This is a genomic window from Arthrobacter wenxiniae (assembly GCF_013376105.1).
Lineage (GTDB): Bacteria > Actinomycetota > Actinomycetes > Actinomycetales > Micrococcaceae > Specibacter > Specibacter wenxiniae.
On sequence record NZ_JAAMFM010000024.1, the window covers coordinates 1 to 55765 of the forward strand.

The window sequence follows — 55765 nt, forward strand, 5'->3', positions numbered from 1 at the left end:
AGCGCACCGTTGGGTGCCACCCAGGCGCCACTTGCCAAGTGGCGCACCATTGACACCCAACCCCGCGCCACTTCAAGGCAGAACCCGGCCGGAACATGAAAAAGGGCCCGTCCCCCGCCGTGACGGCGTGGAACGGGCCCCAACAGGGATGTGGAGATGGGGAGAATTGAACTCCCGTCCGATGTTGTTTCATCAGGGCTTCTCCGGGTGCAGTTTGCGTCGGTTTTTCTCGGCCCCAGCTATCTCGCAAACAAGTAGCTGCCAGGCCCAGTTGCATAAGAGTCCCCTAAGTTCCTGCAACAAGAACTTAGAGCAGTGGCCCTCTAAATGACGCCAGGATCCGGGACGAGAGCATTCCCGGGCTGACGGACTGTCTTACTGCTTAGGCAGCAAGAGCGAAGTCAGTGCGATTTGAGTCAGCACTTATTGTTTTACAGAGATCGTTTACGAGATAACCCTGTATCCTCGACCCGCTTCACCTGTCTCGACAAACACCGTCGAAACCGATCATCCCCTATTGTGTTTTCAAACCCACGCCGTGGTGGCCGTGGACTACCCATCATAGCGCATGTGCCCGGGCAAATATTCCCTAGCCGGAAACCATGCCCCGGGCCGCCTTGGCCTCCAGCACCAGCAGCGCGGCCGCGTCAATCTTCCGGGCAAACGCGGGGTCGGCCCGCGCCGCGGCCACCATGCCCTCATACATGGCCGGTGCCACGGACTGGTCGGTGCACAGCACCACGGTGCCGCCGGCGCTGATGAAGTCCACGCCGCGCTGCGCCGCCGGCACGCCGGCCACCTGCCGGGCGTCGCAGATGTCGTCGCTGACAATGATGCCCGTGAAGCCGAGGTCCCCGCGCACCATGCTCTGGATGATCACGTGCGAAAACGGGCCCAGGTCCTGCGTGTCAATGTTCGGGTAGTAGGCATTGGAAATCATCAGCCACGGCACGCCGGCGTCCACGGCGTCGCGGAACGGCCCCACATAGGGATCGTGGCGGACGGTGACGCTGTCCGTGACGCCGGCACTCACGTCCGTGTTCCCAGTGACCCGCCCCAGCCCCGGAAAGTGCTTCACGACGGGCGCCACGCCGGCAGCCAGCATGCCGCGGGCGAAGGCCAGCCCGTGGCTGGAGACGGCGGCGGGCGTGTATCCGTATTCCCGGCCAAAGGCGCCGATGGGTGCGTTCCGGGGGGCAAAGCCTGCGCCGGGCACGGTGTCAAGGACGGGGGCCAGGTTGACATTGACGCCGGCCGCCGCCAGCTGCCGTCCCCACCGCTGCGCGGCCTCCTGCAGCTGCGCCGGAGGCAACTGACCCTGCACAATGGCCTGCGGGATGGCGTTAAAGCCGGGCCCCTGCATGATCTGTACGAACCCGCCCTCCTGGTCGGTTGCCACAAACGGGCGCACGCCGGCTTCGAGGGCCCGCCCGGCAGCCTCGGAGACCACGGCGGCCGTCGCGTCCACGCCGGCGGTGCTGCGTCCCTTCATGAACACATTGCCCACATGCAGCTGCTCGAGCACGTAGGTGGACTGCGCGTCGGCCCCGGTCACGGGCGAGGACACCATGAACGCCTGCCCCACGCGCTGGCCGAGCGTCATGCCCGCCAGCTTTTGCTGCGCCAGGTCCTTCGCCGGGGCGTTCGACGGCGGTGCCTGCGTTGCGCTGGCGGGCGGCGGTGTCGCGCGTGCCGTGGACGGAGCGGCTGGGGACGGAGCGGCCGGGGAGGGCGGGGCCGGGGCCGTTGGGGAAGGCCGCGCCGCCGTCGGTGAGGCGGGCCCGGCGGAGGCGGCAGGCGTCGTGCGTGGCGGGGAGGAGAAAGTCAGGACCAGGAGGGCCACCACGGCCAGCACGGCGGCGGACACGCCGATCCCCCACCAGTGGCGAGCCCGCAATGCCATGGCGTCAGTCCCTCAGGTGCAGGTGCGCGGCGTTCAGTTCATCCATTTGTTCGTCCGTGAGCTCATCCAGGATTTTGCGTTCGCCCTTGTCCGACTTGGAGAAGCGGACGAAGAGCAGGATCATGACGGGCAGGTCCATGATCTCGGCAATGAACCACAGGAAGTCCCCGCCCAGCTGCTGGTCCCGCAGCGCATTCGGGAACCAGCCGGGCACCGGGCCGGACAGGGCCCCCGCGCCGTCAAAGATGGAGGGCACCAGGCGCATGATGAGCCCGGGTGCGGCGTCCGCCAGCAGCTCGATGAAGGCAAACACGAACTGCAGCATGATCAGGGCCGTGCTGACCCGGGTCTTCTCCTCGACCATGGGCAGCACCATGAGCAGCCCCAGCAGGGGGATGGCGAGCGTGAGCAGGCCTTCCAGCGTCGGGCTCAGGCGGGAGATGCCGGCCAGCGGTGTGAGCATCATGGACAGGACGATGAGTCCCGCCACGGGTGCCACGGCGCTGTTGGCGAAAAGATTCATGGGCCGCCGGGCAGTTGCGGCCAGGAAGGAACGCAGGCGGCCCGGGCGTATCGTGCGCCGCGCCAGGCCCACGGGCAGGCCCAGGGCCAGGCCGGCCGGGACTACAAAGAGCATCATGGCAATGCGCACGGAGAAGGCCCACCGCAGCTCGGGCGAATACGTGCCCAGGAAGCCGAAGTTGAGGAAGGCGTAGAGCCCCAGGCCCAGCACGTAGAAACATGCGGCGCGCCATGCCGGCCAGCGGACCCCGGACGCGGCCGACCGCACCAGGCCCCAGGCGTAAAGGCCCCCCGCGGCAGCGATCAGGGCCAGGGCCCACGGGTCCAGGCTCCACGTGCCAAGAAAGACGTCCCAGGGTGGCATGGGCTAGCCGCGGTTCTTCTCGCGCATGACCCGCAGCGCCTCGCGGTTGTCCTGCTTTTCCCGCAGCGCCTGACGCTTGTCGTAGTCCTTCTTGCCGCGGGCAATGGCAATCTCCACCTTGGCCCGGCTGTCCAGGAAGTACAACTGCAGCGGCACAATGGTGAAGCCGGACTCGCGGGTCTTGTGCGCAATCTTTTCCAGCTCCTCGCGGTGCAGCAGGAGCTTGCGGCGGCGGCGGGCCGTGTGGTTGGTCCAGCTGCCGTTGAGGTACTCGGGAATGTAGACGGCCTCGAGCCAGAGCTCGTCGTTGTAGAAGGTGGCAAATCCGTCCACAAGGGAAGCGCGGCCCTCGCGCAGCGACTTCACCTCGGTCCCCATCAGGACCAGCCCGGCCTCGTAGGTGTCCATGATGTGGTAGTCGTGCCGGGCCTTGCGATTGGTGGCCACCACTTTCAGGCCACTTTCCTTAGGCACTGTACGACTCCTTCACGGGTGGTTGCACCGCGGGACGGTGAAAGCTTGTCTTCGCGCACCGCCTGTGCGGTGCGGACTAAAGTCTAGCAACTCCGGCGCCGCAAAACCTTGACGGTGCGCGGAGTTGCACTCCCACGGTGCGCCACCCCTCGGAAGCGGCACACCGTGAAGGGCTCACGGTGCGCCGGAACCGGAGCGCCAAGGCGCCGGACTAGAGCAGCGTCATGGGATCGACGGCCACGCCGTTGAGCCAGGTTTCAAAGTGGGCGTGGCAGCCGGTGGAGTTGCCGGTGCCGCCGGAGATGGCGATCAACTGGCCGCGGCTGACGCGCTGGCCGGCCGAGACCTTCACCGAGGTGTTGTGGTAATACGCCGTCAGCAGTGCGTTCCCCTGGATGACCCCGTGGGAGATCTTCACCCCGTTGCCGCCGCCGTAGACGTCCCAGCCGGCAAAGACCACGGTGCCGGCCGCCGCCGCATACACGGGCGTGCCGCAGGGGGCTCCGAAGTCGATCCCCGTGTGGACGTAGCCGCCGGTGCCGTAAAAGTCGATGGTCCCGGGCGGGGTCTGGCGCCAGCCGAAGCCGGAGGTGATTGGGACGTAGCTGGCAAAGGGGTGCTGGAGGCCAAAGGCCGACGGGTTGCCGGGCGCCGGCGCCACATAGGGCGGGGACACAAAGTTGTTGTTGCCGGCAGCCTTCGCCGCGGCGGCTTGTGCCCGGGCGATGCGTTCCGCCTCGGCCTTGGCGGCGGCCGCTGCCGCCTCGCGTTCCTTGCGCTGGCGTTCGGCGATCTGGGCGGCCACGGTGTCCTGCTGCTGCTTCACCGCCGCCACCTTGGCCTGGATTTGCGGCTTTTGCCTTTCCAGCCTGGCATTGATGGCCGCGGAGTCGCTGATCAGCTGGTCCACCTTGGCCTTCTTGGCGGCCGCCTGGTCGCGGGCGGACTGCTCGGCCACGAGGGCCGCGTCCGCCTGCACTTTGAGGTCCTTGATCTCGGCCTCGACGGCGGCGAGGCGGGCCTGCGCGTTTTGGTTGGTGGCCTTTTGACTGGTCAGCTGCGCCAGGGCGGCATTTTGGCTGCGCATGGCCTGCTCGGCAAGGTCGATCGAGTTGGCCAGGTCGCCGGAGGACCCCACGCCGAGGATCAGTGCCAGGTTGGCGGGTATGCCGCCGGCCTTGTAGGACTGTGCGGCAATCTGGCCGATCATGCTCTTGGCTTCCGCCTGCTTCTTGGAGTCCAGGGCAATCTGGGCGGTGATCCTGTCCTTGCTGGCCTGTGCCAGTTCGATGCGCGCGGCGAGGGAGCTGACCAGCCCGGTGGCCGCGCCCACCCGGTTTTGGGCGTCGGCGAGGGCGGCCTGGGCCCCGGGCAGCTGGCCCTGGTACATGACCAGGTCGGAGGCGGACTTGGCCAGCCCGGCGTCAACAAACTCGAGGGCGGAGGCGGCGTCGGCGGCCTGCTGCTTCAGTGCGGCGGCCTGGTCGTCGAGATTGTCGGCGTGGGCTGCGGGCACCAGCCCCAGCATCCCGGCCATGAGGGCGGAGGCAAGGGCGGCGCCGAGGCGGCGTGAAAGCGCATGGGACACCGTCCGGCGTCGTACTGGCGCGCCGGGTTTCCCCGCCGCGCGTCCCCCGGTTGACATCGATTCCATGCTCAAACTGCTCCTTGCGTTGCGGCGCCTGGCGGGTGTGGCGGGGAGGGGCAGTGATGGGACCCATCCCCCTGAATCATACTTTGAGGTTTTTTCGCAGTGACACGGCCGAGGCCATGCCCGCGAGCACCACGCCCAGCAGGATCAGGACAGGGTAGATCACCAGGGCCTGCGTGGTGGAAATGAGGGGGGTGCCACTGCTGCCGCTGGCCAGGTAGCGGCCGAGGAAGAATTCCACGATCGCCCACACGGCCCCGGAGGCCAGCAGCGCCCCGATGGTGGCGGCAATGACCCCCTCAAGCACAAACGGCAGCTGGATCACCGTCTTCGAGGCACCCACCAGCCGCATGATGTCGATCTCCTTGGCGCGCGACTGTGCGGACAGCCGGATGGTGGTGGCGATCAGCAGGGCGGCGCAGACAATCATCAGCACGGCGACGCCCACGGCCACAATTGTGGCAATGTTCATCCACGAAAACAGCGACTCGAGCACCTTGCGCTGGTCCACCACCGAATCCACCCCCGGCGTGGCGGAGAACGACTCGTTGATGATCTGGTACTTCTCGGGGTCCGTCAGCTTGATGCGGAAGGATGACGGCAGGTTGCCGGCCTCCACCGAATCCACCATGGGCGAGTTGGCGAACTGCTCCTTGAAGTGGGTCAGCGCCTCGGCCTGGCTTTCAAACGTCCATTTCTCCACGTACGGCTTGACCGCGGGCGAGTCCAGCATGGCCTGGATGGTCTTTTTCTGCTGGTCCGTGACCGGCCCGGAGGCGCAGTTGGCGTTGCTGGGGACGTCGTTGCACAGGTAGATGGTGACCTGCACCTTGTCATACCAGAATCCCTTGAGCTGGCCGATCTGCAGCTGCAGGACGCCGGCGGCCCCAACAAACGTCAGGGAAACAAAGGTCACCAGGATGACGGAGATGACCATGGTCAGGTTGCGGCGCAGGCCGCTGCCCAGCTCGCTCATAATGAACGCAAGTCTCATGGCTGCTCCCCGTTCCGTGCGAATTCCTCAACGGTGCCGCCCGGATACACGCGGCCCCGGTTGCGTTCGAGCCGTGGCGGCATTGATTCCTCCCCGGCGGTGCCGCCGGCTGCCGCGGCACTCACGGCGCGCTGGCGGCGGGTCTGGGGTGCGCCGTCGTCCATGGAAGGCACGACGGCGGACGGGTCGCCCGCGGCTGTTGGCGCGCCTTGGGAGGCAGCGGAGGCGCCCACCGTCGCGGCCGCGGGGACAATCGGCATCATCGAGGTGTATTGGGCGCGGGCCTCGTCGCGGACCACCCGGCCCAGGCGCAGTTCGATGACGCGCTTGCGCATGGAGTTGACGATGTCGTCGTCGTGGGTGGCCATGACCACGGTGGTGCCGTTTTGGTTGATCCTGTCCAGGATCTCCATGATGCCCGCACTCGTGGTGGGGTCCAGGTTTCCGGTGGGCTCGTCGGCCAGCAGGATGCCGGGCTGGTTCACGATGGCGCGGGCAATGGCCACGCGCTGCTGCTCGCCGCCGGACAGTTCCGTGGGCAGGCGCCGTTCCTTGCCTTCCAGGCCCACGAGTTCCAGCACGCGGGGGACCTCGGTGCGGATGGCGGCGCGCGACTTGCCGATCACCTGCATGGCGTAGGCGACGTTGGCGAACACGGTCTTGGTGTTGATGAGGCGGAAGTCCTGGAACACAATCCCGATTCCCCGGCGGAACTTCGGCACGCGCCAGCTGGGGACGTTGGCCACGTTTTGGCCGGCCACGTACACCTGTCCGTGTTCGGTCTTGTATTCGCGCAGGACCAGGCGCAGGAACGTGGACTTTCCGGAGCCGGAGGAACCGACGAGGAACACGAACTCGCCGCGGTTGACCTCCAGCGAGACGTCATCGAGCGCCGGCTTGCTTTTTCGGTCGTAAGCTATGCTCACATTTTCAAAACGAATCATGACTTTTCATTGCCCTTCCAGCGAACGGTACTGGCATGCCGGTGCCTGGGCCTAGGTTTGGGGAGGAAACCACCAGCGTATCGACTATAGGCGTCATTCCGCGGCTTTTTGCGCTCCCGCCCGGTGTGTCGGGCCTTGGTGTTTGCCGTGTAGGCCGCAGCCGGGCGTGCCCGTCCTACAGCTTTTCGGCGTTGCGGTTGTCAGCGCGCCAGCGGATCCCGGCGTCGATGAAGTCGTCGATTTCCCCGTCCAGCACGGCGGAGGTGTTGCCGACCTCGTACTCCGTGCGCAGGTCCTTCACCATCTGGTAGGGATTGAGGACGTAGGAGCGCATCTGGTCGCCCCAGGACGCCTTGACGTCCCCGGCCATGGCCTTCTTGGTGGCGTCCTCCTCCGCCTTTTTCAGCAGCAGGAGGCGGGACTGGAGGACGCGCATGGCCGCGGCACGGTTTTGGATCTGGGACTTTTCGTTCTGCATGGACACCACGGTGCCGGTGGGCAGGTGGGTCAGGCGGACGGCGGAGTCGGTGGTGTTGACGGATTGCCCGCCGGGGCCCGAGGAGCGGAACACGTCCACGCGGATCTCGTTGTCGGGGACCTCGATGCTGTCCGTCTGCTCGATGAGCGGGATGACCTCGACCGCGGCAAAGGAGGTCTGGCGCCGGCCCTGGTTGTCGAACGGGCTGATGCGGACCAGGCGGTGGGTGCCGGCCTCGACGCTGAGCGTGCCGAAGGCGTAGGGCGCCTTGACCTCGAAGGTGGCTGACTTCAGGCCGGCCTCCTCGGCGTAGGAGGTGTCCAGGACTGCCGTGGGGTAGCCGTGGCGTTCGGCCCAGCGCAGGTACATGCGCAGCAGCATTTCGGCGAAGTCGGCCGCGTCGACTCCCCCGGCGCCGGAGCGGATGGTCACCACGGCCTCGCGCTCGTCGTACTCGCCGGCCAGCAAGGTGACGATTTCCAGGTCCTTGAGCGACTTCTGCAGGGCGGGGAGTTCCTTGGCCGCCTCGGCGAGGGTGTCGGCGTCGCCCTCGTCCTGGGCGAGTTCCACCAGCACTTCAAGATCGTCGATGCGGGATTCAAGGGTGCGCAGCTTTTCCAGCTTGGACTGGGCATGGCTGAGCCGGGAGGTCACCTTCTGGGCCGCCGCGGGGTCGTCCCAAAGGTTGGGCGAACCGGCCTGGTCCGACAGGTCCTCGATGTCCTCCAGGAGCCTGTCCACCTCGGACACCTGTTCAATGGAGACGTAGGTGGCGCGCAACGCCTTGATTTCTGCGGAATAGTCGATCTCAGCCATGATATTCAAGCCTACGGCATGCCCGGGGCTGGTCCGCCGGGGCGCGGCGCGGGTGTGGGCCGGCCGGCCTTAACTGGACCAGCCGTCACAGGACCAGGTGTGCTCGGGCCGTGCCGGTCACGGTCAGCACGATTCCGTCCGGGATCAGGAAGTTGATGAACATTGGGTGCACCACGCCGCTCAGCCGCACCTCCGCCGTGCGCCCGTCCGGCGTCCCCGTCCCGGCGGCGAGCTGCACGCCGGACAGGGACCGTGGCACCTCGGCGCCGGAAAGGTACTCGCGGGCGGCGGCGTTGATGCCGCTGCCGGTCAGCAGCGTGCCGGGGTCCGTGTCCGCGGAGCCGCCGCTGAGGGTGAAGGTGTCCGCTGCGGCGAGCGCGGCGCCGTCGGCCAGGGACAGCAGCTTCTTGTGCCCAAGATAGAGGCTGGAGCCGGCCGCCACCACGGTGGCGAGGAGCAGGGCGATCAGCACATAGCCGATCATGAGCACCATGACGTGCCCTTCCTGCCGCGAACTGGCTGGGCAACGGCGGTGCGGGCGGAGGCCGGTGGGGCGGTACGGGCGGAGCCCGGCGGGGCGGTGTTGCCGAGCGCGGCCGGGGCTCACTTGAAGCGGCCCACCTTTTGCGCCGCCGACGCTTCCACCTCGGCGGCGGACAGCCTGGTCCCTGGCAGTCCGCCGACCAGGGGCAGGTCCACGCGCAGGGTCACGCGGGCCCGCACCATGGTGCCGGGGGTGAGGCAGCCGCCGTCGCAGGTGATGGTGAGCCGGGCGTCGGCGGGGTCAAAGCCCATGTCGGCGACGGCCAGGGAGACGGCCGCCTCCGCCGCCTGCCGGCCGGCGCCGTCGTCCGACTGGAGGACGAAGACCTTGGCGGCCTGGTCAGCGGCCCCGACAACCGCATAGGCCCCGCCCTGCAGCGCCCCGACGGTCAGGATCAGGTAGGCCACCGGGACCATCAGCAGCACGGCCAGGAAGACGAATTCGACAATGGCGCTGCCCTGCTGGGAATCCGGGGGTGGTTCGGCGGCGGGCAGACTCCCCCCGGCCGGCCCACCGCAGGCCGGCTTACGGGTCGATGACGGCATGACCGCTCATTTCCAGGGTCTGCCCGGGTCCCCACAGTCCCAGCAGCGGCAGCGGGGCCTTGACGGAGACGGTCAGGACGGGGATCCCGTTGGAGGAGGACACCGTGGCGGCCACGTCCTGGGCAAAGCCGCTACCCAGCGCGGAGCCGATGAGGAGCCGGGCGCGCTCCTCCGCGTCCGGGGCCGTTCGGTCCGCGAGCGCCCCGTAGCGGGCCGCGGAGGACGCGGCATCGGCCACGGTGTTGCGCACGTGCAGCACCACTGCCAGCTGAATCAGGGCCAGGAACATGACGGTCACGACGGTGGAGACCAGCACGAAGTCGACCACCGCCGCGCCGCGTTCGGCCACGCGGGAGCGCGGCCCGGGGGTCAGGGATGGACCTGGTCCATGGCCTCGTTGAACATCTTCGCCAGCGCGGGCCCGGCGATGGCGAGGAGTCCTGCCACGAGGACGGCCGACATCAAGGTGATGAGCACCCAGCCGGGCACGTCCCCACGGGACCTTCCGGTGGCGGGCCGGAGCCGGAACCGTCCCGGCCCGGCGAGCCAGCCCGTCAGCCACGGGGCCAGGCGCCGGGCCAGATGCTGTTTCGCGGCCAGCAGGAAGGCCAGTGCGCGTTCCGCCAGCGGATGGTGGTTTTCCATGGTGTTTCCCCTTTTTGCCGTGCGTGCCATGGCTGTGTCCGTCATGGCTTTGCGTGTCTGTGCCGCGCCTGCGTTGGCCCGCCGTTCGGGGCGGGTGCGCTGAAGTCAGGGTGGAAGGCATCAGAAGCCAAACTGCAGCAGGGCCAGGCCGGGGAACACGGCGAAGACCACCGTGAGCGGCAACACCCCGAAGACGAGCGGCACCATCATGGCAATTTCCTTCCGCCCGGCAGCCTCCATCAGCTCCCGCTTGGCCACGTCCCTCACGTCCTGCGCCTGGGCCCGCAGCACGTCAGACAGGGGCGTTCCGCGGTTGACGGCAACACTGATGCCGTCCACAAAACGGGCCAGCGCCGGTATGCCCAGCCGTTCGGAAAATTCCTCCAGCGCCTCCACCAGCGGTGTGCCGGCACGCGTTTGGGCCACGATCTTGGAAAATTCGCCCGAGAGTTCCCCGCGGGACTGCCGGGCCACCCGGTCCAGGGCGCTGCCTGCGCTCTCGCCCGCACCGACAGCCAGGGCCATGAGTTCAGCGAGGGCCGGAAATTCGGCGAGAATGAGGGCCTGGCGGCGCTTGATGCGGATCCCGAGCAGGTAGTCGCAGCCAAGGTAGCCGCCCAGCATGAGGAACCCCGTCAGGGCAAGCCCACCCATGGCGTTGGCCCGGCCCTGCCACATCAGCGACAGCGAGGCGGCCAGCCCGGCCACCATGCCCGCACCGGTCCACAGCAGCTGGACGGCGCGGAATTCCAGCGGCGTCTCGCTCCGACCGGCGCGTTCCAGACGTGCGGACAGACCCTTGACGCTGACATTGAACCGGCCCAGCCGGGCGACGGCGTCGGAGACCAGCAGGCGGAAGATCCGCCCCAGCGGGCCGAACAGGGCGCCCGGCTCCTCCCGGTCCAGCAGCCCCGAGCGGCTGGCCACGCTGCGCAGCTGCGGTTCCACGCGCTCGGCAAAGGTGGGGCGGCGCATGATCGGAAGCCGGATAAAAACCAGCCACAGTCCGAGCCCCAGGGCCAGTCCGGCCGCGGCAGCCGCCCCTGCCTGCCCGTTCACTGCAGCACCCGGCGCTCACTGGGCAGGGCCCCGATGCGCAACATGAGCCGGTAGCACACCACGGAGACCAGCAGTCCTCCGCCCAGCACAATCCACCCGGCCGCGGAGTTGTAGGCCTCAATGGCCTCGGGCCGGGTGGCCATGAGCATCAGCACGATCCAGGGCGCCGCAACCGCCAGCCGGGCGGCGTTGACCGTCCAGGACTGCCTGGCCTCGAGTTCGCTGCGCGTCCGCGCGTGGTCGCGCAGGAACTCCGAAAGGGTGCCCAGAAGCCGGCCGAGGTCGGTGCCGCCCACGTCGCGGGTCAGCCGCAGGGCCTCGATGATGCGGTCGGCGACAGGATCGGACAGCCGGTCCTTGAGTTTCTCCAGGGCACCTTCAAAGTGCCCGGTGGAGCGGTAGTCGGCCCCAAAGCTGACAAACTCGCCGCGCAATTCCTCGGGACCCTTGACGCCCAGCTGGATCAGGGCTTCCGGCAGGGACAGGCCGGCACGGATGGCGGATCTCAAATGGTCCACGACGTCAGGCCAGAGCTCGCGCAGGACGGAGGAACGGCGTCGTGCCCGCCACCGCAGTACGGCAATCGGGACGTACCCCGCGAACAGGCCCAGGCACATGGCGACGGGCGCCGCGCCCGTCAGGACGAGCACCAGCAGCGCGGCCAGCACGGCAAAGCCCAGGGTGCTGGCGAGCAGCGACGCCGGGGTCACCTGGGCAATCCCCGCCTGGTGGAGCAGCTCGCCCAGCCGGCTCCGGCGGGCCGGCCGCACAGGATGCTCCGGCATGCTCCAGCACGCCGTCCACACCAGGAACAGTCCCAGCCCGGCCATCAGCCCCACCAGGGCGGACATCAGGAATCCCCCATGAGGGCCGCCACGCTGAAACCGGCGGCGGCGAACTTTTCCGGCGACGGCATGGCGGAGGCGGAGGGTGTGAGCCGGCCATCCAGGGTGTCGAAGACCATCCCGGATTCAATGATCCCGTTCTCCACGCGGCGCCCCAGCGACAGGATCTGGCCCACCCGGCGTCTCCCGTCCGGCAGGCGGACACAATGGACCACCAGGTCGATGCAGGCCGCCACCGTGGGCACCACGAACGCGGCGGAGATGTTTTCCCCGGCCAGGAGGGGAAGCGTGCAAATCTTGACGACGGCGTCAGAGGTAGTGCAACCATGACGTGTACTACCGTTTGTTGGTTCTAGTACATCTTCACCTAGCCGCACCGTCAACACGAGGCAACCCTAGGTCATTTGGAATGCCTCTTATCCAGCAGGGACTGACGAGTCCAGGCCCCGCGGAAGGACTCAGATGAGGCGAACGAATCACCTATCTCGAGCGGCCGCAGACTTGTTCAGTCTGCACGGCAACCCGAGGGAATCGGCAGCCGGAACTGGGCCACCCAGCAGGTGTCCATCACCGACGCCACCTTCCGCTCCGACGTCCTCTGGGCCTCCTCGATCACCGCCACCGACCAACACCAGGTCCAGATGACCGTACCGGGCCAGGACGGCGGCTGCCAGATCGCAACCTGGACGATCACAGCCGTCGGTGCCGTCACCAACGTCCAGGCCAGCACGGTCAGCTACCCCGGCTGCGACGCCACGGCCAACCCCGTGACCTGCAGCGGAACGCCCTCCCCCGCCTCGGTGCAGACCTTCATGGGCGACGCCGCGCCGGACAGCACCTTCACCTACGCCAACGCCGCCGGCCGGCCCCTGACGCTCACCGCGGGCGCCACCACCCTCGGCGGCTCCGACACCCCTCCGTCGGGCATCACCGCCAAGCAGTGGGCCTCGCCGGGGCTGGGAGCCGTGGCCCTCAATACAGGCCAGGGAGCCACCAGCACCGCGGCCACCGGGTACCGCTTCGCCCAGACCGCTGACAACCTCAGCGTCGTCCCAGGCCCCGCGGACGCCCCCACGCATTTCGTCCCCGAAGGGGACCTCACCGCACTCCCCTGACCGGCAGGTGGATCACACCACATTCCTTGATTCCCCCACCCACCCCTGTCACGTCGGCTTTCATTGGGGCTGAACGGACCCCGCCGGACGGGCCTCGATACTGCGGTTCGTGAATTCCCACACGTTTACCAGATAGATTCCTCAAATAGAAGTTGGCTCGTCATATATGTTGGTAGACTGTGAATTTATCTCTCGCAGAAGCGCTGGGCTTCTGATCCACTGGGGCAGGGTTGAATCCTGCTGATGCCAGTTGGGGCCTTTTGGTCAACGGGGGTAAACGAAAGGTCTCAACCATGTTTCGATTTTCCACGCGCAAGACCGCAGCGGCACTGGCCGTCGCAACCCTGACCACCGGCGTCCTCTTTGTCGCTCCCTCGGCCTTCGCCGCCGACTCGGTAAGCCAGTCAGTGACGGGAGGCAGCCTTACCGCCACCGTCGCGGACTTGGGGCTGGCTCCCGTGGTCACCGCTCACACCGACCAGGTCGCCACCGGGACGATGACGTTGAGCGCGGATGACAGCACCGGCACCGGTGCCGGCTGGAACGTAACGGAACAGGTCAGCGACTTCATCTACTCCGGGCCAGCTGGCGGCACCAATATCCCGGCCACCGCGTTCTCCATCACCTCGGTCGGGGCCGTCACCTCCTCCGCCGGCCAGGCGATTGACGTGGCGGGCACTGATGCGGTGCCGACAGGCCCGCAGAGCGCCAACATCACCACGGGCGTCTCAGGTTCCTTGGCCACGGCAGTCAAGGTCATTACCGCCGGGGCCAACTACGGTTCGGGAACGTATTCGCAGCCGATCAATGTTGCCCTGACGATCCCGGCTGACAGCCGTGTCGGCACGTACACCGGGACACTGACGACCAGCATGACCGCAGCCCCGTAACACCGCTCCTGACACACGATTCGCTGCAGGGCAGGGACCCGGTTCGACCAAGGGCTCTGCCCTGCCGCCAGTTTGAGGGCGGGAGGATCGATGATCACCGGAACGTTCCGGCGCGTCGCGGCAGCCTTGCTGCTCGCCGCCATCGTGGCCGCAGCCGGCAAGGACGCAGCCACGGCATCGCTGAGCGCAAGCCTGCAGGACTTGATAATGCCTGCGAGCCCCTATTCGCATAAGGCCCAGACCGTCACGGGCCGGACGGTCTTGACCGTCACCGACACCTCCATTGCCGGCACGGGCGCCGGGTGGAACGTGACAGAACAGGCCTCGGACCTGGCCTACACCGGCCCCAACAACGGCGGTTCCATCCCCGCGTCCGCGTTGGCAATCCTTTCCGTCGAGGCCCCGGTCGCTTCCGCCGGCAGCCAGCCGGCCGATCCGGCAAACGGCCCAATGGTGCCGGCAGTTGCCCCGGTCGGATCCCTCGAGAGCGCGCGCAAGGTCCTGCAGGCAAACGCCGGCTACGGGGCCGGAACCTACACCCAGGGAATCACCCTGTCCCTGACCATTCCGCCCCAGAGCCGGGCCGGGACCTACACCTCCACCATTACCACCACGGTCACCTCCGGGCCCTGATCCCCTTCCCGGGATCATCACCTGGCACCGATGCTGCGAAAGAAGTTCTCCTTAATGCGCCTGCCGTTTCTGCGCGGACAGCCCCAGCGCCTTGCCCGGCTGCTGCTGGGCATGGTCGTGCTGATTTCCTGTCTCACCCTCGCCGCTGTCGGCGGCAACCTCACCAGCGCCGCAGCGGCCCAGGCCCAGCCCGTGAAGCTAAGCCTGAAGCCCCTGGGCCAGTCCGGCAGCTATTTCAGCCTGACCATGGATCCCGGCCAGCGGCGTCAACTGCAGGTGGAACTGGGCAACCACGGTGCCACCTCGATCGCTGCCCGAACGTACGCCGCCGATGCCTACTCCCTGATCAACGGCGGTTTCGGGGCCCGGGACCGGAACAGCCCCCCGACCGGGACGACCCGATGGCTCTCCTACGCCACACAAGTCCTGCGGCTTGGCCCCGGGCAGGGAATCACCCAAGCCTTCACCCTCGCTGTCCCCGCCGGCACGGCACCCGGAGACTACATCAGCAGCCTGGTCCTGGAAAACGACGTTCCGATTAAGGGTTCCGGATCCGTAGCGCTGAACCAGATCGTCCGCCAAGTCATCGCCGTGTCCATCCACGTTCCCGGGCCGCTCCATCCGGCGCTGGAACTCGGCACAGCAAGCCACGAATTCACGGCAAACCGTTCCGTGGTCGGCGTCCAAGTCAAGAACCCCGGCACCACCAACCTCAAACCCGCCGGCTCACTGACCATTCGGGACCACGGCGGTAAAGTCGTCAGCCGGGCGCCCGCCACCATGGACTCTGTCTACGCGCACACCGACACCCAGATCCAAACCACCCTCAACGGCAAACTTCAGCCCGGCAACTACACGCTCGCCGTCGCGCTCAGCGACTCAGCCACCCACGTCCACGCCGCCGAAACCGTGGCTTTTACCGTGGAAGCTCCCCGAGCCGTCACGTCCACGGGAGAACGCCAAGGCCAGCTGCCACAAATCCTCCAAGACTCCGGCTCAGGTCCCGCCCCGTACGTGATAGGCGCTGCGCTCCTCGCAGCGCTGGCCGCCGCCTTCTTCCTCCGGCGCAAATACAAGAGACGCCCCGGGCGGAAAACAGGCGTGCGCCGAAGCCAAGACAGAAGAAACGGCCGTCCCCGCTGAATGCCGAACCCACGCTTGGGACCATCCCAGTAACGGCTCGCAGCTCCACGCCACCGCCTGCCGGGACCGCATCCGACGACACCCACGCCCCGGCCACATCCAGCGGCCGGGGCGTTGTTGGTGAGCTCGGGGTGCTCAGCTTTCGTTGACGAACAGCTCCACGACGCCGATGTCCGAGAGGGTCTGCAGGAACGTCGTCTCGGTGAACGGGTCGATCCACAGGACGTTGCCGGCCGGTTTCGTCGCCGTGCCGTAGGGGGCGTATTCGGTGGCGATCAGCACCAGCGGGACGTCCTGGTTGGTCCACTCGGCGATTTCGTCGATCTTCTCGGACCGGTCGGTGAAGATGGCGGTCAGGACATCCTCGGACTGCGTGGACGGGTCGAAGGTGCCTTCCTCCGCGGCCTGGGCGGCCAGGACCTGCTGGAGGGTGTTGGCGATCTGGACCGAGGTGCCGTAGCGGGCATACAGGGCCTCCGTGTCGCCTTCCTCAGTCTCGGGCAGGTCCGCGTAGCCTTCGATGAGTTCGGCGGTCAGTTCAGTGCGTGTGTCGGCCAGGACGGAACGGTCCTCCCAGGCCAGGGCGAACGGGAACGAGGTGCCGTCTTCACGGACGGGCAGGGTCTGCGGCAGTGCGCCGTCGATGGTGATGGTTGCCATGGTGATGATTCTCCTTGATAAACGTTTCGGGTCGGGCTTCTGGGGGCTCTATGCCGCAGCGAGAAGGGCGGGTGTCAGTTTCAGGACGTCATCGAGTGCGTCGGCCAGGTCGTCGATGGTTCCGTCGTTGCTGATCGTGTGGGCAATGTACTTGCGGTCGATGCCGGCTTCGGAGATGTGACCGTTGACGGCGACGATCCCGGGGCGGGTGATTTCGACGACCGTGCCGCCGTTGGCGATGATCCAGGCGGCTTCCTCGTTGAACCGGACGTCGGTGATCACGACGGCCGCGGGGCGGTCCTGGGCGACGCGGCGGGCCAGCAATTGCACCCAGATGTTCTGGCCGAAGTTGTTGCGGCAGATTTCGGTGGCGTAGGTCTGCAGGTGCCGGCGGACCTCGGTGCCATGGATGCGGTGGTACTTCGCCAACTCCCAGTTCCCGCCCACTGAATCCAACAGCATCGCCATGGAGATGTCCCCATCCAGGAACGGGTCCAGGATCAAAATATCCTCGCGCAGCTCGTCGATGCTCCGGTTGATATGGCCAAAGACGCCGTGCACAAGCTTGTCCCGGTAGACGGAGAGGGTCCGCTTGATTTCGGGCCCGTAGACCCGGTGGCTCTCCGCCTTGGTCCAGTCTTGGTCCAGTCGGTCAAGGAGCATGCTCAGCGTGATCGTGCCGTTGACGCGGACGTCCAAAAGGTAGGCGTGTTCCTTTACCGGGTCGGCGCAGCCGTATCTGGTGAAGCCGTGGTGGTCGATGAGGTGCGCGCCGGCGGTGTCTTTGCCGGTATGTGCCACTCCGTGAATCCCTGTGATCTGCATGTTGTTCCCTTCAATGCTGCTTTGTGGTCACTGTCCCTATGCGGACCCCGCAGGTGCGGGTGTCAGGTGTTGTTCGCCGCCCATGGGAAAGCCCCCGCTCCGTGGCGAACGGACGAGGGGCTTTCCGGGCGGATCAGAACCCGGCGGTGTCGGTGGTCTTCAGATGTTCGGCCAGGGCGGCCGGACCTGTCTCTGGTGCCGTGGCCGGCTGTGCGGCGGGCCTGCGTGGTGCCGGGAAGCCGGTCTTCTTCGTCGGGACCGGCTGCGCGTTCCGGGACGGCGCGGTGTTGACCGGGGCCGGTGCGGGGGCGATGTTCACCACAGGGTTCACGCCGTGGGACTGGCTGGCGGCCACCGCCTCGGCCCGCTGGCGGGCGCGCTCCACGTGACCCTGGCCGATGCCGGATACCGCCTTGTGGCCGGTCGGACACGTGTGCTTTACCAGTGCCGACGTGAATCGGAAGCACGTGCCGCACTGGGTCACCGCGGTGCGCTGGTGGGCGCGGACCAGTTTGTTGAACACCTGGCCGGGACGCTCCGAGGTCTTCATGGCTTCGAAGAACTGCTTGGACACCTTGTGTCCGTACAGCTTGTCGCCAATCCGGGTGGCCATGGTGTTGGTGTTCTCGTCGAATCCCACCTCGTTGATCCAGGATGAGGACACCGGGGTCAGCGCGGCGCCCTTCGCGGCTTCACGGGCCTTGCGGGCCGCCAGCAGGTCCGGGACCTTCGCCAGGGCCGTGGTGACGCGACGGGATTCCAGGACGGCAGCGACGGCCTCGGCAACCTGTTCGCTGGCGGGGCCGTTGCTGGCGCCGGCGCCGCCGAGGGTGGTGGTCTCCCAGGTGTGCGGGCCGGTCTTGGTGACGCGGACCCAGCCTTGGACGGGGGCGCCGCCCCTGAGGGAGACGGAGACCGGCACGTCGAAGGTCGGATTGCCGTTGTCCCCGGAGAAGCGACGGATGGCCGTCGCGGACGGCATGCGCAGCTGGATGTCGTTGTTTCCGTAGTTCATCCGGTGCGTGCGGCGCTTGCCGGACATGGCCTGGCCCTCGTGCATGGACGGGGTGTTGTCATCCGGCATCTGCGGGTAGTTTTTGCCCCCGGCGCCGTACTCGGCGGCGACGAAGTTGTTGTTCCACCATTCATCCCGGTGCGCGGTGGTCGTCGGGGAGGTCAGGGTCCGCAGGGTGGCTGCCGGGACGAAGCCTTGGGCGCGGAACAGTTCGCGCCGCTCGGCCATGGCCTGGCGGTGGCGGGCGGCGGCCAGGACGTTGCCGGGCTCGGCGTGGGCGTAAGCGGCGTACTGGCCGCCGACGGGGATGCCTTTGGGCTGGCGGGGCTTGGAATCGATGCTCATACCTTGCTTGTGTGCGGCTGCGGTGCCAGGGTGACAGCGACGGCGGCAAGTTCCGGCGTGTTGACGCCGAAACCGGGCCAAAACGCGCATAGTAGGAGTAGTACGACTCCTACTACTCCTACTGTGAAGGGGCTAAAAATGGCCGATGCCAGCTCAAAGAGCCGCGTCTACGCCGCGGCCGATAAGATCAGCGCCGAGCGGAGCCCGACGATTTCCACCGTCCGGGAACTGGCCGGCGTCAGCAACGCCGACGCCACCCGGTATCTCAAAGAGTGGCGGGATGACCGCCTCGCCGCTGCAGGCAAGATCGCCGCCGCCCCGCCGTCCGTGACGGAACTGGCCGCGCGCATGGCCGGCACGGTGTGGGCCGAGGCCGCTGCGGCCGCCGACGCCCGCCACGCCGAGGTGGAGAAGGCCTGGAGCGGCGAGCGTGACAACAAGGACCGGGAAATCCAGGAATTGGCCAGGGAACTCGACAGGCTCACGGCGGAGCTGAAGTCCGAAAAGGAGTCCGCCCTGCGCCGCCTGGATGAATGCGCCGCCACGGCCGAAGGGCGGGCCCGTGAAATCACCGCCTTGGCCGCAGAGCTGGCCGCGGCCACGGCGGCCGCCAACAGCCTGACGACCGACCTGGCGACGGCACGGGCCACTGTGGACACGCTGCGGGCCACCCAGGACGCACTTATTGCCAGGATCAGCCCCGAATCCCCCGCCACCCCAGAGGAAGCCGTAACCGACAGCTGAGCACAGGCCGGGAACGCCAAGGGCCGGGACCCTCCGTAGAGAGTCCCGGCCCGTCCCATCTGTCCAGCCCTACTTGGCGACGGCTACCTTGTACTTGGTGTTGCCGAACAGTTCCATGAAGGCGTCGGCGAAGCGCTGTGGCAGGCCCCGGACGTCGTGGGGCATGTTGTTCGCGAGCTTCTGCGCGGAGGGGAAAGCCACATCCGGCTTGCCGCCCTCGGCGCACTTGGCCAGGACGATGGCAGCCTTGCGCCACAGCTCACCGCCACCGGAAAGGCCCAGCGCCGTGACACCCTGGACGAGGGCGAACAGGCGGTCGGCCCGTTCGTTCTTCCAGTCCACCAGCACGGTCCCGTCAATGACCTCGGCCGGGTCGTGACACCCTGGACGAGGGCGAACAGGCGGTCGGCCCGTTCGTTCTTCCAGTCCACCAGCACGGTCCCGTCAATGACCTCGGCCGGGTCGTGCAGGTCGGCGGCGGCAAGCCACTTGAAGTATTCGGTCGCGGCGCCCTCGCCGACCAGGCCCTCGACGACCAGGAAAGCGGACTCCTCGTCGTAGCGGTCCAGCCGGGAGAGGACGTTGATGACGTTCGTCCAGGAACGCGGGGACGGCCATGCGCCACCGGCCTTGACCGGGTCGGTCGGCACCGGCGGGGTCAGGAACTTCGAGTTGACCTTCAAGAACGTGGTCACGGCGGCGGACACCGCAGCCTTGCGGGAGAGCGGATCGGCGGCCAGCATTTCCGAGAGCGGGAGGGGCTTCGTGTTCTGGAAGCCGGTGCCGACGTTCTCCAGCCAGTTGCTCGTGTCGAAAACCCACTTCAGGTGCATCATGCGGTTGGCCATCGGCGCCGGGAGGTCATAGGCGTCCACTGCGGTTTCAATCGGGTTCATCAGGGCCACGATGGAGACGGTGTCGTTGAGCTTGGTGTCGCCGACGTAGCCTTCCTGCACGACGCGCAACATGCCCTTCATGGTGGACGGGGCGGAGGTGTTGAACTCGTCGAGCAGGAGCAGACCCTTGGCGGCGTTGTTCAGGTTCTTCACCCACTGGAAGGACGAGTACTTGATGGCACCCTTGTCCTCGATCATCACGCCCAGGAAGTCGGTTGCTTCACGGTTGGAACCGATGACGGTTTCGCAGTGGCGGCCCCAGCCGGAGGTCGCCGATTCCATGGTGGCCGTCTTGCCCTGGCCGGGCTCGCCGATTACGGCGGTGGGGACGTTGGCTTCGATGCCGGCGGCAAGGGCGCGCTGGAACGGGGAGCCGGGGAATGAGTTGATCGTTGCCATGAGGTTCTCCTAAGAGGTAGGTGGGCGGTCGCCCGTTTGCTTACCTCTCATGTGTGCGGAGTCCTGAAACCCCCTCACCGCCCCGGGCCTAGCCGATGATGCGCCTGATCAGGGCCGCCGCGTCCTGCACCGCAGGGTGGCTGAGCGTGAGAATTTCCGGGGTGCCGGCTACAGTGAGCCCCGAAATGTCCCACAGCCCGTAGCTGGCCCAGCTCGGCTCATAGTAGGACCACCAGGACACCCCGGCATAGCCGCCGGTGTCATACATGGCCCGCGCCCACTGCTGCGTGGAGGGCCGGTCCCGGGAGACGACGCTGCTGGGCCGCAGCGACCACTCCTGCAGCGCCCCCGGGTCATCCAAGTCCAGGATGGCAGGATTCGCCTCGTACTTCGCGAGGGCCTTGAGGGTCCCGCGCGGGGCGCTGGGCGGCGGGGCAAAAATGTCTGCAGTCCAGATCGGGTACCGGCCGAACGCCTCCGCGGCGGCGCCTTCGGCCGAGTCGCCGACGTAGAGCACCTTGTATTGGAGGTCCGGGTCGTCCACCCGACCTGCCCCCTGGCGCGGCCAAACATACAGCGGGTGCCCGTTGTCGTTGGGTCCGGCGGCGTCGGGGTGCCAGTTGAGTACGCGCCAGAACTCCACTAGGCGAAGGCTCCCTGTTCGAAGGCGCGGATCGCCTCGATGACCGGGGCGGCACCTTCGAGCCGGTATACGTCAATGGGGCGGGCGCCCAGATGAGGGTCCTGCCCCTCCAGCCACAGCCGGGCCTGGGCCGGAGTGAAGGCGCCGTGCAGGTAGCCGACGAGGGCGTCCAGGTCGGTGAGCTGGGCCCGGTTGATTTCGTTGGGGACATCCTGGCCGGATACCCATCGTCCGGGCCGGTCCTTGTTCACGCCCAGCAGGGCTGCCACCGTGTTGTTGCCGAGGGCCTTCACCAAGCGTTGGGCCACGGCGCGGGGGCCGTAGTCAGGGACATCCTTCAATCCGGCCAGGTTCACTTTGGGCGGCGTGGTGGCGGGCAGTCTCACACCCCGCTTGAACCGTTTCGGGTGAACTTTGGGCGCCTGAACCAGGCCCTTCGGCAGCAGGGCCACCCCGTCCCGGACCTTGACCCGGAACTCCCGGCCGCCACCTTTGATGATGACCGTCTGTTCCTTTGGCGTGCTATTCGCTGGCATAACCCAACGCTACCTGTTGGGCATCCAATTCTGAAGGGGTGACGCTAATGGTGGGCGGTCCAGGTGTCGGAGCGCCGGGCCACGTTGTAGACCACCTCGACCCACTCGGGCGGGAACCGGGCGGCGCAACCGCGATGGCCCCCGGCAGGGCCTCCCCCGTCACCAGCGCCTCGCTGCTGCTGAACACACCCATCGTCGACCAGACGGCCAGGTGCTCTCCGGCGATGGCGGCGTCACGGAGGATCGAGTCTATTCACTTCTGCCGATACCCGACCGAATACACCGCACCGTCCACCTTTGCTGTGACCTCGTACGTGGTGGCCTTGGTGTTGACGGCCCAGACACCCGTTGGCCCGATGACCAGGTGGTCGATGTCCTTCCGCGGGCTCAACGGGACGGAATGCAGCACCCGGAACCCGCTCCGTTCCAGCCCGGCCACGACGCCGGCCGTGCGCTGCTCCCCGGCCACGCCTGCCCGATACGAGGCGTCGTCCTGGTTCTCGATCAGCTGGCCGGGACGGTTCGCTGTCAGGTCGGTCCATGGGAGAACGGTCGGTGTGGCAGGCTCGTGTGCTGGTTCCGACTTAGGGGCCAGAGGCTGCGGCCGGACTTCCGGGGCTGCAGTCACGGAAGAAACGCGGGCCAGGGCCTGATGCAGAAGCTGCGGTGTCAGCGGATTCCGCGACGGACTCCACCGTGGCCAAGTCCAGGTAGCCGATCCTGGTTCCGTCAGGCAGGTTCACATACAGCCGACGAAGATCCTTCATTTTCCAGGGGTTGTACACGAATGCTCGCTCAAGAGGCGCTATCGCCGGCTCCGCCAGTGCTACAGCTGTGCACCCGGGTGGCTCGCCCTGAACGGATCCCGGTTTCTCCCTTAGCCACTAATCCGCCGCTGACCTTCTTTCTGGCTGTCGGATGCCGAGGATCGTTTCAGGCGCGTAATCGGACGGATGTAGGTGCTTCATTTCCCGTAAACGCCGGTAAATAGATAGCCGTCGCTGCTCTGTCCCGCGACTAGTTTGGTGCCGTCCGCCGAGGAAGCCACTGAGGCCCATCACCGGGTGCCGGCGCCTGTTAGTTGAACCCACTTCACGCCAGAGTCAGTGGAGGTGAAAATGTAGCCGCCAACCTGCCCGGCGACCAGCTTGGTACCGTCAGCCGAGGAAACTGCCGAGATCCAGTTCCAGGTTCCGGCGCTGGTTTGTTCCGTCCGCGTGTTGTACCCGTCAATGTACACACCGATCTTCATTCCATGTATTCTGCCAGCAGTGGCTGGATCATGGACTCTGGACCGCCGGCTACTCGTCGTCCTCGACACGAGGTCGTGGTGTGAAGCGGGCCCGGTCTGGAAAATGTATCCTCGCCCTCAGCTACGTCGAGAACGGAAGTGTCAGGTTGAGCGACCAGATCTACAACGCAGCGGTCATGCACGAGCGTTTCTCCGATCTCTCAGAAATGCGCTCGTACGCGCGCAAGATGATCGGCCATTGGGACCGTTCTCGCGAGAAGCCATTCAACATGAAGTCCGAGTTTGACATCCGAGGCGGAGGACCGTTCATCTGGAGCTTCGTGAATCATGCGGTGAACTTGATGCGGACCGTCATCGAGCTCTCTGAGAAGGACCGAATGCTCCAGGCAATGCCGCTGATCCGACTCATGGTCGAGAACGCCATGACCGCGATCTGGCTCTACCTCGAGCCGAGCAACGCCACGGCGATAATCAAAGAAGGCTTCCGACAGAGGCGGGCCGCCTTCGAGAACCTGGTCGAGACCGAAGCCGAGGGATTCGACCATTCCGACATCGACGAGATAGACGGCATCCTGGCAACACTCGACATAAACCTTCCCTCATTCGAGCAACGATGTCGCCATATCGTCGGAGGGCTCCAGATCTACATCCACTGGCGGCTGCTGAGCACGTACAGCCACGCGGGGATGGGTCTGGGGGACTTCTATTTGGAAGAGATTACCGACCGGCCCGGGCTGGCGTTCGCCCCCGACGCAAAGATCCAAGGACACGAGTCATGGCTCGGCACCGCACTCTGCATGCTGGTCGCGGCGATGAAGGTGTGCAACCTGATCGACGGCAAAGGAAGCCTGAAGTCGCAAATCGAACAGGCAGAACGGAAGATCGGGGTACCAATGGAATTCGCGAAGGTACCTGCAGCGGACAATAAAAAAAAGAGCGCTCAGGCAGGATAGATCTAGATCCGCCCTGCCTGCCGATCCTCCTTCGCCCTGGATCGGTTGAGGTTGACATCGCCACTTAGCGTCTCGAATGTCATTTTCCGAAGGCGAGCGCACTGAGCGTCCGAAGTCCTCTGCACTGAGCTAGGGCGCCCGTAAGGGGAACCCCTTAAGTGCTGCAGATCTGGGAGACTCCTCGCGGCTCCAAACGCAAGCTGAGGTTGTCCAGAGGGGCTGATAGCGTCGGTGAATGTGAACATTCAAGATCAGGACCCTCCGGCTCCCGCCATTACCCCTGAGTTACAGCGGATTCTCGATGCCGCCGCAGCGATGACCGCGAAGGGGCAAGAGCCACGAAGGCACCACCTGGTCCCGAAGTTCTATCTTGAACGCTGGGCCATCAACAACCGCATTCTCGTCACCGATCTCGACATAAACAAAAGCTTTCCTGTCGCACCGATCAATGCGCTGATCGAGACGGACTACTACCGCGTCCCCGCGGGTTCCTTTCAGGGTGGTTCACCAGTTGTGTGGGAAACATGGCTGTCCACAATCGAAGGACACGCCAAATCGGTCTTTGACGCGATCGACAAGAACGGCCTGCCAAACATCAGCGACATTCAACACGCGCACCTCCTTCACTTTCTCGGAGTCCAGATCACCCGCTCGCGCTCCTACCGTTTCCGGGCCCGGTGGATGATGGGCCCCGGCTACTACCAGGCGATGGAGCTGGATCGGCCCGGCTCGATCGAAGCCCTGCTGATCAGAGAAGGCAAAGACCCCTCCCCCGAGAGGATCTCAGAACTGGAGGCCTACTTCGCACAGGTGAACGCCGATCCGTGGAGAGTACCCATGGCGGCTGAGCAGGAGATGCTGATGTCCACCGAAGCGGGCGGAAAAATGGCAGAAACCCTCCATTCCCGCCGGCTTGTGCTGTATCGCACGGCCAAACCTCTGCTGACCTGTGACGAACCGGTTGTCCTCCTACACGAACACATGGGCGCTATTCATCCAGATGACGGCGGATACCTCCGTGCGCCCATCATTGCGTTTCCTTTCGGCCCACGGGAAGTTCTTGCCATGTTCCGTGAGGATCTGCCGTTGTCGCGCCCCAACGATGTGGAGCTGGACTGGAGGGAAACGCTGGAGTTGAACAGGGCCATTGCAGGCAACGCACACCGTCATCTCGTCGAAGGCCCGGACGGGAGGAACGGTGCAAATCTGTACGTTCCCGCGGCAAAGGATCCCGTCCGAATGGTTACGTTGCCGCCAGCCGAAGGTAACGGTCATGAAGTTCTATGGACGACGGCGCAGCGCCGCTGGACAGGTGAGCACGACGCTCCGGTCCGCCCGGTCTCAGCCTGGTGGCCAGCCGCAGTCCCACCACCCCCGCAGGGACCTGCAAGACCTGCAGAGTGAAGTCAGGAGTAGGAATTCAGCCAGCGAGACTGACCCAGGCTGCCCAAGCGGGGAAGACTCACCCATCACCGGCCGGGCGTGGGGATCTTCCCGTCCAAAGCCTGAGACGTCGAAATTGTCACTACAGACCCGACCGTGTGGTGGGCATTCTGGTCACCCAACCGTCCCGAACCCATCCTTCTGTTCCTAGAGGAGTGCGGCTATCCGGTGGATTGGACTCCGCACAATTGGGCTTGTCTCCCCACCGACTGAGTACTGCCGCTCGGTAGCTAGAGCAAAACGATCGGCCATCGGGACACTGCGGAGCGCCGATTGAAGCCGATCTAGTGCAGATCCTGCACTGCGATCGGTGTAGGGCCTGACGAAGATGAGTCACATGGCCCTCGGTGAATGGGGCTATCGGGTTCCGCCGGACAGCCGAGGCGTGGACGGACTTCGCACCAGCTACGACGTCAAAGCCGCTGGCTGTCACTTGCACCTCGACGCCGGCGGCGACTCGGTGCCTTTTGATGAGGCCCGCTCCCGCGCAGCCGATAGGATCCGTACATGAGCTGGTTCAAACGCAAAGAGAAGCCACAGGCCGTGGCCGCCATTTCGTCAGAATCCCCTCGAAATCCGTTGGGTCCAAGAAACCAAGAGGCCGCGAACGCCCGTGCCGCTGCCTCCAAGTCGACCAACTTGTATCCCGCCCCGACGCTTAGCCAAGCGTGGCTGGATCGCTCCGCACCAGCCGAAGATCGTCGTACAGATCTCTGCCCGAACTGCGGCGGCAAGTTAAAGAAGGTCCCCGGTGCGAAGACGAAGTGCCCCCACTGCGGCCGCCAAATGTACGTCCGCGTGGACCCGCGTATCAACGCAACAGTCGTTGTCACTGAGGCCGAATTGGAGGGTATCGACGACGCGAATGCCGTCGCGTATGGAACCTGGGAAGAACGACGACAGGACAAGATCCACCGCGCAGCGGCGCGCGACCGACTTAGACAGAAGTTCGGCTCCACCCCAGACGAAGCCGACGTCAACTGGCAGTTCCTCAACGAGAAGTTTCTGAACGCAGTCGCACACGACGACGGGTACGTCATCTTCACGGTCGCTGGCGAGATGACGGAGCAGCTCATGCGCGAGAAGAAGTATGCCGACGCGGTGCATATGGTCGCACGTGTCATCGTCAATTGGTGGGTCGACGAGGACCACAATATCCCGCCAGCGTGGACTGCGGTCATCGAGAAAGCCGCAAAGAATGGTGTGTCGCTCGAAGATGCACAGACTGCCTTCATCGAAGGCGCGAGAGGGCTGCACGCGATTCCTCGCTACCGTGTGAATGAAGCTGAGGTATGGGACGGTGTCATAGCGCAGGTGCGCCTCTAGCTCAGGCGCAGACTTGGCCGCCACAGCGAACCGATCCGCATGCGTAGAGTTCAGGCGTGCGCATCTTTCTCGCCCGATCCAGCGGAGTTCTAGGCCGCTCGGGTCTGCTGCACGGGTGAGTGACATTTGATTCGCCTAGCCCGAGGAGCTGGCCTGGACAGAAGTTGCCGTGCCCTAGCTGGAAGCTGTGTCAACGTTTCGCGGCCCCGGCTTGTGGTTCACAAGCCGGTCGTTCACTGGAGCGTGGGCAGGCGACTTCGGAAAGTTTCAAAAACAGCGTGGTTCCGCGGGTGTCAGCTTCCCGTATACCCTGCCCGAGAAACAGCCCGGTGATGGGGGGCTAAACGATACACTCAAAACCATGACAGGACTCCTGATCGGGTACGCGCGCGTATCCACCAATGACCAAGACCTCACCGCCCAAAAAAACGCATTGCTTGCCTTGGGCGTGGCACCGGAAAAGACGTTCACCGACCAGGGCCTCACCGGTGCCAACAGGGCGCGGCCTGGACTTGGGCAAGCGCTGGCCGCCTGCCGGGGCGGGGATACCCTTGTCGTGACCAAGCTCGACCGCCTGGCCCGGTCATTGCGCGACGCCAAGGACATAGTTGATGAACTCACTTGTCGCGAGGTCAAGCTCAGCATCGGTGGCTCCGTCCACGACCCCACCGACCCCGTGGGCAAACTCCTTTTCAATGTTCTGGCCATGGTTGCCGAATTCGAGGCGGACCTGATCCGAGCACGAACCCGCGAGGGGATGGCCGTCGCCAAGGCAAAGGGCAAGCTGCGCGGAAAGCAGCCCAAGTTCTCCAAGGCACAAGAAGCGCACTTGGTTTCCATCTACCGGGCAGGAACGCACACGACTGTTGAAATTGCCGAACTCTTCGGCATAGCCCGATCCACCGTCTATAGGGCAATCAACCGCTCCGGAGAGATTGCCGTTTAGGGCTTCGTTAGGCTTGTTGGGGCAGTGCACAGGACTTCGGACACTCAGTGCAGTCGCCTTCGGAAAATGACAACACGCCGCCTTCGGGCAGCACTTATAGAGCTGGAGTCCGTGAGACTCCGGAGCTGTGAGGCTAACGAGGAATGACATCGAGATCTTCCCGACGTGCAAGGCGTCCTAGCGCCGCGTTGTTAAAGTTGCTTCATGACATTCAACGCCCTTCATAAAGCCCTCGGGCTGGAGCCACGCCCGCTGGACTTCAGCATGATCAACGATGCGGTGGAGCGCCAGGTGGCAGAGAGCCCTGACCTGGACTGGAAGCGCTGTCTTCCCATGGACACTCAGAAGCCGGACTGGAAGAACGAATTCGCTAAGGATGTTGCTGCCATGGCGAACTCCGGCGGAGGTGTCATTGTCTTCGGAGTCGAAGAAGAAAAGGCGGTTGCCAGCCGCATCGTTAGTACAGGCGGCATTTCTGACGCGCAGGAGCGGACACTGCGGTCGATAGCATTCAGCGCGATCCATCCTCCCGTACTCGGGGCGAGATTCACACCGGTAACTGATGGCACCGATACGGTCGTGGTTCTCCACGTGCCAGCAAGCCCTGATGCCCCTCACCTTATCTACAAGGGAGACTACTTCGCAGCGCCCCTTCGGGACGGCTCCCGAACCGACTGGATGAAGGAGAAGCTCCTCGAGAACGCCTACCGGCTGCGTCTGGATGGCCGCTCGCAGCGGACGGCCGAGCTGGAGCGACTCCTGGAGTACTCGGGCGGCTCTGCATCGGAGAGGGTGTGGATGGTTGCTGCAGCACTGCCCTTAAACCCGAGGCCTGCTGGGCTGGGCGCGCTCTCGGTCGAATTGGCGCGTGAGATATTCAAATCAGCACGCAAGAGACGCTTCGTCTTTGCTGAACGCGGTAGCTGGAGCCCCTTCGACTCGATCGACGGCCTCAATCCGCGTCCTGGCCTCCGGCGGTGGGTCGACCGAACACAGGCCCACCTTTTGCCGTCCACATCGAAAAGGGAGGTGACAGCTGAAGTCCACCACAACGGCGCCGTGACCTTGGCCGGCTCGGTGGGTGGGTTCCTGAGCCGGGAAGAGTCCGACAGCAGCCACGTACACCCTAGTGATCTTGAAGGGTTCGTCGCTGATTTCATGGCTCTTGCGTCCTCGACAGCTCGCGAGGCTGGGCTGGACGGTACATACCAAATTGCGGTGTCTTTGAAATGGGATGGTGCCGCCCCCATGTACATTCGGATTCCCGACCAGAGCGGCTATCTCCTGGACACGACCTATGGAACCCCTATCCGCAGATTCGAAAATATCTACTCGGAGTTTGATTCAGGGAGTAGTGACGAGACCCTCCTGGAGACTGTGCGGCAGACTGCTCTGGACGTTGTAAATCAAGGCGGCGCCCAGTATCTACGTGAGATCAACTAACCGCCGGCTAAGTTCTTGAGACCCATGCCGTCGGCACTGCAGCCCGGACTTCTGGACCCGCCTTGGTAGAGTCAGGGCCGCGGCAGGGGCCGCAGGAACAAGAAGGGGAATCGATGGGTTTGGTGACCTGGCTGCGGCAGCGGGGGAAGCGTGAACTCGGGCCGCCGGCGGTGGCCCCGCCGCAGCAACCGACGGATCGGCGAGTCATGTCCGTCTCGATTGGCTACAGTGCCTGCCTGGAGGTCGCGGGTACGACCACCTTTGCCAAGGAAGCGGTGGAAGGCCTTGCTGCCCGGGAGGGTCTTGGTGAGCGAGGCTACTACCAGGGCATTGCCCAACTTCAGCGCGACCCGAAGAACCCGGTCAACGCGCGCGCTGTCTCTGTCATCGTCAATGGCGAGAGGGTCGGCTGCCTCCCCTCCTACGCTTCTGAGGACGTGCACCTGCCCGTGGGTGTAAGCCAACCGGTGCCCTACCAGCTGCACGTCCTGCGGGAGCAGAAGCTCCTGGCGAAGGCGTATGTCTGGCTTGGCGACGGAGAACCCGCATGGGCCTACACCAAAGTGAATCCCCCGGCGCTGACTCCCCGGGAACGGATCGACAGCGCCCACACCGGCCGGTCCGAGATGGTCCGGGAAGCGCTGGAGGGCGGCGGGGCACGAGCGGCCCAGTTCCGGCGGGGCATGGTCGATGGTGTCCACTACCTGGAGCTCGTTGAGCCAATCAAGCAGTTGAAACGTGAAGGCCGGCTCGAAGAGGCGCTGGTCCTTTGCTATAAGGCCATCCAGGGTGCCGAAAGCGATGCTGGCGGCCGGGAGCCGGCGCCCTGGTACACGGAGCAGGCAGCCATCGTCCACCGGAAGCTCCGCGAGCGGGACGAGGAAATCGCGGTACTGAAGAGGTGGCTGGCCAAATGCCCGAAGTCCCGCCGTGGCGGGAGCCGGATCGCGGAACGCCTTGCCAGGCTCGAAGATGCCTAATCCGGCCGCCGGCCGTGTCCTAGGAAAAGAACCCGCCGTGAACCCCTTCGGACAGGCCCTTCGTCGCGCCTGCATGATGAACTGAACTCTCTCTCGTCGACACCCGTCAGAAGCCTGGATTGATGATTTCGATCTTCAGTCCGGTCAGATAGTCCACCAGCCAGTCGAGGCCGTCCCCGGCCGCAAAGATTCGTCCTCCCGACGGGACGGCCTTCAAGTCGCCGGCCGCCACCCGGTCGCCGAAGAAAACATAGGCCCGGTCAGTGTTCCGGCGATTGCTCATCCAGGCCAGGCCGTCGAACCCTGCGGCGTGCGCCATAGACTAAGGCGATGAATCTGCGTTTACCGGAAGAGCTGGACCGCCAGCTGGAGCGGCTTGCCGCCGAAGAGCATACGTCCAAGTCCGCGCTGCTGTTGCAAGGTGCTGAACTTGTCCTGCAGCGCGCAGGGCGCCGGCGGGACGTTGAAGCCGGCCTCGAATTCATCATGGCCCATGACGCCGAGCTACTCGAACGCTTGGGGGATGCGTAACGTCGTTCCTCGACGTTGAAGATGCCCTCAGGGTGATTAACCGCTATGGATTCCACGGCCGAGACATCGGCCTCATCGCCTCAGCCCTGGCACGACCGGCAACTACCGTCATGGGGGCAGAGGCCTACCCGTCGCTGGCAACCAAAGCCGCCCTACTTCTCGAATCTGTCGCCCGTTTCCACCCTCTCATCGATGGCAACAAACGCACCGCCTGGACCCTGATGGCCTTATTCTTGTGGATAAACGGCCACCGCCCATAACTTCACGGCTGACGAAGCGTTCGATCTTGTCCTCGGAGTTGCCTCCGGAGGCACCGAAGTGGACGAGAGCGCCGGCCTCATCGTCGTCCACCTGGCAGCAAGGTACAGCCCGGACGAAGTGCTCGAAGAAATCCTTGCGGCAGAAACCCGTGCTGATACCCCACCGCAGCCTGAATCAACCAGTTAGGCTGGTCCCGTGACCCCGACACCCAGCCCCAGTCCGATCGACGTGGTCGTCCATGTTGCCCCGGCCGCTGACTGGCAGGTATGGGCTGCCTTCGCGCCTCTCATCGCCGCAATCATAGTGGCACTCATCGCTGTCCCCTCATTGTGGCAGCGGCACCGGGCAGACAACAGGGCCAAGTGGTGGCAGCGCGCGCAATGGGCGCTGGACGCTTCCATGTCTGATCAGCCCACGCGGGCCGAAATGGGACAGCGGACCATCAGTCTTCTGGGAAAAAGCAAGCTGACTGCACCGGAGGACGGAGTTCTCCTGAAAATCGGCACCGATGATCCGCTCGAAGCGGCAAACAGCGCCCGTCTGACGGAAGTTGCTGACGCCCTTGCCGTCTCGGACCAAGTCGAGGTCCACCTCACCGGGGCGTGGTGGACGGTTCAGAAGCGAAGCGGGGCAATGGAGGGGACACAGATTAAGACACAGGCAGATCGGACGATGACGATGACACTGGCACATACGGGAACCCCACGCAAGCCCACTCAAACAAATATGGACTCCATCGCGCCCTCCCGCCGCCCTGCTTCCGTCACCCCCGAAGATCGCAAGGTCCAGATCGCTGCGGCGAAGGCTCGAATTACCCTGAACGAGCTCACCGGCGATGTGACACCTGACTGGATCACCGCCCTCTCCAAGGAAGAGCCTGAGTAGTTCCGCCAACATTGCGTGGTGAATAATGGCCAATCGTGAATGCCTGCGCAGCCGCCTTCGAGGTCTGGATCCGCAGACGTCGTGCACGTTCTTCCATGAAGGAGTCCGGGCGGATGGTGTTGTTCAGGTGGATGTCCTCGTGCCCGTCCACCTGCGCCGGTGCTGTCCCGGCGGTCACAGGTTTGGGCCCCCGGACGCAGCCGCCCGTCAGCCGCGTAGCTGGCCGATAGTAGGGCCGGCGGCGGGGTTCTCCGTCGCTTAGTAGTTTTCTGACACGTAGGCGTACGCCCGGCCAAAAAGTTCACCGGACGGGGGCAACCCGTACCGGGCCAAAACCTTGCGGATGGCAATGCGGACCGCCTTGTCGCCTTCCTTGGTATTGTTCCAGCCGTCCCACCGAACTTCCTTGACAATGGCGTCGATGTCGGCGACAACCTTGCCGACAATCACGGGTACGCCCTCCGGTTTGTACTCCTCGAAGATCTGCGTCAGGGCGCCCACGTTCGGGTCCGGCAACAGGTCCAGCCCGACAGCGCCGGAGTCGTCCTCCGCTTTCTCCGCCGAGGCGAGGTCCCGGGCCAGATCCAAGAGGTCCCGGAGGAAGTCTACGGAGTCGTGCGCCTTGGCCAACTGCCGTTCACGCAGCCGCTCCAGACGCTCCGCGAGCGTCCTGTAGGCCGGGTGGGCGCCGTTGTCGCCTTCGAGCCGCTTGCGCAGCCGGGTGGCGATGTTGTCAATGACTTCACCGGCGGTCGTCACCAGGGTGTCGCCGCTGCCCTCGTCCGGATCAATTACACCGGCCTCGATAAGGCGTTTGATGGTGCCCTCATCGGCGATGTCGACGTCCACGCCGGTGTCGTTGACCGTCACCTCGCCGATGTGGCCGTGGACGAGCTCGAGGGTTTTGGCGCCCAGGCGGTGCCAGAGCAGGTCGCGGGTGTCATCGGCTGGCATGACGGAGGCGTACACCTTGGACAGCCATTTGTAGTCGGCCCGGTGGGCTTCCAGGCGCAGGTCCGGGTACGCGGCTTCCCAGATGCCCTGCAGCATCCCGTACTGGGCGGCGAAGCGCTCCATCGCCTTGTCATCAGGAATGCGGTCGTGGGCGGCCTGTAACGATTCGAAGCCGCTCGAGTTGCGGTCGATGCCGGCGAAGCGGTCCAGTACGTTGGCGATTTCGATCTCGAACTGCTCCAGCAGCGTGTCGGTTTCGATGTCCTTGCGTGCGTGCTCCGGATTGGCCGGGGACATGGCCCGGGCGAACCCGTCGCCGAGCCCGATGTAGTCCACAATGAGCCCGTAATGCTTTTCCTGGCCGGTGGTCGGGTTCTTCCAGTTCCTGTTCGTCCGGGTGATCGCCTGATACAGGGTGTGAAGCTTCATCGGCTTGTCCAGGTACATGACGCCCTCGATGGGGGCGTCGAAGCCGGTGCCCAGCTTGGAGGTGACGACGATGAACTTCAGCGGGTCCCCGAGCTGGCGAAACCGGTTGAGGATCGTCTCCTCCTTGTCATCGGTCAGCCTAAACGCCTGCCAGTCGGCGGGGTCCTTGGGCTGGACGGACATGACGACGGCTGCCGTGTCCGGGGTTGCCCCATCTTGGGCCCGGGACTGCAGCTGCCGGGTCAGCTCTTGGTAATAGGCCACGCAGAGTCCGCGGTCGTAGGCGACGATCTGGGCTTTCATGCCGAGCGGGTCAATCGTGGAGTAGAAGTGCTCGATGATGTCGGCGCATACTTTCCGGACCCGTTCCGGGTTGGCGAAGAACGTGCGGGTGTCGGTGGCTTTGGCGGCGACGTATTCCTGCTCCTCCTCCGTCAGGCCTTCCTCGGCAGCGAGCTCATCGAAGGCCTTGTCCAGATCGGCCTTGCGGATGTGGAAGTCCACCAACCGGGGCGAGACGTGCATGGGCACGGTTGTGCCGTCGGCAATGGATCGGTCCGAGTCGTAGGTGTTCATCGCATGGTTCGGGTCATCCGGGTCCCCGAACAGCTCGTACGTATTCCGGTCCTCATTGGCGATCGGTGTGCCGGTAAAGCCGAAGAATCGGGCGTTCGGGAAGGCCGCCCGCAAGAACTTGCCCAGCTGGCCTTCCTGAGTCCGGTGTGCCTCGTCGACCAGGACGATGATGTTCTCCCGGGCGTTGAGCACCCCGGCGTTCTTGAACTTGTGGACGGTCGTGAATATGATGCCCCGGCGGTCCTCAGACAAAATCCGGCGCAGCTCGGCGGCAGTCTCCGGCGCCTCGAGGGAGGGCATGCCGGCGCGGAGGAACTGGCGGTACATCTGGGTGACCAGCTGGATCCGGTCCGCGATCAGGATGATGGACGGGTTTTTCAGCTTCGGCTCGTTGACCAGCTTCACAGCGGCAAACAACATGGCAAGGGTCTTGCCTGAGCCCTGCGTGTGATGGATCAGGCCCTGCTTCTTGGTGCCGTGCAGCGCGCGGGCATGGATGGCACGGACGGCCTCCACCTGAGGGTAGCGTGGCACGATCTTGTGCAGCCGCGGCACGCCGGAGTGCTTGCCTTTCAGCTCGTAGGCGGTGAAGTCGGCGATCACTGACAGCACAGTTTCAGGGTTCAGGAGTAGTTCGACGCTGCGCTTCACCCGCGGCCACCCAGCAGGGAGAATGTCTTCCTCGGTGGAACCCCAGACGCCCCACGATTCGATGTCCTGTCCGACGGCACCGTAATGGAAGTCTTTACCGTCGGTCGCGACGGAGAATGCGTTGGGCACAAAGAATTCCGGCCAGCCCGGTTCGTAGATGGCGTGGATCTCGTGGGCGGCCTTCAGCCACGTGATCCGTGCGTCCAGCCGGGTCTTCGTCTCGACCACGACCAGCGGCATGCCGTTCACCCAGAGGACCAGATCAAACCGGCACGAGTGTCCCGGGGTGCCAAACGTGACCTCATCGGAGACGACCAAGATGTTGTTAGCGGGATTCTGGAAGTCGATCAGTTCTACCGGATCGAAACCGTCCCGGCCCTGGAACCGGCGTGTCTTCTGCCCGCGAAGCCACTCCAGGAAATGTTGGTTGGTCGGGACCAGCCCGTCCTCCCGTGCCGAGAGCATCAGACTGCGCAAGGGCGTCAGCAGTTCGCCAGCCCGCTCCGGCGACTCGGCGATGGCTGGGTTGAGCCGGGCCAGAGCCGTCTGGAGATCAACCTCGATTAGCACGTCTTCGGTGTGTCGGTCCAGTTGAGACCCCGGGATGTGTTTCCAGCCGGCAGCGACCAGCAAATCCAGAACCGGCCGCTGCACTGTGTTCGATTCGTTGAACCCCGCCATGAAGCTACGCCCCCGGCTCTTCGTCGAGGACCCAGGCAAGCTTTAACGGCAGCTTGTTCCGGGTCTCTTGTGGGAGGTCAGGGTAGACCTTGAAGAGTTGCTCCATAAGGGCCTCCGAGTCCCAGAAACCCATCCGTGTCCGTTGATGGGAGAACTCCCTCCTGGCGTTCGTGTTGATGCCGCCCCACGCGACGAGAAGCCCTTGGTCCGCCTGGTTACTGGTGACGGCGCCCTGCAGGCCCCGCACGACGGGAGCGCCAATCTGTGTCGACTCGGACTTGACCTCGACAACAAGAGTCGGGGAATCCAACCCCAACGGGCCGCGCCCGGCCAGGATGTCCACACCGCCGTCAGGGCCTTCCGGAGAAACTTCGCAGACATACCCCAGAACGGTCAGGATGTCGGCAACCAGGTATGTGAGCTTGTGTCCGGAAAAGTTCTCAACTATGTGTGTCCGGATCCTGTCCTTGATTGCATCCATCGTCGGAGCAGTCTCGGGGTCAAGCACACCTGCCGCCTCAATATCGGCGGTAGTCGCGGCCCGGGGCTGTGCCAGTCCTGGCGTAGCGCCGAAAAATCCCGGGTCCACCCCGTTGCGAAGCACTGCATGCAGTCGGTCGTCGGCGTTATGTCGGGACGGGCTAAATACCGTCATTGCCCCGTTGATCATGTTCAGCAGGTCATCCTTCAACACCGAGCGTGAAAAGTGATCCGGAAGCCAGTCCACGTCAATATGATGCCGGTGCCGCCTGTCCACGGCGGAAGCGTCATAAGAGTACCCGGCCCGGCAAGTCCCGAAGGCCAGCTCCCCGCTACGCTTCAGCGGCATGATGATCAAGTCTCCAGGCTGGATCACGCCCTGCAACGCCCACAGTTGGCCTGTGTAGTTGGCTCGCCGCATCACGGAATCAGCGGGGAACGCGGCATCGACGAGCGCCCGGACGTCCTCACGGCTCCGGCAGGCAGTCATGTCACCGATCTCCGGCCATCCGACCCCCGCCCGCCCCGAAGTGAGGTTCCAGTCCTCGTCTTCCCCGCTCGCTCCCGCCCGAACCACCCATGTCGTCATGCCCCCACCATCTCCATAGAGTCCGCCCCCATCAGCTCGTCATACGTCTCTGGAATTCTATGTGCACCGGACAGGAGAGCTGACAGCAGTTCACTGCGGAGTCTCCGAAGCGACTTCGCAGTCGCGCGCGTCCGATGAATAACGTCGATCTGGTTCTGGTTCAAGGCACCAATGCGAGACTGCACTTCGAGATCAGCCGGCCACCTCACCGACAGCTGGCGGATCGCCTCTTGGGAGATGTTCTTCATGCTTCCAGACGTACCCGTTCCGCTCATCTGTATTTGTTCCCTCACCTCGGCGGTTCCTAGGGCCGCCACCAGTGCAGCCGGATCAGCACCGTCTTTGGGAGAAATTCGCAGCGTTTTGTCGCAAAGGAATAAGTTCGGGTAATCGTATTGAACCAGGCACACCAGACCGACTCGTTCCGGCGTATTTGCTCGACTGATGAGTATGTCTCCAGTCTTGACCGACATTGAGCTGCTGAAAATACCGGGATCGCTGATTGTCTTGGCTTCGGACGGTAAGAAGCCCAGTTCGTTGATGGCACTCACTTTCAGTACTCCGTATTCATCTTCAGTGGGCGGACGGCCTTCGGCAGATGGACTCTTGCCCCCCGTAATGCTTGCTATCAAGTCACCGGCCTGAACGTGAGGGAAACTGCTAAACGCCTCGTCGAGCAGTTTCTGAGTCATTGACCAGAGGACGTCGGACTTTGCCACTGTGGCCTCGATCGCATCGTCCACGGCCATGATCAGATCGACGATGCGTTGCTGCTCGTCCAGCGGCGGGAGCGTTACGGGTACCTGGGACAGCTCCTTTTGGGAGAGCGATACGTTTGCCGTCCCCTGCATTCTCGGAACAATGAGCTGGTCTTTGAAATGCTGCAGATAGATGTGGAGGAACCTAGTACTGCACTTGGCGGGATTTCTTACTTCGCACGCGGTCACGATGTTGGCGACGGCAAACCGTCCGCTCGCATAGTGCACACGCTTCAGTGACGCATGCCCGTGGCCGGTCGAGGAAACCATGGGGACGCATACAGCTTCGCCCTCGAACTGGAAATCAGTCGAAGACAGCGGCTCTGGACCTGTGACGATCAGAGGATATTGGCCTGGAGCGGTCTTTAGGGTTGGGGACGTGCCTTTCGTGAACTTGCACAGCTCGCCCAGCAGGACCCCTTCCCAATCAGAAGTCAAAGCCTGCCGCCTTCAACTTGTCCGCCAGCGCCGCTTCGGCCGCCGCGAGCTGCTCCCGGCTTTCCTGGTAGGCGATGAGTGCTTCCTCAACGCTAACCACGGCGATGGTTTCGGACTTGATGTACCGGCCGATGTTGAGATCAAAGCCGTATTCTTCGAGCTCTTCCATGCCAATCAGGCGCAGGCTCAGTCCCCCGTCACCGTCGATGTCGGTGCCCTGTTTGTAGGCGGCGTCGATAACTTCGATGTCTTCGTCCGACATGACGTTCTGGTTCTTCCCGGCGACGAACCGCTTGGACGCGTCGATGAACAAGACCTTGTCCCGGCGCTCGGCTGGCTTGGACTTGCGGAAGATCAGCAGGCACACAGGGATGGAGGTCGAGTAGAAGAGGTTGTTGGGCAGGCCGATGACAGCTTCTAGCTGGTCTTTGCGGATCAGGCATTCACGGATGGCGCCTTCCTTTCCGCCGCGGAACAGGACGCCGTGGGGCATGACCACGCCGACCCGGCCGGTGTCGTCCTTCATGGAGGCAACCATGTGCTGGATCCAGGCGTAGTCGCCGTTCTTGGCTGGCGGGACACCGCAAACGGCCCGGTCGTAGGGGTCATTCGCCCAGCCTTCGGCGCCCCAGTTTTGCAGCGAAAATGGTGGGTTGGCGATGACGACGTCGAACTTCTGCAGCCCGTCCCCGTCCAGGAGTTTCGGTTCGCGGAACGTGTCGCCGCGGACGACCTTGAAATCTTTGAGCCCGTGCAGGTACAGGTTCATCTTCGCGATGGCGCTGGTGGTCAGGTTGATCTCCTGGCCGTGCAGGCGGAGCGTCCGCGGATCTCCCCCAGCGTCCTTCAACGCGGTCACGGTTTCGACAAGCATGCCGCCGGAGCCGCAGGCCGGATCGGCAATGGTGTCGCCCGGTTTCGGGTCCAGGATTTTTACCAGCAAATGCACCACGTGGCGCGGTGTGAAAAACTCTCCGGCTTTCTTCCCGGAGGCTTCCGCGAATTCCCGCAGCAGGTATTCGTACGCGGAGCCGAGCATGTCCCCGTTGACGCTGTCCGGGTCCAGTCGGACAGAGTGGAAGGAATTTAGCAGCGCGGCCAAGGACGACTGCGGGAGACGCTCCTGGTTGGCCCACTGGACGTCGCCGAAGACCCCGGCGAGGGCGTCCGGGTTAGCCTGCTGGATCCGCTGCAGGGCTGCGTCGAGCTTCGCCCCTGTCTGCTGGACGGTCTCGATGACATCGGTCCAGTGGCAGCCGTCCGGGATGGCGAACGTGTGGTAATCCGCCTCGATCTCGTCCGTCAGCGCGTCGCCGAAGTCTTCGACGGCGCGGGCGTGCTCATGGTCCCAGCTGTCGCTGATCCATTTGAAAAACATCACCGGGAACACGTAGGCCTTGAAGTCTCCGGGATCGACCGGACCGCGGAGTGCGTTGGCGGCGGACCACAGGGTGGATTCGAGCTGCCGTTGGGACAGGTGGCCGGGCTCGGTGGTGGAGAGCGTCAAGAGTAATCCGTTCGTTCACGAAATCAGGGTCGTGCTTCCTCTCCCGGGAAACATGCGTAGTTTCCCCGTGGACGGCACGCTATCAGTGTACGAGGACTTTGATGACTGAACGCGTCACGCTGCCACAGATACCCCCTCTGCATGTCCTTGGGTCAAGCTGCCAAGTCCGACCCGGGCCCGCGTCGTCGTCAGTCGCATGTCCCCGCATACGCGCACACTTGAAGAGGCCCCATATTGACAAGACCCCATGCTGAAACCCGTCGCCCCCGCTTTCGTCCTCGCAATGCCGCCGCGTGCGCGTTTCTACCACGCCCGACCTTCCGCGTTCGGTTCGCGTGCGCTCGCTATAGTTATTCGCACCGGCGCGCAGAACGCCGCCCGGCTCGGCGACGTCGCTCGCGCCCGCACTATTCCCTACGCAGCGTGACACCCGTCAACACCCGCGATTCGGATTCTCAAAAGGTTTTGGACACATTTTTGGAGAGTTAGCCCGCGGCCCTCCGTGCCTCAGGCAAAGGCCCCGACCCCACCGGAAGGTCACCGAGCAACTTGATGTGGACAAACGCACGTCCCCAGGCGTCCACAATCAAACCACGACAGATAAAGCGTCCCATAGCAAAATGAAGATGCAATCCGTGGCCAGTCTTATGCCATTCAGGCACCACACATAGGGGAAGGGAGCACCGCCCAAGGATTACTTGAGGTTGCGGAAAAACCCGGCCACATTGGCCCGAAGTTCCTTGGGAGAATGGCAGCCGGCCCCGGCATAAGTGAGAGTGCCCAAGCGGTTAAGTCTGTTGGCCGAACAGTAGCGGCGCAGCCTAGCTCGTGCACGCCGGCCAGCTTCTGCAGCAGCCCGTTCGGGGTACGCAGCCCAACCCCTAGCCATGTAACTTCGAACTGGTCTTTGAGAACTTACGAAGCAGCCGCCACCTTCCAATGCATCAGGATTGAGCGTGAAGGACCACCCGGCATCGGGCACCACAAGCAGTTGCAAGGAACGACTGACAAGAGAAGTAGACATTGGGACCCCAAGGAGACGAAACCGACAAGGAATCCCTACCGCCCACCGAAAGAAGGGAGCTAGGCATCATCAGACGGTGGCTTCAACATCCGGTCTCGCTCCGGATGGGCCCTCTCTGTCTGTGCCACGAGCATCATTAGGGACGCGCGCCTACCACGCTGCTCGACCTCTCAGGAAGGTCACCCTTAATATATATTCGTCTGGCCCTGAGCTGGCTAAACCGGTCCTCCAATGCACTCATCTTGCCATACGAATTGCACGGCCGTCCCTACCGGCCGCGCAACCGTTCGTCCTCGGACGCGGGCCGTCCTCCGGGCGCTGCGTCGCTCGCCCTCTAAGTCACCTACTCGAGCAAGCGGCGACCTCACCGGAGCTCCGCGAGTTATGTTGCTATTTCAAGTAAAGCGGGCTGCTTCGCAGCCCCCTCCGCTCGGAGAACGCCTATTTGGAACACCGCGGATAGGTAGGCATCGTCGGAGCCGAAAAACTCCAAACAGTCTGCCTCGAATTATAGGAGTCTGCGGTCACACAGGTCTCACGCGCCAGGATTTCCGCTGAGTGCAGTCTCTCTACCAGACGAGGCTTGTCAATCAGAATCGTGGACCAACCGTCACTTGTCGACACCACATAGCCGACTTCAATCTTGCCCGACGCCAGCGTTATGTTTTCTGCCGGAAGCCAAGGCTGGTCACTCATGGCCGACTGCCAGACCGGGAAAATTGTGGTGATAAGTAGGGTTATGGCCAGGGCGTCCAAGCGAATACTGCCAGCACTGCGAATCTTCCCCATACGTGCTTCGAAGGCGCTTTGCAGGACGTTCGATTGGCCTGTAAGGTCCGCGAGTCGAACCGCATCTGGGCTTGGTTCGCCTCCGAGGGCGTTCAGTTCCGCGCGTATCGGCGCCAGGCGCTGCACAATATCCCGAAGAACACTGTCCTCGGGAGTTTGGGCTAAGAACTTTTCCCAAGTCACTTCAGCTTCAACCGCTGGTGCTTTCCTTTCTTTCCGCCACAGGATCAAGCTGAAAAGTGGAAAAGCGACCATAGCTATCAGGCTCCACCATGAAAGAACGAATGAAAGAACGAACACGGAACCAAAGTAGTACGTCCAAAGTCGCCTCTGCTCATACCTGTTCAGCTCATTTGTTCGAGCAAGTATGCCAGCAGTATTCGCCAGGCCCGTACCAATAAACGGAAGTCCAATGATAAGTACTCCCGCAACGACTTGAATTGGACCAGCTTCTTTGACTACGGATAGAGCCGTGCTGACATTTGAGTCGGCGATAAGAAGCACCTTGAGAACTACAAACACGAACACGGCAACGCTTACCAGTGCGGTAACATTCCCCAGCAGCCTCTCTCGGAGCGCCTGCTGCCTTTCATAGTGTTGAACCACATCGAGCGGCTTCAAAGGAGTCGAGACCTTTGCCTTCAATTTGGCGGTCAGCCTGGACTTTAGGTTGCCAACTTCAGTCGACGAACTCAGATGTCTTGCCGCATCCTTATCCTTACCAATTTTTCCCATACTGCAATTCTCCTCGATTAACGAAGGCCGCGCGCAAAGGCTCGCCCGGCAGGCAGACGCTCTGGCTGATGGAATCGTGCCACATCGTGCACACCACCTCACCTCACCTCACCTCACCTCACCGCACCTCACCTCAATAATCGACCAGACTGATTGGCCTGCCGTTCTGGCAATGACCGTGTCCTAAGAATTTGCGGCATTGTCGGTTCACGTCGGCCGCTTGCCGGTAATGGGGCTCTTCGTCGTGTCGGCGATATATGTAGACAGTCCCGCTTGTCGTGTCCGTGTCTGCCTCAAACGCTGCAAGTTCCTGCGTTTTGCCGAACGCCGAACGTATTAATGTCGTGGGCTTCGACCCCACATCATAAACAGATTCCGACTACCGGCCAACGGTTTCCCTATGGTAGTTTCCCAGTATTGGACGGCTCATGGTAGCAGCGTCTCAGCCGGCCAAACGCGTCCCACGGGCTATGAACCGCCCTCTAACAAAAGGCGCCTCCCGGAGCGTATCAACCACTGCCTTGGCCGCGAGAGGGGCCTTTTTGCGTTGTCCAGATAGGATGCAGAAACGACTCGTTTCAATCTTGGGGGAACCATGAAAAAACTTGCCACGACCGGCGCGGCTCTTCTACTAGTCACCGTTCTGTCCGGCTGCGGCGGAGCCGCCGATAGCGCTAGCCCCGCAGTCTCGACAAGTACCGCAATGGCGCCGGCGCCGACTGTCACGGTCCAGCCAACACCCACACCGGCGCCCAACATGACGACCGGCTCCTATGAGGCGGACCTTGCGGCCCTCGGCGTAGTGCCCGACAACGTTCAGAGTTTCGCCGACTACATGGAGGCTGAAATCTGCAACCAGACCGGCACCGGCCTCGGCGTAAGCGTGCGTTCCATTGGAGGCAACCCCACTGGCGGCGGCATGGAGGGCGTCCGCCTGACAGTTGCCTATTTCTGCCCCGAGAAATCACAAGAAGTCGAATCGTATTTGGATTACTTCAAGAATTGACGTGAAATCGCGACATCACATGTCCCATTTGAAGAAGGAAAGTGGTGGCGCTCCAATACCCGTCTGGAAAATTGAAGGCTTACGCCTGGTCCGGCACGGGCGGCTGCCCTTCACCTAAGTTCTTCGCGAGCGGCTCGCAGCCTGCAGCCGGCCGGTGTATTTCAGGTGCCTGGTTCGTTTGCCGGTTCGATGGACGCTCTCGGACTATGATTGGCACGATTTTACCTCATCGGGGTCCAACTGCTCGCCGACGATGGCGACCGGGATACCCGGACCCAACATCAGCTGGACACGTTTACTCTCACCGCCCTCTCCATCCAAACGTAGCCACGAATAGCCCCCCTTGGCATACGTGTCTAGGAGAAGGTCCGCCAGCTCCTCGACACTGACGCCTTTCGGCAACGGAATGGTCTGCCCTGCATAGAGAATGTTCACCATGGCGCTTAGCCTAGCTGCGGCCTTACCGTGTCAGTGACTGATTCGGCCTGAATGCGATTCGCTGCGGCACCCAGCGACTGTACTTTCGGGTGCCGCCAGCGGCTCTGGACAGGGTCATTCGCCGCCGCTAAACGCGCACCACGACGGCGGAAGCTACGCAATGACGATGCGGCCGCTACGCGGTGGCCTCCGCGACGGGCAGCCAATACAACACAGTTGAAGGGAGAACCGGTATCGTCCCGGCAGCAGCCGTGGTAGTTGGACGTCGCGTTCTTTTCATGTCCTATTCGGGGAGGACAGGACCACTGTAGATATTGCCACGCTACGCGGCCTTTCTCGATTCCTACGGGCTGGAAGCGGGAACCGGCCAGCGTACGCGTGGAGTTGTCCCTGTACATCGAGACCGACCCGCGGGCCAGAATCCCCAAACGCTGGGATGCAGGCCGGCGGCTAAACCGTGCAAGCGTTTTCAGTGCCGTCAGAAGGATGATCAAAAGGTTGAATGTCAGGGCTCTCCTCTAGCCTGACACACATGGTTGACGTTGTTTTTGACTCTCAAGCCGGTTCCTTCCGGATCCGGACAGCAACAGGGTCGCTGTATCTCCTCGAGCTGGATGCTAGGCGTCTCACCCGTTTTGCGGCGGCAGTTGAGCCCAGCGTTGACCATCTCGACGTTGGGACGAGTGTTCTGAGGCGCGATGGCGAGACGCTTCACCTCCACAAGCTCATTCGCCTATCGATGGGCCTGCCGGCGGCCTTCCTACTGCAGGTTCGTATCGACGACCCGGCCGTGCCTACATTGCGATGCACGAGCCGCGTTGTTGAGATCCTTCCTCTTGCCCACCCACCGAGAGCGGAGTAGCTACAACGTGACCACAGCGGAAGAATTCTATGCCTACTACACACAATCGGGGGCCGCAGGGTGGTTCAACCGTCTCGGACCCTTGAGGCAAGCCATAATTCGATGCGATGGCCCGGCCGTCCTGGAGATTCTGAAGTCCCGTTGTGAGATCGACCCAGAGAATCTTGGCGGATGCTGGATCTGGGTCGGGGCTAAACGGTCGGGGTACGGTTTCATCGGCCGGGGACCCACCAACAGGCTCGCCCACCGGGTCGCATACGAGGCGGCGCGCTCGTTTACGGAGGACCTGGGCTCTCTCACTGTCCATCACAAATGCGGACGGCGCCTGTGCATTAACCCTCACCATCTGGCATTGGCGACCCATCTGGAAAACACCGCAGAGATGTTTGGTCGGCAGGCCTTCAAAGCGAGAATTTCGGCGCTGGAGGATGCGCTCCGGCTGCTCGATCCAACTCACCCACTACTGAAACGGTTGCCAAAACCCCTCCCGCCGGAGGAGACGATCTCCCGAGAGGAGCAGTAGCCTGGCTGCTCGTGCCTTGAGCGATGCGCCTAGGCTCATGGGAGGAGCGAGCTAAGCCGACGCTGAATCGCCGGTATAGGCTCTGCATGGCTCCTTCGGAAAGCCGACGATAAGGGACCTCCCCGGCGGCTCAGGGCGCGGTGCGGCCCTTGGGCACGAGATCGGGAAGCTGAACTGTAAGCCGAAGGCCACGCCGCACTGGCAAGGCCTCGGCCGCGCCAAGTTTCCCGCCTCTGGACGGTGACCCCGCACCGCGGGACACTGGATTAGCGACTGAGGTGGAGGAGTAACGAATAATGAAAATTCAGAATTCTGACCGCGAACAAGGGAAATCCACGGCCGACAGCGGAACTGCGCACCCGGCCGAAGGAGTGGCCTTCGCTCCGAAGACCAAGCACCGCGCGGCTTCGTATGACCGCGGAGTGCAAATCGCGGCCGCCCGCCTGCGCCTTGTCACGGACCGCCAGCTGGGTATGGAGACACCCACTTGGATCAAGGAACTCGCCGCAGAGAAAGACCGCAATAGCGCGTCCTAAGCTGGGGCCGGGGGCGATGTTTAGAAACACATTCCGCGAAAGATCTCTTTCTTTGGTCACAGCCTTCTGGGCTGCAGTTTGGTCCGCCGCGGCAGCCCATCGCCCAGGCGCCTGGCTCCAACAGGTCGGGCCCCCAGATTTACGATCTCACTCAAGCGCCATCATTCGCGCGCCCCGGTAGGCGGTGCCGTGTGCTGGGCCGGCCGTAGCCGCGGTCCGGGCGTGAATAATCTGAATGTCGTCGGGGAAAGGCCTGGCCGGAGCGGTTGGGCACGCATGTTAAGAGGACTCGGAGCTTCGCAGCGCGTCCTTCGGGTTTTCCGATTCGCTGACCTTCTAGCTCTTCGTTTTGTTTCCCCGGGCAGCGGTTCGTCTGACTGTTGACCGGCCTGCGACCGTGTGCCCGGATGCGCTGCGCGGCATGATTCTCGCTTGGCGTTGACACGGCTTCACCGTCATCTCCGTCTGACCTTTCATCGTCGTTTATTATCACGATGGCGGGGGCCTACGGCCTGGGACTGTGAGCCATTTTGTGGGTGTCCGGGGCTGGGGCGACGCCGTCTGCGACACGCCGTAAGCGGTTCATCACCCATGGTGCCTCCGGGACTGCCGCGGGCAAGCAGGCTCTCGAAAAGCAGACCAGGGAAACGCAGCAGAAGCTGGCGGTCGCACTCCTGAAGGAGCTTAGGCGTGACCTTGTCGCCGAGCTGGAGAAGCGCCGGAGCCAGAAGTCGGCGCTGGTGAAGCTCAAGGAGCGGGTGTGGGATTTCGGCGGCAATGCCCTTCCCAAAGTCATCCTGGCCAGAGAGATATGGCTTCTCGGCGAAATTAATGTCACGCCGGGTGGGACCTTCCACCGCTATCGCAGAGTCGGGCCCTTCGTCCAGGCGCCAACGGGAAGACACATGCCACGGGGCTGGAACTTGCCGGCACCAAATTCTCCAAGCCCAAAGGAAACTTTGGGGCAGTCGACAAGATCTTCCCCGCCGAGCAACCCGCCATCCAGGAGGATGCCGAGTCCGCTGAGGACGTGCTCCACCTCCACGATGGCATCCTGTGCTGGGGCAATGCCCACACCCCCGCTGAACAGCTTTTCGCACAGGACCTCGTGAACCTACCCACCGGCGCAACATCGTAGAAACCTGTGCTGGTCCCGCCGCCGCGGCGCACGGCCCCTACTGGGTATGATCAGGCAACCACTTGAGGAGAGGACAACGGGATATGAAGTCTCGACTGCGGTCCGCCGCGGCCATCATTGCGGCCACGTTCATGTTGGTGGCGTGCGGGCCGGCGCCGATGAGCGTCGACGAAGCATGCAACGCCTGGCATGACATGCAGAGCAATTACCCCAATGGGCTCGCCCCAGCCCAAGGCTCCAAGTATTCGGTGAAATACTACGAGGACTGGGCAGGCCGCACGGACGGCAAACTTCATGAGGCCTTCGGCAAGCTGGCAAAGGCAGACCGGATGATCATCGACAACAATAGCGGGAGCTCCGACGAACTCTGGAACCTCCAGATCGAAGGTCATACTGAGGTCGAAAAGGTGTGCGGCACGTAGCACTTCGACCCTTAGCGCCGACCCAACCGCGTGTTAGAACGGTGGTCCGGCCAGCCGGTCCAACTTGTCGTTGAACGGGAGCAGGACTTCCATCAAATGGCCGATGAACGTCTCGTGGCCCGCCCCGCCTTCGGCGCCGGTGTCGATGTCCATGATCTCCCGCAGCCCAGACACAGGATGGGGGTGGTCGCCTTGTTGGCACGGAGGGCGCCGATCCCGTGGTGCCTATCGAATACCAGTGACTCCTCCGGATCATTGACGACTGGGGTTCCAATCATGCCAAGACCAACAGGCCAGCAACGGCAAATCTTATTCGTTCAAGGGGTTAAAACGGTAACAGGGTATGCTCTGGCCGATATGGTTCACCCCATCGATAGGTTCCAAACCAAGTATTCTATGCTGTGTCAATGATTGATCCTCGCCCCATTGCCGTTTTCGGAGACTGGCACGGCAATCTAGGCTGGGCTCTGACAGCCATCGGGTCTGCTGCTCGTGAAGGTGCCCACACAGCGATTCACGTCGGTGACTTTGGTTTCGACTGGCCAGGTCGAAAACGCGGCCGCTTTGAGGCCAAGCTGAACAAATACCTAGTGGATCTGGGACTCACGCTTGTCGTCTCCGGAGGCAATCACGATAACTGGGACACCCTCGCAAACCTTGCCGTCGACATCGACGGGCTCGCCGCTGTCCGATCCAACATCCGCATCCTGCCCCGGGGCGGCCGCACCATGCTCGAAGGTCTGGCCGTTGGTGGCTTAGGCGGTGCGTTCAGCGTCGACTACAAGCAACGAACCGAAGGCAAAGATTGGTGGCGCAACGAAGAACCGACGCAAGAGGAAGCCACAGCACTTGTAGCGGGCGGCCCCTTGGACATCCTCATTACCCATGACGCGCCTGCAGGAGTGCCGCTCAAGGGCGACTTCCACCTCAGCGAGGCACTCGCCAAGGACGCGGAAAGAACCCGGACCCTCATCAGAGAGGTTGTGGACTCGACGTCCGTTCCCCACCTGCTCTGCGGACACTGGCACCAGCGCAGGACATACGAGCTAAATCATCCAAATGGAACGATCACTCGCGTAGACGTATTAAACAAAGAAAACTCGCGCCACGGGAACGGCGTCCTCGTTTGGCCTAGCTTGTCCCCTCTTCGTATCGATCCACTCGAAATCAGCGGTACCAAGCGACAATAGTCCCGCCAACACGCGGCATATATCTGGACACGCCGGTTTAGCAGTTTCAACAGGCTGACGCGTTAGGATCGAGTGCATCTCCGTGAAGCTTGTTCATGAGCTCACCGGTGTGTACTTTCCGCTGCCGTTCAGAGCCGCGTACAGCGTCTGCCGCGAGACGCCGAGATCCCGCGCCACCTTTGCCTTGGGCACGCCTTGGCCAATCCGTCCCCTTGCGAGCTGGACCTGTGCCGGCGCAAGCTTTGGCCCCCGGTGGTAGACGCCGTTTCTCTTGGCAATGGCAATGCCCTCGGCCTGACGCTCTCGGATGGTCTTCCGTTCCAACTGCGCAATGGCAGCCAACACCGTGAGCATGAACTCCCCTTGGGGCGTGTCAGTATTCAGTGCCGGGTTATCGATGAACTCCAAGGCGACACCCTTGGCTTTAAGCTGCTCAACAAGAGCAAGAAGGTCCGTCGTGGACCGCGCCAGGCGGTCAGGGGACTTCACCCGAACCGTGTCCCCGTCACGGACGTAGATAAGCATCTCCTGAAGCTGCACCCGGTCGTCAGTTTGCCTGCCGCTGACCTTCTCGGCGAACAGCCTGTCCACAAGACCGAGCGCTTCGAGCTGGCGTGCCTCGTTCTGGTCCGCGGCACTCACTCGCACATAACCAACAACCTGCCCGTTGCGTCCAGCCATGTCTAGACCCTCCATCGGTTGCGTCTAACCACAGTCCAACCCGACCCCGAATGACACGAGTTCTTGACCATCCTGGGGTTGTTCTATCAGGTATACCCTGATGGACACGTCCTGTGTGAGTTGACACGTTCACCTCGACTTACGCGCCCATTGTCAACCAAAGAAGCCACGTCCCACCATGGCCTGAAGTTCCAGCGGACTGACTTTCCCCGCACCTTGAAGATTCACGTACGTAGTCGTGTCTAAATCGTTCGGCTCAGTGCCACAATGAAGCAGGAAGTCATCTATGGCGCCGCCCTTAATCCATGCCCCCATGTCACGGATCCAGGTCCCGGCTCTTTCGCCACCCCGGCACGGCCTCATTTAGGGCCGTCGGCCATGGTGCGTTTCAATCCCCTGCGTCTGCATCCAAATCCCCAGCACATGCTCGGACACGGACTGCGACATCCGGTGCCGCGGCAGCCTCCCCTCCGCCGCGACGAAGTCCACGGTCTCACCCAGACGCTGCCGCCACCGCTCGTCATCGACCCGTTCCCGGTCCGTGGTCACCCAATCCCCCAACACCTCGGCCTTCCGCCACGAAAGATTCTGCGCCAGGAAGGCACGGCGTTGCTCTGCCAGCCAAACGTATAGCGATGCCTCGCCCCACTCACCACTGTGGATTATCGGATAGCGGTCATACACCCTGATAAACGCCAACACCTCGGCCAAGCGAAGCAGCCATCGTTTGCTCGGCCTCCGGAGGACAGCGTTGTGTTCAACATCCAGCCCGGGGTCAACCGCCCGCCGCCGCTCCAGGTGACGCTTGACCGTGCCGATCGGCGTCCCAGTCACCTCGGCGATCCGCGCCCCGGACAGGCCTCGTGCGTAGAACAGGTCCCATTCAGGGTGGGCGCCTTCTTCCGGCTGGGCGTGGCCTTCTGGGCGGGTACCGTCGTCAAGGTCCACCATTGTTCCCGTCCCTCCCACCGGTGCCTGTTTTGGCCTCAGCCTAGCGCGACACGGTATACCGGCCCAACCCTAACGGATATTCCTACGTCCGAGTCCGAACCTGAATCGCCCATGGCAGCAACTGGGGGGCGGCGTCCACACGGTCGACCAAGCTCCAGCTGGCGCGCCCGCTCATGTTACCTTGGCGATGGGTAGTTCGTCCCAAGGGTGGTGTAACAGGGCGAGAGTATCTCCCGTTTCGTGATCCAGTCCGGACAGCCCTCGATGCCGCCAGCCCCCAGACCGATGCTCTCGCGCCTGTACTTCTTCGAGGCGTCCTCGAGCAGCTGGCCGATGCGCCGTTGCTCATGCGGATTCTCGATGTCTCCCTCCAGGGTAGAAGGTGACGCCAAGGGTTGGCGCAAGGTAACGCCCGTCAGGGCTGCAAGGTCCGCGGAAGGCTCAGTCTCTGTCGAGCCCTCCAGGGTAGAAGGTGACGCCAAGGGTTGGCGCAACGTAACGCCCGTCAGGGCTGCAAGGTCCGCGGAAGGCTCAGTCTCTGTCGAGCCCTCCAGGGTAGAAGGTGACGCCAAGGGTTGGCGCAAGGTAACGCCCGTCAGGGCTGCAAGGTCCGCGGAAGGCTCAGTCTCTGTCGAGTCCTTCAGGGTTATTCGGTGCTATGAGACCCAGAGGGGCAATACATCCATTGTTGCTGAGAGACGGAGAAATGAGCAAACTGCGGTCTCTCACCCTGCGCTGTAACCGAGATGGAGTTCAGAGCCTTTTACGAGCTCTATCAATTCCGCCTTGTACGGCAAAGATGAGTCCATCTTGCCGCGGTCAGGATAACGAGATGTTCGGGTAAAATGCCTAGCTGCGTCAAGTAGTCAGCATTCGGTCAGCGGGCCGTCGGGGATCTGGCCGTGCATTCCAGCACCACTTCCTCCGAGCTGTCTTCGGTGGTGCTGTCGGCGTCGTAACGTTCGAGGAGGAAGTCCTCGATGACGGCAAATTTGTCCTCCAGCCAACCGTTCAGAGCACACCGTGTGGACGCGGGTCCGCGTCGGTGATGACGTCCTCGATGTTCACCGTTTTGGCTAGAGATACGCAATAGCCCTCATCGGAGCGGCTCACGTTCAGGGTCTCGATAACTTCGCCGTCGGCCAGCTCCGGGAAGGTGTCGCCGTCCCCGGGGGCCAGGGACACGGGGCGCCCGGCCGGGTCGAGCAGGAGGGTTGATTCCGTGTGGATGTCGGGGGCGAACTGCCCGCCGGTGATGATCCCTTTGGGCTGCCGGTTCTGAGATGTCGTCATGCCAGCTATGTGTGCGGCTGGCGCCAAAAGGAGCCGCAGCCACCCCTGGACGGGCGGTGTGCGTGAATTTGCCGCCCTGCCGGCCATCCGCACGAAACGACCGTGACCCTACCACCTGGTCGGGTGGGAAATTCCGCGGAATGGCTGGGAATATAGGGCCCCTACTACTACTACTCTACTTAAACGACTTAAAAGATAGATATATATAAAGGGGCCCCTATGTTCTCTCCCCCTATAGGACCCCTCCCTCTTAGTAAGAGAGTACTTTTCTCTCATAGATGTCCTATCCTCCGCGGCCGGGTAGGTAGGGTGAGGGCCTTCCGGGGCGCAAGTTCCGCGCCAACACTGGGATGCAGGGGTGTCCGGACGCCCTACCGGCGGTAGGTTCAGCCCTGATCCTGGCGTTTTAGCGGTGGAGCGGGCGCTAAAATGAGAGACGGCGGATTTTTCCTCATGTGATAACCTGAGGAACGATACCGACCTCCAGTGACGAGGGTTATCACATGGCTCCCCATTGGGGGCCATTTTTCGTTTCCACGGTGCTTTTCGAAACGGGACTCCGCAGCCCCAGCATCGCCCCCAAAGGTCTTTTGAGCGTCCCGGCGGACCTGATTCGATAGTGATGCCTGAGCCTTTTTGGGCAAAAAGGAAGGACCGCACCGCGGGGAAGCGATGCGGTCCCCGGCCGATTTAGACGCCGACGGCGCAGAGCAACGGGTAGACGTGTCCCCGCCGTTCGCGCCAGTCGGTCATCCGCGGCGTTCCGGTCACGGACCGGTTGTGGGCCTGGTCGTGCATCAGGTGCTTCCACGTCGGGACCGCGGCGCCGGTGATGACCCCCTTGTCGTCGATCAGGACGTCCCCCTGGACCAGGGTCTTGTCGTGGGTGAGGATGAGCTTGTCCACCCATGTCGGCCCGAAGTGCTGGTCGATGGCGGCCAGCTTTCCCGGAACACACCCCGGGTTCGTCCACGTCGGGGTGGAGCAGTGAAAGGCGTCCCAGCCATCGTCAACCATCTCCACGATGGTTTCGACAGAGAACGGATACGACTCCAGGTCACGGTACAGGTCCGGGTGGCGTTCTAAACCAAAAATCAGCGACTTACCGCTAACCGACTATTGACCCACGCACCTAGCCAAGGTGCCTTCGTCAGTGTCCAGGTGCGCATTAATGACCTCGGCTTTTATAGCTTTTTGTTTCTTATGTTTCTTATGTTCCTTATGTCGCTCCCATCTGGCATTTAGATCTGTAAGAGGCAATCAATGGACTGGGCAGGAAGCCCTACCTGGCTGCCACCCGACCCACCACAGAGAAGGAACTTGAAGGTGTGCCTGCTGGGCCTCAGTCGTCCTTGCCCATTGCCCAGACGAAATTGCTGGACAGGCCGAACCCGGAGTCATCGTCCCCGCCACGTGCGGAATGGTCGTCGTCCTCAAAGTCGTCGGAATCTGGGCGGTGGCCGGCCACCGCCATGAGGTTGGAGATCCGGGTGGCGGAGGAATCCCACGTTTCACGGACTGAAGGCCTGGAGCGCTTCCACGGTCTCGAACTGGGACGCGAGCCGGCGCCCGAATGTGCGCCGGGTGAGCCGCACGGACAGGGAGATGATGACCCTGTTTAGCGGCTGGGACTTGGCCTTCTCGACTTCGTCCATGATCTTAGCCGCGTTCTTCTGGCCCAGGGTGCGGGTTCCACCCGTGGAAGCCTCGCCCATGTCGACGCCGGCAAGCTGGTCCTCGATCAGGGCGAACAGGTCACCGACGTCCTTGACCAGGTCCTTCTCGATCAGGGCGTCGCCGATGGAACCACCCAGACTTTCCATGTCGAAGCCGGCATTGGCGGTTGCTTGCAGCTTTCGCGTGGGGGCGAAACGTGATCTCCGTCCCGGCTACTGCCCGCATCGCGGGCCTACCCGATCTTCTTCCAGGTGCCGCAGCTTTGGGAGACGAAGCCTTCGCCATCGTAGACCGTGACCGACGGGCCTTGCGGGGCAAAGGTGATGAAGTCGTTCTCGATGGTGCCGCCCGTCGCGTCCGTGCGCTCCCAATAGCAGTCGTTCACTCCGCTGGCACCGTCCGGGAGTTGAACCTGGTAGGTGCCGGCCTGGATGGTCTTGCCCACGACGTATTTGCCGTCGTCCATGGCGGCTGGCGGGATGCCATCGGCTATCCGCTGCAGCTCGGCAATGAACGGGGCCTTCGGGCACATCTTGACCGACGCCTTGGCGATTGCCTGGATGTGGTCCTTGCCCGAGGAGACCTGGTCCCAAGCCATTCTCGGAGACTGCATGCAGGCCTGGAGCACCTCCCCGTAGGCGTAGATGAGCTCACTTACATCGCTGGTCTTCTTTACCGTTGCTGTCACTGATTTCTCTTGCGGGGTCAGATCGATGGCGGCTGAGCTGAACGACAGCGGGTCTTCCCCGGCAATCGAAATGCTGCAGCTCTGGAACGACTTAAAGTCCTTGTCCTTCCAAATGTCCTCGACCGCATGGAACGTCGGGGCGCCGTCGTCGGTGTAGACGCTTCCCGTCGTGGAGCATTTGAACTCGTAGCGGGAGGACGGATCGGCTGCCTAGGCGCTTTGCACGAGGGCGCTGACCACGTCGGCCTCCGACTGATCCATCGTCAGGATCACCGGCGAGCCCTTTGGGACTGGCTGACCGGTGGTGAAGTTGATCGACGAGATCGCCGCGTTGTCGTCGGGCCGGTTGATGCATGTCAATCCATCAGGGCCCACGGCGCGGTAGTCGATTCTCGCTGCCGACAGTGCGGCCGCAGCCTTCGCGTACGGCTGTCCCTCGATGTCGGGCAGCGCCGTCGCTGCCAGGGCCGTTTTGGTCGCGGATGATGAGGGCGCAACCTGGGCGGTCGTCTGTCCGCAGCCGGCGAGAAACAATGCCGTCAGGGCAAGCGGTACGAGCAATTTTTTCATGGTTCCCCCTTGATGCGTGGTGATGGACCGGCCCCTCAGATGTTCCGTCGAAGCTGGCGTGCCGAAGGACGGGCAGCTGTGCAGATTTGGCCTCTCGCAGGTGATGACTGCGGGGGCGCTGAGGTGCGGCTGATCGTCACTTTAGCGGAGCATTCACCCCGCAGGTAATTGGGGCCCCGTACCGATGAAGGACCGTGCGAAAACGCCATTTTGTGACGAGTGCGAGGCACCACGGCGATCGAGAAAGTCCTCGACTTGCTCGACAACGTAGGGCGGTAAGAAAAGCTCAGGTAAATTACGTGCAGAATGCCTAACGCTATACCCGGTACTGTCTGATATTCTATACGTAAGAGAAAGGACATGGCAATGCATCGCACTCCTATCCCTGTTGTCAGGGCTTTGCGGCAACTCGGAACTTCCATTGCAACGACTCGCAAACTGCAAGGCATCACGTCCGCACAGCTCGCGGACCGGGCTGGCGTCTCCAGATCCACCCTGAGCGCCCTCGAAAACGGGGCCAGCACCAGCTCCGAAGCCCTCCTGAGGGTGCTGCGCTCATTGGGGATCATGGACACGATGGTCGACTCCCTGGACCCCTACAGCACCGACGTCGGGAAACTGCGCATGGACGAAGCGCTGCCCAAACGGGTGCGGGGCTAACCATGCGCAGCCAGGTTGACGTTATGGTGGACATTTCCGGAACAACCCGAATCGCCGGCACGCTGTGGTTCCACCATCGCGGCAAGCAGAGCGCCACGTTCCGATACGCCGAAGAATATCTGGCCGAAAAGGGGTCCTACGCACTCGACCCTGCCCTGCCGCTGGGCACCGGCGTGTTTCAAACCCGACCCGGGCAAGCCATGTTCAACGCCTTCTCAGACGGCGCCCCGGACCGATGGGGCAAGAACCTCCTCCGCCGTGAGGAGCGGGATCGCGCAGAAAGAACCAGCTCAACACCGAGGACCCTTCTGCCCGCCGACTTCCTATTGGGAGTGCGCGACGACGTACGTCAAGGCGCCATCCGCTACCGGGACATAGTCGGAGGAGGATTCCTCTCCAACCACGCACATGCCGTACCCCACCTGGTCGAGTTGGGGCGGCTGTTGGGAGCCGTGGACCGCTTGGACGCTGAACAACCTGTCAACCAGGACATCCGCGACCTCATGGACGCCGGCGGCTCCCTGGGCGGCGCGCGCCCCAAGGCTTCCGTCATCATGCCCGGGGGCCGGCTTGCCATCGCCAAGTTCCCACGGAAAGGCAGCGACGAGTGGGACGTCATGCGCTGGGAAAACCTCGAGCTGGACCTAGCCGTACGGTGCGGCATCTCGGTCGCTCCCTACCAGCTCGTGGAAGCAGCGGGGCGGCCGATTCTCCTGGTGGAACGATTCGACCGAATCCACGGGCAGCGAGTCGGTTTCGCGAGCGCCCTGACCATGCTGGAGTCCGACGACGGTGAGCAGCGCAGCTACCTAGAGATCGTCGACGTCATCGAATCGCACTCCGTCCGGGCCACCGAGGACCTGCGCGAGCTCTTCACCCGTATCGCGTTCAATATCCTAACGTCCAACACGGATGATCACCTCCGCAACCACGGATTCCTGCGACCAGAGGGCGACGGCTGGACACTCTCCCCCGCCTTCGACCTGAACCCGGCACCGCACTCTCCTGGCCGACTCAGTACAACCATTGAGTTCGACGACGACGACGCGGACATCGGACTTTTGCTTTCCACAGCGGGGTACTACCGGCTCACCGAGGCCCGCGCCCGCCAGATCATCCTTGACGTTGAGGAAACCACCAGCGGGTGGGCAACCTTGGCCCGGTCAGTCGGGCTGCCGGGGCCGGAGATCGCCCTGATGGCCATGGCCTATGACACGGACCAGCGAAGAGCCGCCGCCTCGCTGCGCCGGTGAAGGGCACGATGTCTGTCTGGCGCATGATCTGTGTGAACTATTTGCCGAGCACACCCAGTGCCCGCTGAGCATTCACCCCGGTCGCCCCTGACGTCGTATTCCAAGGGATGTGCAGCGTGCAGCAACGTGAATTCCTTCGCTGGTGTCTTCGAACTCGCCGCCGCAGTCGGTGCATTCGAACCGGAACCCTCTGGGCAGTGCCCGGTAACGGGCGTAGTGCGTATCCGGTTAGCTCAGGTTGCCCGTGTGGTGCCGGGTCCCTGTGCCACGATTTCCCGGAAGGTTGTGGGTTCATGGTGCGACTCGAGCCCGAGCAGGCTTTGGAAGGCTGACATCGGTGAACGCCGGCGGTTGTAACGAAAGACGAATTCGTCCAGATAAACCTGCAGGTGTTCCTTGCTAACGGCGCGGTGGGTGCCTCGCAGCCAGGATTTGAAGTCGCTGATGGCCCTGTGAACACGCGGCATGACGGGCTCCGTGTTTCCGGTGCGTTTGGCCGCCCTTTGGGATCGTGGCCGGTGGTCATAACCCTTCTTCGCGAGCAGGACATACGGGCCCCATCCGTCCGTGTGGACAACCGCTCCAGGTGCCACGGTCTCATGGACGAAGTTGTACAAC

At 63.4% G+C, this 55765-nt stretch carries 56 protein-coding genes, 1 other RNA gene and 3 pseudogenes (1 of these 60 cut by a window edge); 21 read left to right on the forward strand and 39 right to left on the reverse strand.

The features are described from left to right. Nucleotides 1-148: 148 nt before the first annotated feature. The 15 genes and pseudogenes from ssrA to G6034_RS19560 form a co-directional block, all read right to left on the reverse strand. Nucleotides 149-515: a transfer-messenger RNA gene (gene ssrA, locus G6034_RS14265) on the reverse strand. A gap of 74 nt (nt 516-589) precedes the next feature. Further along, the gene (locus G6034_RS14270) at nt 590-1903 is read right to left on the reverse strand and encodes a glycoside hydrolase family 3 protein (protein WP_176635778.1); all 1314 of its coding nucleotides are present in this window, start codon (nt 1901-1903) and stop codon (nt 590-592) included. 4 nt (nt 1904-1907) lie between these two features. Beyond that, nucleotides 1908-2789 carry a cytochrome c oxidase assembly protein gene (locus G6034_RS14275; protein WP_176635779.1) on the reverse strand — a complete coding sequence of 294 codons (882 nt, stop codon included), beginning with the start codon at nt 2787-2789 and terminating at the stop codon, nt 1908-1910. A gap of 3 nt (nt 2790-2792) precedes the next feature. Continuing rightward, complete coding sequence (smpB, locus tag G6034_RS14280; RefSeq protein WP_176635780.1) at nt 2793-3263, reverse strand: SsrA-binding protein SmpB; 471 nt, start codon at nt 3261-3263, stop codon at nt 2793-2795. 211 nt (nt 3264-3474) lie between these two features. Continuing rightward, nucleotides 3475-4908, reverse strand: coding sequence for a M23 family metallopeptidase (locus tag G6034_RS14285; protein WP_176635839.1), 1434 nt, complete (start codon nt 4906-4908; stop codon nt 3475-3477). An 85-nt stretch (nt 4909-4993) separates the two neighbouring features. After that, nucleotides 4994-5908 (reverse strand): permease-like cell division protein FtsX, encoded by a 915-nt coding sequence (ftsX, locus tag G6034_RS14290; protein ID WP_176635781.1) that lies wholly within the window; start codon nt 5906-5908, stop codon nt 4994-4996. 248 nt (nt 5909-6156) lie between these two features. Then, nucleotides 6157-6852, reverse strand: a pseudogene (gene ftsE, locus G6034_RS14295) (cell division ATP-binding protein FtsE); the annotation flags it as partial. A 175-nt stretch (nt 6853-7027) separates the two neighbouring features. Next, nucleotides 7028-8146 (reverse strand): peptide chain release factor 2, encoded by a 1119-nt coding sequence (gene prfB, locus G6034_RS14300; protein WP_176635783.1) that lies wholly within the window; start codon nt 8144-8146, stop codon nt 7028-7030. An 85-nt stretch (nt 8147-8231) separates the two neighbouring features. Further along, entirely contained in the window at nt 8232-8639 is a 408-nt protein-coding gene (locus G6034_RS14305) for a pilus assembly protein TadG-related protein (RefSeq protein ID WP_176635784.1), read from the reverse strand. A gap of 110 nt (nt 8640-8749) precedes the next feature. Next, nucleotides 8750-9235, reverse strand: a complete 486-nt coding sequence (locus tag G6034_RS14310; RefSeq protein WP_246295966.1) for a hypothetical protein — start codon at nt 9233-9235, stop codon at nt 8750-8752. Further along, nucleotides 9216-9584 (reverse strand): TadE/TadG family type IV pilus assembly protein, encoded by a 369-nt coding sequence (locus tag G6034_RS14315; protein ID WP_176635785.1) that lies wholly within the window; start codon nt 9582-9584, stop codon nt 9216-9218. The genes G6034_RS14310 and G6034_RS14315 overlap by 20 nt, the downstream gene beginning before the upstream one ends. Nucleotides 9585-9604: 20 nt before the next feature. Beyond that, nucleotides 9605-9880 carry a hypothetical protein gene (locus tag G6034_RS14320; RefSeq protein ID WP_246295968.1) on the reverse strand — a complete coding sequence of 92 codons (276 nt, stop codon included), beginning with the start codon at nt 9878-9880 and terminating at the stop codon, nt 9605-9607. Between the two features lie 120 nt (nt 9881-10000). Further along, entirely contained in the window at nt 10001-10939 is a 939-nt protein-coding gene (locus G6034_RS14325) for a type II secretion system F family protein (protein ID WP_343038076.1), read from the reverse strand. After that, nucleotides 10936-11790, reverse strand: coding sequence for a type II secretion system F family protein (locus tag G6034_RS14330; RefSeq protein ID WP_176635786.1), 855 nt, complete (start codon nt 11788-11790; stop codon nt 10936-10938). The genes G6034_RS14325 and G6034_RS14330 overlap by 4 nt, the downstream gene beginning before the upstream one ends. Beyond that, nucleotides 11790-12119: pseudogene (locus G6034_RS19560) on the reverse strand (CpaF family protein); the annotation flags it as partial. The gene G6034_RS14330 and the pseudogene G6034_RS19560, both read right to left, overlap by 1 nt. Before the next feature lie 225 nt (nt 12120-12344). On the opposite strand from G6034_RS19560, the gene G6034_RS14340 reads away from it, so the two are divergent. The 4 genes from G6034_RS14340 to G6034_RS14355 all read left to right on the forward strand — a co-directional run bounded on the left by G6034_RS14340 (nt 12345) and on the right by G6034_RS14355 (nt 15565). Beyond that, nucleotides 12345-12899: a hypothetical protein gene (locus G6034_RS14340; protein ID WP_176635788.1), complete on the forward strand. Its 555-nt coding sequence runs from the start codon at nt 12345-12347 to the stop codon at nt 12897-12899. Between the two features lie 293 nt (nt 12900-13192). Continuing rightward, nucleotides 13193-13789 (forward strand): WxL domain-containing protein, encoded by a 597-nt coding sequence (locus tag G6034_RS14345; protein ID WP_176635789.1) that lies wholly within the window; start codon nt 13193-13195, stop codon nt 13787-13789. Between the two features lie 90 nt (nt 13790-13879). Continuing rightward, a complete protein-coding gene (locus tag G6034_RS14350; protein WP_176635790.1) occupies nt 13880-14422 on the forward strand; it encodes a WxL domain-containing protein in 543 nt (180 codons plus the stop codon). 54 nt (nt 14423-14476) lie between these two features. Beyond that, nucleotides 14477-15565, forward strand: a complete 1089-nt coding sequence (locus G6034_RS14355) for a DUF916 domain-containing protein (protein ID WP_176635791.1) — start codon at nt 14477-14479, stop codon at nt 15563-15565. A gap of 135 nt (nt 15566-15700) precedes the next feature. On the opposite strand, the gene G6034_RS14360 is transcribed toward G6034_RS14355, so the two are convergent. The 3 genes from G6034_RS14360 to G6034_RS14370 form a co-directional block, all read right to left on the reverse strand. Beyond that, nucleotides 15701-16225 carry a hypothetical protein gene (locus G6034_RS14360; RefSeq protein WP_176635792.1) on the reverse strand — a complete coding sequence of 175 codons (525 nt, stop codon included), beginning with the start codon at nt 16223-16225 and terminating at the stop codon, nt 15701-15703. 48 nt (nt 16226-16273) lie between these two features. Beyond that, on the reverse strand, nt 16274-17026 hold the full coding sequence (locus G6034_RS14365) for a deoxynucleotide monophosphate kinase family protein (RefSeq protein ID WP_343038077.1): 753 nt from the start codon (nt 17024-17026) through the stop codon (nt 16274-16276). Nucleotides 17027-17183: 157 nt separating this feature from the next. Continuing rightward, nucleotides 17184-18410, reverse strand: coding sequence for a hypothetical protein (locus G6034_RS14370; protein ID WP_246295970.1), 1227 nt, complete (start codon nt 18408-18410; stop codon nt 17184-17186). A gap of 138 nt (nt 18411-18548) precedes the next feature. Here G6034_RS14370 and G6034_RS14375 point away from each other — a divergent pair, with 138 nt between their 5' ends. Further along, on the forward strand, nt 18549-19154 hold the full coding sequence (locus G6034_RS14375) for a DNA-binding protein (RefSeq protein ID WP_176635794.1): 606 nt from the start codon (nt 18549-18551) through the stop codon (nt 19152-19154). Nucleotides 19155-19237: 83 nt separating this feature from the next. Here G6034_RS14375 and G6034_RS14380 read toward each other — a convergent pair whose 3' ends face one another. The 5 genes from G6034_RS14380 to G6034_RS14400 all read right to left on the reverse strand — a co-directional run bounded on the left by G6034_RS14380 (nt 19238) and on the right by G6034_RS14400 (nt 22880). Continuing rightward, nucleotides 19238-20449, reverse strand: coding sequence for a MoxR family ATPase (locus G6034_RS14380; RefSeq protein ID WP_176635795.1), 1212 nt, complete (start codon nt 20447-20449; stop codon nt 19238-19240). 88 nt (nt 20450-20537) lie between these two features. Then, nucleotides 20538-21092, reverse strand: coding sequence for an RES domain-containing protein (locus tag G6034_RS14385; RefSeq protein ID WP_176635796.1), 555 nt, complete (start codon nt 21090-21092; stop codon nt 20538-20540). After that, nucleotides 21092-21628 carry a hypothetical protein gene (locus tag G6034_RS14390; protein ID WP_176635797.1) on the reverse strand — a complete coding sequence of 179 codons (537 nt, stop codon included), beginning with the start codon at nt 21626-21628 and terminating at the stop codon, nt 21092-21094. Before G6034_RS14390 ends, G6034_RS14385 begins: the two co-directional genes overlap by 1 nt. Nucleotides 21629-21881: 253 nt before the next feature. Further along, nucleotides 21882-22256 carry an NERD domain-containing protein gene (locus G6034_RS20330; protein ID WP_218063936.1) on the reverse strand — a complete coding sequence of 125 codons (375 nt, stop codon included), beginning with the start codon at nt 22254-22256 and terminating at the stop codon, nt 21882-21884. Nucleotides 22257-22685: 429 nt separating this feature from the next. Continuing rightward, nucleotides 22686-22880: a hypothetical protein gene (locus tag G6034_RS14400; RefSeq protein ID WP_176635798.1), complete on the reverse strand. Its 195-nt coding sequence runs from the start codon at nt 22878-22880 to the stop codon at nt 22686-22688. A gap of 146 nt (nt 22881-23026) precedes the next feature. Here G6034_RS14400 and G6034_RS14405 point away from each other — a divergent pair, with 146 nt between their 5' ends. The 6 genes from G6034_RS14405 (at nt 23027) to G6034_RS14430 (ending at nt 29971) form a co-directional block, all read left to right on the forward strand. Further along, nucleotides 23027-23833: a DUF5677 domain-containing protein gene (locus G6034_RS14405; protein WP_176635799.1), complete on the forward strand. Its 807-nt coding sequence runs from the start codon at nt 23027-23029 to the stop codon at nt 23831-23833. A 237-nt stretch (nt 23834-24070) separates the two neighbouring features. Then, nucleotides 24071-25237, forward strand: a complete 1167-nt coding sequence (locus tag G6034_RS14410) for a DUF4238 domain-containing protein (RefSeq protein WP_176635800.1) — start codon at nt 24071-24073, stop codon at nt 25235-25237. A gap of 546 nt (nt 25238-25783) precedes the next feature. Then, nucleotides 25784-26602 (forward strand): hypothetical protein, encoded by an 819-nt coding sequence (locus tag G6034_RS14415; RefSeq protein ID WP_176635801.1) that lies wholly within the window; start codon nt 25784-25786, stop codon nt 26600-26602. 361 nt (nt 26603-26963) lie between these two features. Further along, entirely contained in the window at nt 26964-27548 is a 585-nt protein-coding gene (locus G6034_RS14420; RefSeq protein WP_176635802.1) for a recombinase family protein, read from the forward strand. 204 nt (nt 27549-27752) lie between these two features. After that, nucleotides 27753-28991: an AlbA family DNA-binding domain-containing protein gene (locus tag G6034_RS14425; RefSeq protein ID WP_176635803.1), complete on the forward strand. Its 1239-nt coding sequence runs from the start codon at nt 27753-27755 to the stop codon at nt 28989-28991. A 206-nt stretch (nt 28992-29197) separates the two neighbouring features. Then, entirely contained in the window at nt 29198-29971 is a 774-nt protein-coding gene (locus tag G6034_RS14430; RefSeq protein ID WP_176635804.1) for a hypothetical protein, read from the forward strand. 106 nt (nt 29972-30077) lie between these two features. Here G6034_RS14430 and G6034_RS14435 read toward each other — a convergent pair whose 3' ends face one another. Further along, nucleotides 30078-30290 carry a hypothetical protein gene (locus tag G6034_RS14435; RefSeq protein WP_176635805.1) on the reverse strand — a complete coding sequence of 71 codons (213 nt, stop codon included), beginning with the start codon at nt 30288-30290 and terminating at the stop codon, nt 30078-30080. A gap of 11 nt (nt 30291-30301) precedes the next feature. Here G6034_RS14435 and G6034_RS14440 point away from each other — a divergent pair, with 11 nt between their 5' ends. The 3 genes from G6034_RS14440 (at nt 30302) to G6034_RS14450 (ending at nt 31648) form a co-directional block, all read left to right on the forward strand. Next, nucleotides 30302-30502 carry a ribbon-helix-helix protein, CopG family gene (locus G6034_RS14440; protein ID WP_176635806.1) on the forward strand — a complete coding sequence of 67 codons (201 nt, stop codon included), beginning with the start codon at nt 30302-30304 and terminating at the stop codon, nt 30500-30502. 32 nt (nt 30503-30534) lie between these two features. Next, nucleotides 30535-30762, forward strand: coding sequence for a Fic family protein (locus G6034_RS19895; protein ID WP_176635807.1), 228 nt, complete (start codon nt 30535-30537; stop codon nt 30760-30762). 196 nt (nt 30763-30958) lie between these two features. Then, nucleotides 30959-31648 (forward strand): hypothetical protein, encoded by a 690-nt coding sequence (locus G6034_RS14450; RefSeq protein ID WP_176635808.1) that lies wholly within the window; start codon nt 30959-30961, stop codon nt 31646-31648. A 1260-nt stretch (nt 31649-32908) separates the two neighbouring features. On the opposite strand, the pseudogene G6034_RS14455 reads toward G6034_RS14450, so the two are convergent. From G6034_RS14455 to G6034_RS14475, 5 genes and pseudogenes are all read right to left on the reverse strand, one after another. After that, nucleotides 32909-34939: pseudogene (locus tag G6034_RS14455) on the reverse strand (type I restriction endonuclease subunit R); the annotation flags it as partial. Nucleotides 34940-34943: 4 nt separating this feature from the next. Beyond that, nucleotides 34944-36008 (reverse strand): restriction endonuclease, encoded by a 1065-nt coding sequence (locus tag G6034_RS14460; protein WP_246295977.1) that lies wholly within the window; start codon nt 36006-36008, stop codon nt 34944-34946. Continuing rightward, the gene (locus tag G6034_RS14465; RefSeq protein WP_176635810.1) at nt 36005-37204 is read right to left on the reverse strand and encodes a restriction endonuclease subunit S; all 1200 of its coding nucleotides are present in this window, start codon (nt 37202-37204) and stop codon (nt 36005-36007) included. The genes G6034_RS14460 and G6034_RS14465 overlap by 4 nt, the downstream gene beginning before the upstream one ends. After that, entirely contained in the window at nt 37194-38711 is a 1518-nt protein-coding gene (locus G6034_RS14470) for a type I restriction-modification system subunit M (protein ID WP_176635811.1), read from the reverse strand. Before G6034_RS14470 ends, G6034_RS14465 begins: the two co-directional genes overlap by 11 nt. Nucleotides 38712-40176: 1465 nt before the next feature. Next, a complete protein-coding gene (locus G6034_RS14475) occupies nt 40177-41259 on the reverse strand; it encodes a hypothetical protein (protein WP_176635812.1) in 1083 nt (360 codons plus the stop codon). 595 nt (nt 41260-41854) lie between these two features. Here G6034_RS14475 and G6034_RS14480 point away from each other — a divergent pair. Next, nucleotides 41855-42265: a hypothetical protein gene (locus G6034_RS14480; protein ID WP_176635813.1), complete on the forward strand. Its 411-nt coding sequence runs from the start codon at nt 41855-41857 to the stop codon at nt 42263-42265. Between the two features lie 204 nt (nt 42266-42469). Here the strand turns inward: G6034_RS14480 and G6034_RS14485 are convergent, their stop codons facing one another. Then, the gene (locus G6034_RS14485; protein ID WP_176635814.1) at nt 42470-42703 is read right to left on the reverse strand and encodes a hypothetical protein; all 234 of its coding nucleotides are present in this window, start codon (nt 42701-42703) and stop codon (nt 42470-42472) included. Nucleotides 42704-43401: 698 nt separating this feature from the next. Between G6034_RS14485 and G6034_RS20500 the strand changes: the two genes are divergently transcribed. The 4 genes from G6034_RS20500 to G6034_RS14510 all read left to right on the forward strand — a co-directional run bounded on the left by G6034_RS20500 (nt 43402) and on the right by G6034_RS14510 (nt 47374). After that, nucleotides 43402-44088, forward strand: coding sequence for an HNH endonuclease signature motif containing protein (locus tag G6034_RS20500; protein WP_425485531.1), 687 nt, complete (start codon nt 43402-43404; stop codon nt 44086-44088). A gap of 296 nt (nt 44089-44384) precedes the next feature. Continuing rightward, nucleotides 44385-44624, forward strand: coding sequence for a hypothetical protein (locus tag G6034_RS14500; protein ID WP_176635777.1), 240 nt, complete (start codon nt 44385-44387; stop codon nt 44622-44624). A 1221-nt stretch (nt 44625-45845) separates the two neighbouring features. Further along, nucleotides 45846-46184, forward strand: a complete 339-nt coding sequence (locus G6034_RS14505; protein WP_176635817.1) for a hypothetical protein — start codon at nt 45846-45848, stop codon at nt 46182-46184. 407 nt (nt 46185-46591) lie between these two features. Further along, nucleotides 46592-47374, forward strand: a complete 783-nt coding sequence (locus G6034_RS14510; RefSeq protein WP_176635818.1) for a metallophosphoesterase family protein — start codon at nt 46592-46594, stop codon at nt 47372-47374. A gap of 93 nt (nt 47375-47467) precedes the next feature. Here G6034_RS14510 and G6034_RS14515 read toward each other — a convergent pair whose 3' ends face one another. The 8 genes from G6034_RS14515 to G6034_RS14550 all read right to left on the reverse strand — a co-directional run bounded on the left by G6034_RS14515 (nt 47468) and on the right by G6034_RS14550 (nt 53234). Beyond that, entirely contained in the window at nt 47468-48055 is a 588-nt protein-coding gene (locus G6034_RS14515; RefSeq protein WP_176635819.1) for a recombinase family protein, read from the reverse strand. 363 nt (nt 48056-48418) lie between these two features. Then, nucleotides 48419-49006 carry a hypothetical protein gene (locus G6034_RS14520; protein ID WP_176635820.1) on the reverse strand — a complete coding sequence of 196 codons (588 nt, stop codon included), beginning with the start codon at nt 49004-49006 and terminating at the stop codon, nt 48419-48421. Between the two features lie 176 nt (nt 49007-49182). Further along, nucleotides 49183-49590, reverse strand: coding sequence for a DUF4113 domain-containing protein (locus tag G6034_RS20505; RefSeq protein WP_425485532.1), 408 nt, complete (start codon nt 49588-49590; stop codon nt 49183-49185). Between the two features lie 427 nt (nt 49591-50017). After that, entirely contained in the window at nt 50018-50299 is a 282-nt protein-coding gene (locus G6034_RS14530; RefSeq protein ID WP_176635821.1) for a hypothetical protein, read from the reverse strand. Between the two features lie 690 nt (nt 50300-50989). Then, on the reverse strand, nt 50990-51397 hold the full coding sequence (locus tag G6034_RS14535; protein WP_176635846.1) for a 5' nucleotidase, NT5C type: 408 nt from the start codon (nt 51395-51397) through the stop codon (nt 50990-50992). Nucleotides 51398-51810: 413 nt separating this feature from the next. Next, nucleotides 51811-52122 (reverse strand): hypothetical protein, encoded by a 312-nt coding sequence (locus G6034_RS14540; protein ID WP_246295979.1) that lies wholly within the window; start codon nt 52120-52122, stop codon nt 51811-51813. Between the two features lie 86 nt (nt 52123-52208). Continuing rightward, nucleotides 52209-52664, reverse strand: a complete 456-nt coding sequence (locus tag G6034_RS14545) for an Rv1352/Rv1906c domain-containing protein (RefSeq protein WP_176635822.1) — start codon at nt 52662-52664, stop codon at nt 52209-52211. A gap of 210 nt (nt 52665-52874) precedes the next feature. Continuing rightward, a complete protein-coding gene (locus G6034_RS14550; RefSeq protein ID WP_176635823.1) occupies nt 52875-53234 on the reverse strand; it encodes a PASTA domain-containing protein in 360 nt (119 codons plus the stop codon). A 366-nt stretch (nt 53235-53600) separates the two neighbouring features. On the opposite strand from G6034_RS14550, the gene G6034_RS14555 reads away from it, so the two are divergent. Both G6034_RS14555 and G6034_RS14560 read left to right on the forward strand, forming a co-directional pair. Then, nucleotides 53601-53894 (forward strand): helix-turn-helix transcriptional regulator, encoded by a 294-nt coding sequence (locus tag G6034_RS14555; protein WP_176635824.1) that lies wholly within the window; start codon nt 53601-53603, stop codon nt 53892-53894. A 23-nt stretch (nt 53895-53917) separates the two neighbouring features. Further along, entirely contained in the window at nt 53918-55147 is a 1230-nt protein-coding gene (locus G6034_RS14560; protein ID WP_218063937.1) for a type II toxin-antitoxin system HipA family toxin, read from the forward strand. A gap of 233 nt (nt 55148-55380) precedes the next feature. Here G6034_RS14560 and G6034_RS14565 read toward each other — a convergent pair whose 3' ends face one another. Further along, nucleotides 55381-55765, reverse strand: the final stretch of a protein-coding gene (locus tag G6034_RS14565) for an IS1595 family transposase (protein ID WP_176635826.1). Its footprint extends 566 nt past the window's final position; only the last 385 of its 951 coding nucleotides appear in the window; its start codon lies off the right edge, out of view — the gene reads right to left on this strand; its stop codon occupies nt 55381-55383.

What these genes read in the sequence shown, in the direction of transcription:
- G6034_RS14370 (WP_246295970.1), bottom strand. Translation starts at nt 18,410, where the DNA reads ATGAGCATCGATTCCAAGCCCCGCCAGCCCAAAGGCATCCCCGTCGGC.
- G6034_RS14350 (WP_176635790.1), top strand. Translation starts at nt 13,880, where the DNA reads ATGATCACCGGAACGTTCCGGCGCGTCGCGGCAGCCTTGCTGCTCGCC.
- G6034_RS14345 (WP_176635789.1), top strand. Translation starts at nt 13,193, where the DNA reads ATGTTTCGATTTTCCACGCGCAAGACCGCAGCGGCACTGGCCGTCGCA.
- G6034_RS14430 (WP_176635804.1), top strand. Translation starts at nt 29,198, where the DNA reads ATGTCCGTCTCGATTGGCTACAGTGCCTGCCTGGAGGTCGCGGGTACG.
- G6034_RS14520 (WP_176635820.1), bottom strand. Translation starts at nt 49,006, where the DNA reads ATGGTGGACCTTGACGACGGTACCCGCCCAGAAGGCCACGCCCAGCCG.
- G6034_RS14460 (WP_246295977.1), bottom strand. Translation starts at nt 36,008, where the DNA reads ATGACGACATGGGTGGTTCGGGCGGGAGCGAGCGGGGAAGACGAGGAC.
- G6034_RS14485 (WP_176635814.1), bottom strand. Translation starts at nt 42,703, where the DNA reads ATGGTGAACATTCTCTATGCAGGGCAGACCATTCCGTTGCCGAAAGGC.
- G6034_RS14555 (WP_176635824.1), top strand. Translation starts at nt 53,601, where the DNA reads ATGCATCGCACTCCTATCCCTGTTGTCAGGGCTTTGCGGCAACTCGGA.
- G6034_RS14310 (WP_246295966.1), bottom strand. Translation starts at nt 9,235, where the DNA reads ATGCCGTCATCGACCCGTAAGCCGGCCTGCGGTGGGCCGGCCGGGGGG.
- G6034_RS14360 (WP_176635792.1), bottom strand. Translation starts at nt 16,225, where the DNA reads ATGGCAACCATCACCATCGACGGCGCACTGCCGCAGACCCTGCCCGTC.
- G6034_RS14440 (WP_176635806.1), top strand. Translation starts at nt 30,302, where the DNA reads ATGAATCTGCGTTTACCGGAAGAGCTGGACCGCCAGCTGGAGCGGCTT.
- G6034_RS14355 (WP_176635791.1), top strand. Translation starts at nt 14,477, where the DNA reads ATGCGCCTGCCGTTTCTGCGCGGACAGCCCCAGCGCCTTGCCCGGCTG.
- G6034_RS14560 (WP_218063937.1), top strand. Translation starts at nt 53,918, where the DNA reads ATGGTGGACATTTCCGGAACAACCCGAATCGCCGGCACGCTGTGGTTC.
- G6034_RS14375 (WP_176635794.1), top strand. Translation starts at nt 18,549, where the DNA reads ATGGCCGATGCCAGCTCAAAGAGCCGCGTCTACGCCGCGGCCGATAAG.
- G6034_RS14500 (WP_176635777.1), top strand. Translation starts at nt 44,385, where the DNA reads ATGAAAATTCAGAATTCTGACCGCGAACAAGGGAAATCCACGGCCGAC.
- G6034_RS14425 (WP_176635803.1), top strand. Translation starts at nt 27,753, where the DNA reads ATGACATTCAACGCCCTTCATAAAGCCCTCGGGCTGGAGCCACGCCCG.
- G6034_RS14415 (WP_176635801.1), top strand. Translation starts at nt 25,784, where the DNA reads ATGAGCTGGTTCAAACGCAAAGAGAAGCCACAGGCCGTGGCCGCCATT.
- G6034_RS14330 (WP_176635786.1), bottom strand. Translation starts at nt 11,790, where the DNA reads ATGTCCGCCCTGGTGGGGCTGATGGCCGGGCTGGGACTGTTCCTGGTG.
- G6034_RS14475 (WP_176635812.1), bottom strand. Translation starts at nt 41,259, where the DNA reads ATGGGAAAAATTGGTAAGGATAAGGATGCGGCAAGACATCTGAGTTCG.
- G6034_RS14505 (WP_176635817.1), top strand. Translation starts at nt 45,846, where the DNA reads ATGAAGTCTCGACTGCGGTCCGCCGCGGCCATCATTGCGGCCACGTTC.
- G6034_RS14400 (WP_176635798.1), bottom strand. Translation starts at nt 22,880, where the DNA reads ATGAAGATCGGTGTGTACATTGACGGGTACAACACGCGGACGGAACAA.
- G6034_RS14540 (WP_246295979.1), bottom strand. Translation starts at nt 52,122, where the DNA reads ATGGAAAGTCTGGGTGGTTCCATCGGCGACGCCCTGATCGAGAAGGAC.
- G6034_RS14270 (WP_176635778.1), bottom strand. Translation starts at nt 1,903, where the DNA reads ATGGCATTGCGGGCTCGCCACTGGTGGGGGATCGGCGTGTCCGCCGCC.
- G6034_RS14275 (WP_176635779.1), bottom strand. Translation starts at nt 2,789, where the DNA reads ATGCCACCCTGGGACGTCTTTCTTGGCACGTGGAGCCTGGACCCGTGG.
- G6034_RS14550 (WP_176635823.1), bottom strand. Translation starts at nt 53,234, where the DNA reads ATGAAAAAATTGCTCGTACCGCTTGCCCTGACGGCATTGTTTCTCGCC.
- G6034_RS14515 (WP_176635819.1), bottom strand. Translation starts at nt 48,055, where the DNA reads ATGGCTGGACGCAACGGGCAGGTTGTTGGTTATGTGCGAGTGAGTGCC.
- G6034_RS14530 (WP_176635821.1), bottom strand. Translation starts at nt 50,299, where the DNA reads ATGACGACATCTCAGAACCGGCAGCCCAAAGGGATCATCACCGGCGGG.
- prfB (WP_176635783.1), bottom strand. Translation starts at nt 8,146, where the DNA reads ATGGCTGAGATCGACTATTCCGCAGAAATCAAGGCGTTGCGCGCCACC.
- G6034_RS14320 (WP_246295968.1), bottom strand. Translation starts at nt 9,880, where the DNA reads ATGGAAAACCACCATCCGCTGGCGGAACGCGCACTGGCCTTCCTGCTG.
- G6034_RS20500 (WP_425485531.1), top strand. Translation starts at nt 43,402, where the DNA reads ATGGCGAGACGCTTCACCTCCACAAGCTCATTCGCCTATCGATGGGCC.
- G6034_RS14380 (WP_176635795.1), bottom strand. Translation starts at nt 20,449, where the DNA reads ATGGCAACGATCAACTCATTCCCCGGCTCCCCGTTCCAGCGCGCCCTT.
- G6034_RS14305 (WP_176635784.1), bottom strand. Translation starts at nt 8,639, where the DNA reads ATGGTGCTCATGATCGGCTATGTGCTGATCGCCCTGCTCCTCGCCACC.
- G6034_RS14435 (WP_176635805.1), bottom strand. Translation starts at nt 30,290, where the DNA reads ATGGCGCACGCCGCAGGGTTCGACGGCCTGGCCTGGATGAGCAATCGC.
- G6034_RS14390 (WP_176635797.1), bottom strand. Translation starts at nt 21,628, where the DNA reads ATGCCAGCGAATAGCACGCCAAAGGAACAGACGGTCATCATCAAAGGT.
- G6034_RS14510 (WP_176635818.1), top strand. Translation starts at nt 46,592, where the DNA reads ATGATTGATCCTCGCCCCATTGCCGTTTTCGGAGACTGGCACGGCAAT.
- G6034_RS14285 (WP_176635839.1), bottom strand. Translation starts at nt 4,908, where the DNA reads ATGTCAACCGGGGGACGCGCGGCGGGGAAACCCGGCGCGCCAGTACGA.
- G6034_RS14480 (WP_176635813.1), top strand. Translation starts at nt 41,855, where the DNA reads ATGAAAAAACTTGCCACGACCGGCGCGGCTCTTCTACTAGTCACCGTT.
- ftsX (WP_176635781.1), bottom strand. Translation starts at nt 5,908, where the DNA reads ATGAGACTTGCGTTCATTATGAGCGAGCTGGGCAGCGGCCTGCGCCGC.
- G6034_RS14420 (WP_176635802.1), top strand. Translation starts at nt 26,964, where the DNA reads ATGACAGGACTCCTGATCGGGTACGCGCGCGTATCCACCAATGACCAA.